General features: G+C 39.3%; 69 protein-coding genes and 1 tRNA gene (1 of these 70 cut by a window edge). 17 read left to right on the forward strand and 53 right to left on the reverse strand.

All coding sequences use genetic code 11. The features are described from left to right. Positions 1-55: 55 nt before the first annotated feature. The 3 genes from H6607_11595 to H6607_11605 form a co-directional block, all read right to left on the reverse strand. A complete protein-coding gene (locus H6607_11595; GenBank protein MCB9263008.1) occupies positions 56-400 on the reverse strand; it encodes a hypothetical protein in 345 nt (114 codons plus the stop codon). A 125-nt stretch (positions 401-525) separates the two neighbouring features. Beyond that, complete coding sequence (locus H6607_11600) at positions 526-1,017, reverse strand: N-acetyltransferase (protein MCB9263009.1); 492 nt, start codon at positions 1,015-1,017, stop codon at positions 526-528. A gap of 11 nt (positions 1,018-1,028) precedes the next feature. Continuing rightward, complete coding sequence (locus H6607_11605; protein ID MCB9263010.1) at positions 1,029-2,435, reverse strand: M20/M25/M40 family metallo-hydrolase; 1,407 nt, start codon at positions 2,433-2,435, stop codon at positions 1,029-1,031. A 136-nt stretch (positions 2,436-2,571) separates the two neighbouring features. Here H6607_11605 and H6607_11610 point away from each other — a divergent pair, with 136 nt between their 5' ends. Then, on the forward strand, positions 2,572-3,012 hold the full coding sequence (locus H6607_11610; protein MCB9263011.1) for a thioredoxin family protein: 441 nt from the start codon (positions 2,572-2,574) through the stop codon (positions 3,010-3,012). A 12-nt stretch (positions 3,013-3,024) separates the two neighbouring features. On the opposite strand, the gene H6607_11615 is transcribed toward H6607_11610, so the two are convergent. Genes H6607_11615 through H6607_11625 form a run of 3 tightly spaced genes read right to left on the reverse strand, consistent with a single transcriptional unit; the run spans position 3,025 to position 4,729 of the window. Further along, positions 3,025-3,456, reverse strand: coding sequence for a thioesterase family protein (locus H6607_11615; protein MCB9263012.1), 432 nt, complete (start codon positions 3,454-3,456; stop codon positions 3,025-3,027). Beyond that, the gene (locus H6607_11620; protein ID MCB9263013.1) at positions 3,456-3,851 is read right to left on the reverse strand and encodes an acyl-CoA thioesterase; all 396 of its coding nucleotides are present in this window, start codon (positions 3,849-3,851) and stop codon (positions 3,456-3,458) included. The genes H6607_11615 and H6607_11620 overlap by 1 nt, the downstream gene beginning before the upstream one ends. Next, on the reverse strand, positions 3,851-4,729 hold the full coding sequence (locus H6607_11625) for a hypothetical protein (GenBank protein MCB9263014.1): 879 nt from the start codon (positions 4,727-4,729) through the stop codon (positions 3,851-3,853). Before H6607_11625 ends, H6607_11620 begins: the two co-directional genes overlap by 1 nt. 118 nt (positions 4,730-4,847) lie before the next feature. Here H6607_11625 and H6607_11630 point away from each other — a divergent pair, with 118 nt between their 5' ends. Further along, positions 4,848-7,064: an amino acid permease gene (locus tag H6607_11630; protein ID MCB9263015.1), complete on the forward strand. Its 2,217-nt coding sequence runs from the start codon at positions 4,848-4,850 to the stop codon at positions 7,062-7,064. A 21-nt stretch (positions 7,065-7,085) separates the two neighbouring features. On the opposite strand, the gene recN is transcribed toward H6607_11630, so the two are convergent. Then, positions 7,086-8,765, reverse strand: coding sequence for a DNA repair protein RecN (gene recN, locus H6607_11635; protein MCB9263016.1), 1,680 nt, complete (start codon positions 8,763-8,765; stop codon positions 7,086-7,088). A 75-nt stretch (positions 8,766-8,840) separates the two neighbouring features. Here recN and surE point away from each other — a divergent pair, with 75 nt between their 5' ends. The 4 genes from surE (at position 8,841) to H6607_11655 (ending at position 11,583) form a co-directional block, all read left to right on the forward strand. Then, positions 8,841-9,623 (forward strand): 5'/3'-nucleotidase SurE, encoded by a 783-nt coding sequence (surE, locus tag H6607_11640; GenBank protein ID MCB9263017.1) that lies wholly within the window; start codon positions 8,841-8,843, stop codon positions 9,621-9,623. Further along, entirely contained in the window at positions 9,610-9,900 is a 291-nt protein-coding gene (locus tag H6607_11645; protein ID MCB9263018.1) for a hypothetical protein, read from the forward strand. The genes surE and H6607_11645 overlap by 14 nt, the downstream gene beginning before the upstream one ends. A 97-nt stretch (positions 9,901-9,997) precedes the next feature. Next, complete coding sequence (gene lpxB, locus H6607_11650) at positions 9,998-11,083, forward strand: lipid-A-disaccharide synthase (GenBank protein MCB9263019.1); 1,086 nt, start codon at positions 9,998-10,000, stop codon at positions 11,081-11,083. Continuing rightward, on the forward strand, positions 11,080-11,583 hold the full coding sequence (locus H6607_11655; GenBank protein ID MCB9263020.1) for a hypothetical protein: 504 nt from the start codon (positions 11,080-11,082) through the stop codon (positions 11,581-11,583). Before lpxB ends, H6607_11655 begins: the two co-directional genes overlap by 4 nt. On the opposite strand, the gene H6607_11660 is transcribed toward H6607_11655, so the two are convergent. Together H6607_11660 and hppD are read right to left on the reverse strand one after the other, a co-directional pair. Further along, the gene (locus H6607_11660; GenBank protein MCB9263021.1) at positions 11,584-12,030 is read right to left on the reverse strand and encodes a hypothetical protein; all 447 of its coding nucleotides are present in this window, start codon (positions 12,028-12,030) and stop codon (positions 11,584-11,586) included. 1 nt (position 12,031) lies between these two features. Then, entirely contained in the window at positions 12,032-13,156 is a 1,125-nt protein-coding gene (gene hppD / locus H6607_11665) for a 4-hydroxyphenylpyruvate dioxygenase (protein ID MCB9263022.1), read from the reverse strand. Positions 13,157-13,281: 125 nt separating this feature from the next. Here hppD and H6607_11670 point away from each other — a divergent pair, with 125 nt between their 5' ends. Then, positions 13,282-14,097: a DUF2797 domain-containing protein gene (locus H6607_11670; protein MCB9263023.1), complete on the forward strand. Its 816-nt coding sequence runs from the start codon at positions 13,282-13,284 to the stop codon at positions 14,095-14,097. A gap of 52 nt (positions 14,098-14,149) precedes the next feature. Here the strand turns inward: H6607_11670 and H6607_11675 are convergent, their stop codons facing one another. Further along, complete coding sequence (locus H6607_11675) at positions 14,150-14,527, reverse strand: hypothetical protein (GenBank protein MCB9263024.1); 378 nt, start codon at positions 14,525-14,527, stop codon at positions 14,150-14,152. Positions 14,528-14,633: 106 nt separating this feature from the next. Beyond that, complete coding sequence (locus H6607_11680) at positions 14,634-15,335, reverse strand: ATP-binding cassette domain-containing protein (GenBank protein ID MCB9263025.1); 702 nt, start codon at positions 15,333-15,335, stop codon at positions 14,634-14,636. 91 nt (positions 15,336-15,426) lie between these two features. On the opposite strand from H6607_11680, the gene trmB reads away from it, so the two are divergent. Further along, positions 15,427-16,071 (forward strand): tRNA (guanosine(46)-N7)-methyltransferase TrmB, encoded by a 645-nt coding sequence (gene trmB / locus H6607_11685; protein MCB9263026.1) that lies wholly within the window; start codon positions 15,427-15,429, stop codon positions 16,069-16,071. 50 nt (positions 16,072-16,121) lie between these two features. On the opposite strand, the gene H6607_11690 is transcribed toward trmB, so the two are convergent. Continuing rightward, complete coding sequence (locus H6607_11690; protein ID MCB9263027.1) at positions 16,122-18,125, reverse strand: T9SS type A sorting domain-containing protein; 2,004 nt, start codon at positions 18,123-18,125, stop codon at positions 16,122-16,124. 112 nt (positions 18,126-18,237) lie between these two features. On the opposite strand from H6607_11690, the gene H6607_11695 reads away from it, so the two are divergent. Beyond that, positions 18,238-18,591 (forward strand): hypothetical protein, encoded by a 354-nt coding sequence (locus tag H6607_11695; protein ID MCB9263028.1) that lies wholly within the window; start codon positions 18,238-18,240, stop codon positions 18,589-18,591. Between the two features lie 2 nt (positions 18,592-18,593). Here the strand turns inward: H6607_11695 and H6607_11700 are convergent, their stop codons facing one another. Then, entirely contained in the window at positions 18,594-19,916 is a 1,323-nt protein-coding gene (locus H6607_11700; protein ID MCB9263029.1) for a T9SS type A sorting domain-containing protein, read from the reverse strand. A 75-nt stretch (positions 19,917-19,991) separates the two neighbouring features. Here H6607_11700 and H6607_11705 point away from each other — a divergent pair, with 75 nt between their 5' ends. The 6 genes from H6607_11705 to H6607_11730 all read left to right on the forward strand — a co-directional run bounded on the left by H6607_11705 (position 19,992) and on the right by H6607_11730 (position 25,777). After that, positions 19,992-22,367 (forward strand): T9SS type A sorting domain-containing protein, encoded by a 2,376-nt coding sequence (locus tag H6607_11705; protein MCB9263030.1) that lies wholly within the window; start codon positions 19,992-19,994, stop codon positions 22,365-22,367. 72 nt (positions 22,368-22,439) lie between these two features. Further along, on the forward strand, positions 22,440-22,877 hold the full coding sequence (locus H6607_11710) for an SRPBCC domain-containing protein (protein ID MCB9263031.1): 438 nt from the start codon (positions 22,440-22,442) through the stop codon (positions 22,875-22,877). A gap of 27 nt (positions 22,878-22,904) precedes the next feature. Next, a complete protein-coding gene (locus tag H6607_11715) occupies positions 22,905-23,975 on the forward strand; it encodes a M42 family metallopeptidase (protein ID MCB9263032.1) in 1,071 nt (356 codons plus the stop codon). 94 nt (positions 23,976-24,069) lie between these two features. After that, positions 24,070-24,816, forward strand: coding sequence for a thioredoxin fold domain-containing protein (locus H6607_11720; GenBank protein MCB9263033.1), 747 nt, complete (start codon positions 24,070-24,072; stop codon positions 24,814-24,816). Beyond that, positions 24,813-25,652, forward strand: a complete 840-nt coding sequence (locus H6607_11725) for an N-acetylglucosamine kinase (protein MCB9263034.1) — start codon at positions 24,813-24,815, stop codon at positions 25,650-25,652. The genes H6607_11720 and H6607_11725 overlap by 4 nt, the downstream gene beginning before the upstream one ends. A 48-nt stretch (positions 25,653-25,700) precedes the next feature. Continuing rightward, positions 25,701-25,777, forward strand: a tRNA-Ala gene (locus tag H6607_11730). A gap of 120 nt (positions 25,778-25,897) precedes the next feature. On the opposite strand, the gene rplQ is transcribed toward H6607_11730, so the two are convergent. The 34 genes from rplQ to H6607_11900 form a co-directional block, all read right to left on the reverse strand. Next, the gene (gene rplQ / locus H6607_11735; GenBank protein ID MCB9263035.1) at positions 25,898-26,365 is read right to left on the reverse strand and encodes a 50S ribosomal protein L17; all 468 of its coding nucleotides are present in this window, start codon (positions 26,363-26,365) and stop codon (positions 25,898-25,900) included. A 22-nt stretch (positions 26,366-26,387) separates the two neighbouring features. Further along, positions 26,388-27,380 carry a DNA-directed RNA polymerase subunit alpha gene (locus H6607_11740; protein ID MCB9263036.1) on the reverse strand — a complete coding sequence of 331 codons (993 nt, stop codon included), beginning with the start codon at positions 27,378-27,380 and terminating at the stop codon, positions 26,388-26,390. 22 nt (positions 27,381-27,402) lie between these two features. Beyond that, positions 27,403-28,005 (reverse strand): 30S ribosomal protein S4, encoded by a 603-nt coding sequence (gene rpsD, locus H6607_11745; GenBank protein MCB9263037.1) that lies wholly within the window; start codon positions 28,003-28,005, stop codon positions 27,403-27,405. A 25-nt stretch (positions 28,006-28,030) separates the two neighbouring features. Beyond that, positions 28,031-28,420 (reverse strand): 30S ribosomal protein S11, encoded by a 390-nt coding sequence (rpsK, locus tag H6607_11750; GenBank protein MCB9263038.1) that lies wholly within the window; start codon positions 28,418-28,420, stop codon positions 28,031-28,033. 11 nt (positions 28,421-28,431) lie between these two features. Then, on the reverse strand, positions 28,432-28,806 hold the full coding sequence (rpsM, locus tag H6607_11755; protein MCB9263039.1) for a 30S ribosomal protein S13: 375 nt from the start codon (positions 28,804-28,806) through the stop codon (positions 28,432-28,434). A 10-nt stretch (positions 28,807-28,816) separates the two neighbouring features. Beyond that, a complete protein-coding gene (rpmJ, locus tag H6607_11760; protein MCB9263040.1) occupies positions 28,817-28,933 on the reverse strand; it encodes a 50S ribosomal protein L36 in 117 nt (38 codons plus the stop codon). Between the two features lies 1 nt (position 28,934). Next, a complete protein-coding gene (gene infA, locus H6607_11765) occupies positions 28,935-29,153 on the reverse strand; it encodes a translation initiation factor IF-1 (GenBank protein ID MCB9263041.1) in 219 nt (72 codons plus the stop codon). A gap of 51 nt (positions 29,154-29,204) precedes the next feature. Beyond that, complete coding sequence (secY, locus tag H6607_11770) at positions 29,205-30,560, reverse strand: preprotein translocase subunit SecY (GenBank protein MCB9263042.1); 1,356 nt, start codon at positions 30,558-30,560, stop codon at positions 29,205-29,207. Positions 30,561-30,567: 7 nt separating this feature from the next. Continuing rightward, positions 30,568-31,014: a 50S ribosomal protein L15 gene (gene rplO, locus H6607_11775; GenBank protein MCB9263043.1), complete on the reverse strand. Its 447-nt coding sequence runs from the start codon at positions 31,012-31,014 to the stop codon at positions 30,568-30,570. A gap of 7 nt (positions 31,015-31,021) precedes the next feature. Next, positions 31,022-31,198 (reverse strand): 50S ribosomal protein L30, encoded by a 177-nt coding sequence (rpmD, locus tag H6607_11780; GenBank protein MCB9263044.1) that lies wholly within the window; start codon positions 31,196-31,198, stop codon positions 31,022-31,024. Positions 31,199-31,208: 10 nt separating this feature from the next. Then, positions 31,209-31,727, reverse strand: coding sequence for a 30S ribosomal protein S5 (gene rpsE / locus H6607_11785; GenBank protein ID MCB9263045.1), 519 nt, complete (start codon positions 31,725-31,727; stop codon positions 31,209-31,211). A gap of 5 nt (positions 31,728-31,732) precedes the next feature. Next, positions 31,733-32,080, reverse strand: coding sequence for a 50S ribosomal protein L18 (locus H6607_11790; protein ID MCB9263046.1), 348 nt, complete (start codon positions 32,078-32,080; stop codon positions 31,733-31,735). A gap of 5 nt (positions 32,081-32,085) precedes the next feature. Beyond that, entirely contained in the window at positions 32,086-32,640 is a 555-nt protein-coding gene (gene rplF / locus H6607_11795) for a 50S ribosomal protein L6 (GenBank protein MCB9263047.1), read from the reverse strand. Between the two features lie 17 nt (positions 32,641-32,657). Then, complete coding sequence (rpsH, locus tag H6607_11800) at positions 32,658-33,059, reverse strand: 30S ribosomal protein S8 (protein ID MCB9263048.1); 402 nt, start codon at positions 33,057-33,059, stop codon at positions 32,658-32,660. Positions 33,060-33,080: 21 nt separating this feature from the next. Further along, on the reverse strand, positions 33,081-33,350 hold the full coding sequence (gene rpsN, locus H6607_11805; GenBank protein MCB9263049.1) for a 30S ribosomal protein S14: 270 nt from the start codon (positions 33,348-33,350) through the stop codon (positions 33,081-33,083). A gap of 6 nt (positions 33,351-33,356) precedes the next feature. Next, positions 33,357-33,911, reverse strand: coding sequence for a 50S ribosomal protein L5 (gene rplE / locus H6607_11810; GenBank protein ID MCB9263050.1), 555 nt, complete (start codon positions 33,909-33,911; stop codon positions 33,357-33,359). 5 nt (positions 33,912-33,916) lie between these two features. Next, on the reverse strand, positions 33,917-34,219 hold the full coding sequence (gene rplX, locus H6607_11815; GenBank protein MCB9263051.1) for a 50S ribosomal protein L24: 303 nt from the start codon (positions 34,217-34,219) through the stop codon (positions 33,917-33,919). Positions 34,220-34,251: 32 nt separating this feature from the next. Next, positions 34,252-34,620, reverse strand: coding sequence for a 50S ribosomal protein L14 (rplN, locus tag H6607_11820; protein ID MCB9263052.1), 369 nt, complete (start codon positions 34,618-34,620; stop codon positions 34,252-34,254). After that, the gene (rpsQ, locus tag H6607_11825; GenBank protein MCB9263053.1) at positions 34,620-34,874 is read right to left on the reverse strand and encodes a 30S ribosomal protein S17; all 255 of its coding nucleotides are present in this window, start codon (positions 34,872-34,874) and stop codon (positions 34,620-34,622) included. The genes rplN and rpsQ overlap by 1 nt, the downstream gene beginning before the upstream one ends. A 13-nt stretch (positions 34,875-34,887) precedes the next feature. Continuing rightward, on the reverse strand, positions 34,888-35,082 hold the full coding sequence (gene rpmC / locus H6607_11830) for a 50S ribosomal protein L29 (GenBank protein MCB9263054.1): 195 nt from the start codon (positions 35,080-35,082) through the stop codon (positions 34,888-34,890). Further along, the gene (gene rplP, locus H6607_11835; GenBank protein ID MCB9263055.1) at positions 35,082-35,504 is read right to left on the reverse strand and encodes a 50S ribosomal protein L16; all 423 of its coding nucleotides are present in this window, start codon (positions 35,502-35,504) and stop codon (positions 35,082-35,084) included. The genes rpmC and rplP overlap by 1 nt, the downstream gene beginning before the upstream one ends. Positions 35,505-35,519: 15 nt before the next feature. Then, positions 35,520-36,245 carry a 30S ribosomal protein S3 gene (rpsC, locus tag H6607_11840; protein ID MCB9263056.1) on the reverse strand — a complete coding sequence of 242 codons (726 nt, stop codon included), beginning with the start codon at positions 36,243-36,245 and terminating at the stop codon, positions 35,520-35,522. Positions 36,246-36,248: 3 nt separating this feature from the next. Next, positions 36,249-36,632 (reverse strand): 50S ribosomal protein L22, encoded by a 384-nt coding sequence (rplV, locus tag H6607_11845; protein MCB9263057.1) that lies wholly within the window; start codon positions 36,630-36,632, stop codon positions 36,249-36,251. Next, positions 36,632-36,892 carry a 30S ribosomal protein S19 gene (gene rpsS / locus H6607_11850; protein ID MCB9263058.1) on the reverse strand — a complete coding sequence of 87 codons (261 nt, stop codon included), beginning with the start codon at positions 36,890-36,892 and terminating at the stop codon, positions 36,632-36,634. The genes rplV and rpsS overlap by 1 nt, the downstream gene beginning before the upstream one ends. 9 nt (positions 36,893-36,901) lie before the next feature. Further along, positions 36,902-37,723: a 50S ribosomal protein L2 gene (gene rplB / locus H6607_11855; GenBank protein MCB9263059.1), complete on the reverse strand. Its 822-nt coding sequence runs from the start codon at positions 37,721-37,723 to the stop codon at positions 36,902-36,904. Between the two features lie 3 nt (positions 37,724-37,726). Beyond that, positions 37,727-38,017 carry a 50S ribosomal protein L23 gene (rplW, locus tag H6607_11860; GenBank protein MCB9263060.1) on the reverse strand — a complete coding sequence of 97 codons (291 nt, stop codon included), beginning with the start codon at positions 38,015-38,017 and terminating at the stop codon, positions 37,727-37,729. Between the two features lies 1 nt (position 38,018). After that, positions 38,019-38,648 (reverse strand): 50S ribosomal protein L4, encoded by a 630-nt coding sequence (gene rplD, locus H6607_11865; GenBank protein ID MCB9263061.1) that lies wholly within the window; start codon positions 38,646-38,648, stop codon positions 38,019-38,021. After that, positions 38,648-39,277, reverse strand: a complete 630-nt coding sequence (gene rplC / locus H6607_11870) for a 50S ribosomal protein L3 (GenBank protein ID MCB9263062.1) — start codon at positions 39,275-39,277, stop codon at positions 38,648-38,650. Before rplC ends, rplD begins: the two co-directional genes overlap by 1 nt. A gap of 2 nt (positions 39,278-39,279) precedes the next feature. Next, the gene (rpsJ, locus tag H6607_11875) at positions 39,280-39,588 is read right to left on the reverse strand and encodes a 30S ribosomal protein S10 (protein MCB9263063.1); all 309 of its coding nucleotides are present in this window, start codon (positions 39,586-39,588) and stop codon (positions 39,280-39,282) included. Positions 39,589-39,591: 3 nt separating this feature from the next. Further along, on the reverse strand, positions 39,592-41,694 hold the full coding sequence (fusA, locus tag H6607_11880) for an elongation factor G (protein MCB9263064.1): 2,103 nt from the start codon (positions 41,692-41,694) through the stop codon (positions 39,592-39,594). Between the two features lie 4 nt (positions 41,695-41,698). Further along, on the reverse strand, positions 41,699-42,172 hold the full coding sequence (rpsG, locus tag H6607_11885; GenBank protein ID MCB9263065.1) for a 30S ribosomal protein S7: 474 nt from the start codon (positions 42,170-42,172) through the stop codon (positions 41,699-41,701). Next, a complete protein-coding gene (locus tag H6607_11890) occupies positions 42,172-42,546 on the reverse strand; it encodes a 30S ribosomal protein S12 (protein MCB9263066.1) in 375 nt (124 codons plus the stop codon). Before H6607_11890 ends, rpsG begins: the two co-directional genes overlap by 1 nt. Before the next feature lie 161 nt (positions 42,547-42,707). Further along, complete coding sequence (locus tag H6607_11895) at positions 42,708-45,533, reverse strand: gliding motility-associated C-terminal domain-containing protein (protein MCB9263067.1); 2,826 nt, start codon at positions 45,531-45,533, stop codon at positions 42,708-42,710. A 103-nt stretch (positions 45,534-45,636) separates the two neighbouring features. Continuing rightward, positions 45,637-47,460: a T9SS type A sorting domain-containing protein gene (locus H6607_11900; GenBank protein ID MCB9263068.1), complete on the reverse strand. Its 1,824-nt coding sequence runs from the start codon at positions 47,458-47,460 to the stop codon at positions 45,637-45,639. A gap of 491 nt (positions 47,461-47,951) precedes the next feature. Between H6607_11900 and H6607_11905 the strand changes: the two genes are divergently transcribed. Together H6607_11905 and bcp are read left to right on the forward strand one after the other, a co-directional pair. After that, on the forward strand, positions 47,952-49,835 hold the full coding sequence (locus H6607_11905; GenBank protein MCB9263069.1) for a M23 family metallopeptidase: 1,884 nt from the start codon (positions 47,952-47,954) through the stop codon (positions 49,833-49,835). Beyond that, positions 49,832-50,284, forward strand: coding sequence for a thioredoxin-dependent thiol peroxidase (gene bcp / locus H6607_11910; protein ID MCB9263070.1), 453 nt, complete (start codon positions 49,832-49,834; stop codon positions 50,282-50,284). The genes H6607_11905 and bcp overlap by 4 nt, the downstream gene beginning before the upstream one ends. Before the next feature lie 340 nt (positions 50,285-50,624). On the opposite strand, the gene ftsZ is transcribed toward bcp, so the two are convergent. The 6 genes in view from ftsZ to H6607_11940 are tightly spaced (at most 9 nt apart) and all read right to left on the reverse strand, a layout consistent with a single transcriptional unit that may run on beyond the window. Beyond that, on the reverse strand, positions 50,625-52,025 hold the full coding sequence (ftsZ, locus tag H6607_11915; GenBank protein ID MCB9263071.1) for a cell division protein FtsZ: 1,401 nt from the start codon (positions 52,023-52,025) through the stop codon (positions 50,625-50,627). A gap of 9 nt (positions 52,026-52,034) precedes the next feature. Next, positions 52,035-53,372, reverse strand: a complete 1,338-nt coding sequence (ftsA, locus tag H6607_11920; protein ID MCB9263072.1) for a cell division protein FtsA — start codon at positions 53,370-53,372, stop codon at positions 52,035-52,037. A gap of 1 nt (position 53,373) precedes the next feature. Next, positions 53,374-54,099, reverse strand: coding sequence for a hypothetical protein (locus tag H6607_11925; protein ID MCB9263073.1), 726 nt, complete (start codon positions 54,097-54,099; stop codon positions 53,374-53,376). Next, the gene (locus tag H6607_11930) at positions 54,096-55,466 is read right to left on the reverse strand and encodes a UDP-N-acetylmuramate--L-alanine ligase (protein ID MCB9263074.1); all 1,371 of its coding nucleotides are present in this window, start codon (positions 55,464-55,466) and stop codon (positions 54,096-54,098) included. The genes H6607_11925 and H6607_11930 overlap by 4 nt, the downstream gene beginning before the upstream one ends. After that, positions 55,463-56,533 carry an undecaprenyldiphospho-muramoylpentapeptide beta-N-acetylglucosaminyltransferase gene (murG, locus tag H6607_11935; protein MCB9263075.1) on the reverse strand — a complete coding sequence of 357 codons (1,071 nt, stop codon included), beginning with the start codon at positions 56,531-56,533 and terminating at the stop codon, positions 55,463-55,465. Before murG ends, H6607_11930 begins: the two co-directional genes overlap by 4 nt. Beyond that, on the reverse strand, positions 56,523-56,868 hold the 3' end of the coding sequence (locus H6607_11940; protein MCB9263076.1) for an FtsW/RodA/SpoVE family cell cycle protein. The gene runs 797 nt beyond the window's last position; only the last 346 of its 1,143 coding nucleotides appear in the window; its start codon lies off the right edge, out of view — the gene reads right to left on this strand; its stop codon occupies positions 56,523-56,525. Before H6607_11940 ends, murG begins: the two co-directional genes overlap by 11 nt.

Genomic DNA, 56,868 nt, shown 5'->3' on the forward strand with positions numbered 1-56,868 from the left:
AATTAATTCATTAGACCTGACAGGTTTTGAAAATCTGGCCGTACTTACCCATTAATTACTTAGGCAAAACCTCCCATTCCAATATATCAACATAGTGCATTGTAATGTTTGGTTGTACTCCGGGAATAGGGTCTGCCCAACCATCCATACAAGTTATGGTTTCGGGATAAACTTTGAATTTTCCTTTATACCAATATTGTGTTCTTACACTCTCCTTTATACCTTCAGGTATTTCTTTTGGCATATACTGTTCCAAAAAAGTAGAAAAAGAATCCGTTGCAACAATCCATGGCCCACAATATCCTTTTGATTCAATTCCCCCTTCATGAAGATAAAATAGCTGAACCTCCACCTCATAAGGTTCAATAACTGAATTATCATCCTTGCATGCTACTAACAATGTTAGTATTAAAAGACAAAGTTTCGCATTCCAGGACATAAGATTTCAAATTTAGAAATAATATTAGTAACCAAATTCAGTATGTATAATTCAATCAATTAGGAATTAAACAGACCTGGCAGGTTTTAAAAACCTGTCAGGTTCAATTGCCAATACCCCACATCAATCCAATTATTAAATTTAAAACCCACGTTTTTAAAATGAGCTACTTGAATAAAACCCAAATTTTCGTGCAACGCTATGCTGGCTGGATTGGGAATGGAAATGCCACCAATGGCCACTTTAAAACCCTTTTCACTCAATTGTTTCAAAAGTTCCATATACAACATTTTTCCAATTCCTTTTCCAGCAAAATCCGGTTTTAAATATATGGTGGTTTCTACCGTAAACCGATATGCCGACTTTATTTTCCAATCGCTGGCATAAGCATAGCCAACCAGTTCGTCATGCACTAAACAAGACAAAAAAACTTTGCTTTTTTGTGTCAGTTCTATTCTCTGTTTAATGATTTCTTCAGTAATCAACTCTTCGTCAAAAGTAGCTATGGAATGCAGAACGAAGTGATTGTAAATATCGGCAATAGCCATTGCATCACCCAATTCGGCATTGCGAATTATTAGATTTTTAATCATCGCAAATATTGGTCTAACAAATAAACCATAGCCGTCATAGAGGCCGCACCAAGCTCCAATTCACGCTTGTTCACCACCTCAAAAACGTCGGCCTCGCTGTGATGAAAATCAAAATACCGCTGCGAGTCAGGCACAAGCCCCATGAGCAACGTTCGGTTATTTACCACGTTGACCGAATCCATTAGTGGAGAAATATCTACACCTGGATAGCCCGGCTCAAAAAAATGCAAGCCATAAAGCTCCAACATCTCCCTAAAACTTCGAACCAGCTCCACCTGCGATGAATCTCCCTTAATTGAAAAACCTCTTGGGCTAAAACCTCCTCTATCGCTTTCAATGGCTGCCAAATGAAATTCGTTGTTCCTTTTGGCTTTTTGGGCGTAGCCTTTTCCGCCCATATTGCCGTTTTCTTCGTTCATAAACAATACCACCCGAATGGTATTATTGGGTTTGTATCCAATGCTTTTTAAAATGCGAAGCACCTCCATGCTATGCACCACTCCTGCCCCATCGTCGTGGGCTCCTTGGCCAACATCCCAACTATCGAGATGACCTCCAACCGTTATAATTTTTCCCGGATTTTTTGTGCCTTTAATTTCACCGATAACATTGTACGAAGAAACATTTTCGTTGACTCGTGCATTGATATTTATGGTCACTTTTGCAGTTCCATTTCCTTTAATATAGGCATGTAGCATATTGGCATCTCGGGTGCTGATAGCCGCAGCCGGAATCTTTTTCACCCCTTCTTTATAGCCCATGCTTCCAGTGTGCGGATGTGGGTCGTTTTCCAGCAATGTCATACTCCGCACCAACACGGCCACCGCCCCATATTTTGCGGCTTCTGCTGCCCCCGAATAACGTTGATCTACACATCCTCCATAGCTTTCAAACGTGTTGATATTGGCCGGATTCATGGGGCGATTATAGAACACTATTTTACCGTTTATAGCATCAAAACCCAATTTTTCCACTTCCTCCAAACTACGCACTTCCACCACTTCGGCCTGCAATGGCCCATCACTCCCCACACTGCCTCCCAATGTTTTAATTTCAAAATCAATATCGTACTCTTCGCTAATGGCTGCCCATTCTTTATCGCCCCGCTCCCAAAAAGGTATTTCAATTTGCTGTAGATAAACCCTGTCTATCGGCATTTTCCTCAACACACTCTCCCCCCACTCTACAGCCTGTTCTGCCTGTTGGGAGCCGCTAAGTCTGTGGCCAACCACCTTACACAAATATTCGAGGTTTTTATAACTCTCCCCCCTCACAAGTGATTCATCAAAAATTTGTCGAATAATCAACGAATCGCTTCTGTTTTCATTTATTTCTGCCGTTTTAGTACCATGACTTTGTAGTAAAATGGCCAAAACAGAAAACAACATCACCCATTTTTTCATAAAAACTGTTTAACTAAAATAAACTATTGAAGAGCAATAATACGTTAGAATAGCCAAAGGAAAATAAACAAGTTTTGAGGCACAACTTTTGCAATGTGTTTCAAGGTTTAGAAAAAATAAATAATAATTTCGCAACATGACACGCACAACACCACTAAAATCAATTGTTTCCGTTCTAATTATTGCCTTGGCATTTGTGATGCTAAAATCAGACACCAAAGAAGTAGGGATCAATTTTTCACATCTCGGATTTGCTCAGGCCAAAGCTGAGGCACAAAAGCAAAACAAATTAATTTTTATAGATGCCTACACCACGTGGTGCGGCCCTTGTAAACAAATGGCTGCCACCGTTTTTAAAGAAAAAAGTGTGGGTGATGTGTACAACAAAAACTTTATCAACCTAAAAATGGATATGGAAACATCAGAAGGATTGTTTGTGGGCAAAAAATATAACGTGACTGCCTACCCCACTTTTTTGTATTTAAAACCTGATGGAACATTGGTAGGTAAACAAATGGGAGCCACGAGTTCAGCCAATTTTATTCAGTACGCAAAAACAGCGGCAGCGAAAAAATAACTTTCGTTTAGGCTATTCCATTGCGGTGACTAATTCTTTAAATTTATTCGGAACAACAGTAACTTTTCTGTTTGAATAATCAAAACAAACCATTCGGGTTTTGGCAAGTGCCAAAGGCTTTTGGGTAGTTGTGTTAGTCATTTCATAAACAAAATCAAAACTGGAATTAGATAAATCATACACTCCAACTTTTATTTCAATTTCGTTACCCAGAAACCCTTCACTTTTGTATTCGATGGCCGCATCCCCTTGTATCAGGCTGGTGCCAAAAAACTCAATTTCGCTGGCATGGTAATGCTTCAAAAATTGCACCCGAGCCTCTTGTGCAAAGCTCAACACCTTTTCATTGGCCAAATGGTTGCCATAATTCAGGTCGGTAACTCTAATTTGAAGTTTGAATGAATACAGCCATTGGCTGGGAATTTCAATTTTTATGCGTGCCATCAGTTAAAAACATTAAATAATTGAGACAAATCGTCGGTCACATTCACTGCCTTATTTTCTGAAGGATTGAATAAAACAAAGGTTATTTCTGCCTTTGTGGCCAAGCCTTGCTCATTTTCAATTTCCTGCAAAAAGGTCATCGTTTTTCGGCCAATATTGTGCAACGAAGTTTTGACAAGCACCGTTGTTTTGGGCAACACGGGCTTTTTAAAATCCACCTGAATGTTTACCACAAAAAATTGCAAACCCAGTTGGGCAATGCGTTTATCAACACCAAAGTCGGAGAGAGCTTGCCAGCGAGCCTCTTCAAAAAGTTCGAGGTATCGGGCATTGTTTACATGCCCATAGGCATCGCAATGGTAGCCCCGAATGTTGATGGTTGTTTGATGAGCCACTAAAAATTATCGTCAATCAAGTGCTTTGTTTCGGAATCTTCATATTCCACTTCGGCATATCGGTAGAAGGTAGCAGAAAGAGCCGAAGTGCTTAAAGCAGCCATTAAGATTGCAACAAAAATGGATACTAAAACACCGAGTACACTACCAGCAGATCCCATCAAATTGGTTATAGAACCCATTAAAAGTAAAAAAAGAATGTAAACAATAAAAAAAGCGATTAAGATTAACACAATTTTTATCGCTCTTACCCAATCAATATTTCTAAAACTGTAATTTATTGAATCCATAACACCCATATCACCATGCACTATGGCAGGTATGCCTCCCAAAAATCGAGTTAAAAAAACAAAAAGTACAATAATGCCAAGGAACATAAGTATCGGGTGTACTGCAGCTAATGCTGTAGACAACAATATCCCAACAAGGTACATCACAAATATCATCAACAAAAAACCCATAGTCAATAAAACTTTTTTGTTAAAACTTTTGGCAAAAACATTTCCAATAGATGCTGAACCGTTTTCGAGTACCTCATGGCTAACCATCAATAAAAAGTTGTAAATCCACGAAGCAAATGCCCAAATAACGAGTAAAAATACAATCACAATGAGAAAGCCACCATTTGCCATATTTTGAGCAATGTTATCATTCATTTCTGCACTTCGATCTAATATGTCCTGCAAATCTCCACCAGACGACATCTGCATATATTCAGAAAATCCAATTCCTATGAGTTTGGACATCATAAAAAACACCAGCCCGACCAGAATAATGGTATAGGCTAATACAAACAAGGACAAAGGCTTAAACAATCGTTTTGCATGTTGCCAAATGCCATTCCACAAGTCATTTTTAAAGAGTTCAATTGTGTTCATATTTCTAATTTTTGATTGGCTCAAATATATGGTTTATGAAATAATGCCAACATTATTCGGTTAAAATCCACAAACATTTGATTCCAAAAACATTTTTTATAGGTTCGAGGCCAGTAAAATGTCGGAATTAGTAAATAAACAAGGTAAGTTTGGGACTGCACCCGTTTTTTTGACTGCCATTTCCACCATTTTGGGAGCCATCATGTTTTTACGATTTGGCTGGGCTGTGGGGCATGTTGGGTTGTGGGCTACGTTGGGAATTATCATCATCGGCCATTTGGTAACCATACCTACAGCCATGGCTCTGGCCGAAATAGCTACCAACCAGAAAGTAGAAGGTGGCGGCGAGTATTACATTATTTCTCGTTCGTTTGGGCTCACCATTGGTGCGGCCATTGGCCTCGCCCTTTATTTATCTCAAGCTATTAGTGTGGCGTTTTACACCATTGCCTTTACCGAAGCATTTTCATCTGTTTTTGAATTGTTACAGACCGATTTTGGCATTTCGGTCGAAATTTCAAAACGCCTATTAGGGGTTGTCAGCATTGGATTGTTGGCCTGGCTTATGTCCACCAAAGGAGCCAATACGGGTATGTGGATGCTGTATGCTGTGGTGGCAATTTTAGGGGTTTCGTTGGTGATGTTTTTTGCCGGAACGGGCACCCCTGGAAACACCATTTTTACGGGCAGTGGTGAGGTGAAATTTTTTACTGTTTTTGCCGTTGTTTTCCCTGCCTTTACGGGAATGACAGCCGGCGTGGGGCTTTCCGGCGATTTAAAAGACCCAAAAAAATCGATACCGCAAGGCACCATGATTGCCACCTTAATAGGTATGGTCATTTACATTCTTATTGCAATCAAATTAGCCGTTTCAGCACCCACCGACGCATTAATCAATACCGACAAAATGGTGATGACTGACATTGCCATTTGGGGCCCAATAATACCCATTGGGCTTGCCGCAGCCACCATTAGCAGTGCATTGGGCAGTGTTATGGTTGCACCCCGAACCCTCAACGCCATTGCATTGGATAAGATAGTTCCCATACCCCGATTCAACAATCGTTTGGGAAAAATAAAACCCAAAACCGGAGAGCCTGTAAACGCTAGTTTGGTTACTTGTGGCATTGCCCTTTTGTTTGTTTTAATGGGTGACGTAAACGCTGTGGCAGAAATCATTTCCATGTTTTTCATGGTTACCTACGGCTCAATTTGTCTGATTTCGTTGCTCGAAAATTTTGCCTCAAACCCGGGCTATCGGCCATCGTTCAAATCAAAATGGTATATTAGTTTGGTGGGGGCCGTGATGTGCATTTTCTTAATGTTTAAGATAAACCCGCTCATGGCGTTGCTCTCAATTGGCATTATGGTTTTGACCTATTGGGTGTTGAGCAAACAAAATGAAGAACAAAGCGACATGGCCAGTATCTTTAGCGGTGTCATTTTTCAGATAAGCAGAAACCTCCATGTGTTTTTGCAAAAACGAAAGAATGAAGAAAGTCAGGAAGAATGGCGGCCTTCGGTAGTGGCGGTTTCTAAAGATTCGTTTGACAGGCACGATGAATTTGATTTACTTCGATGGATTTCGCACCGTAAAGGTTTTGGCATGTTCGTTCATCATATTGATGGATATTTGAGCAAAGAAACCAGCGACAAAGCGAAAGATGCACTAAAACGACTCATCCGACTTACTCAGGTTAGCAAAAGCAGTGTATTTATGGACACCATAATTAACCCAACATACAAAGCCAGCATTTCGCAAATATTGCAACTGCCGGGTGTTTCGGGCAAAAACAACAACATGGTTTTGTTTGAATTTTACAAAACCCGAACAGAAGCTTTGGAAGAAATTATTGAGCATTATGGTATGGTAAAAGCTGTTGGCTATGACACCTGCATTTTGTGTAGCAGTGAAAAAAAATTCGGGTTTAACAACGAAATACATATTTGGATAACGAGCAACGATTATCAGAATGCCAATTTGATGATTTATTTAGCCTACATAATTTTGGGTCATCCCGACTGGAACCGAGGTTTTATAAAATTGTTTGCCATCTACCCTGAGTCTGAAAAAGAAACGCAGCGACAAAAAATGTTGGAAATGATAAAAACGGGCCGGTTACCTATTTCGGCAAATAATATTGACATTGTTTCTATTTCAGAAAACCAAACTCCCCGAGATGCCATCAACAAAAAATCGAAAGATGCCGACTTAACCATTGTTGGTTTTAGGCACGAAGCCATCAAAAAAACGGGCATTTCGAGCTTTTTGGGTTATGATGGTATTGGAAACGTGCTGTTTGTAAACAGCCAAAACGAAAAAGAGATTGTGTAAACTACAATCTTTGAAAAGGCTTTATGAATTGATCAACTCCAGTGCATTAGCTTTGGCCGCATCCGAAGGATTGTCGCCGCTCAACATTTTGGCCAACTCCTCAATACGTTCCTCCTTGTTTAGTTTTTTAACAAACGTTGAAGTTTCGCTGTGTCGAACATCTTTATACACGTAAAAATGGGCCGAACCTTTGGCCGCCACCTGGGGCAAATGTGTGATGGTTATTACTTGAAGTTTTTGAGAAAGATTGCTCATTACCTCCGCCACTCGGTTGGCTATCTCGCCAGAAACCCCTGTATCTATTTCATCAAAAATAATGGTTGGTAGCTTTTTGGTTTGAGCCAAATAACTTTTCAAAATAAGCATCAATCGCGACAACTCGCCCCCCGAGGCCACTTTGTGAGCGGGCTGCAACGCTCCACTCTGATGGGATGAAAAAAGGAGTTCAAAATCGGTTTGTCCAAACTTGTTCATTTCCTGATTTTCGTTCAACGAAAGTTTGACCAACGAATTGATTAAACCCAGATTTTTCAAATCTTTATTTATTCTCTCCTCCAATGGTTTTGCACCAAGTTGTCGGGCGGAGTGCAACTCTTTGGCCAATTTTAGACAATCTGTTTTGTCGGTTTCAATTTCTTTGGCAAGTGTTTCTAATAGCATTTCTGTAGAAACCGTTGCAGAAAGTTTGCCTTCAATTTCCTGCTTTACCTGCAACAAATCTTCAAAAGTGGCCACACGGTGTTTGGTTTGAAGCAAATGAATTTGCTGAAAAATACCATCTAATTCGGCCAACCTCGAAGCATCCGGAGTGGCCTGTTCGGCAATATTTCTGAGGTCGGTTACCACCTCTTCAAAATCAGAAGTTAAGCCCAAAAGTCGGTCGGCAATGGTAGCCAAATCACCTTTTTGTCCGGCTATTTTTGACAACTGTCTCGAAAGTTGTTTTAGTTTATCAATGGCCGAATGTTCACTTTCTTTCAGTTCATATACCGCCGCCCCAACAATCTCGCCAATTTCTTCGGCATTTTGAAGCAACTCATATTCATTTTCTATACTTGGATAATCTATTTTTTCGAGATTCAATGCCTGCAATTCATCAAACAAAAATTGCAAATAATCTTGCTCGGCGTTTTGGCTTTGTTGTTGGTTCATCAGTTCGGATAACCGCTTTTCCTTTTTTATCAGAGAAGAATAGTGCCGTTCAAATTTTCCGGCCAAATCCAAATTGTTTGTAACCGAATCGAGCCAATGAAACAAAAAATCGGTGCTGCCCAATCGCAACGTTTGATGTTGGGAATGAATGTCCACCAATTTTTCTCCCAAATCCTTCAAAGTGTTGAGCGTTATGGGAGTATCATTTACAAAAGCTCGCGATTTCCCTGTAGGCAAAATTTCCCTTCTGATGATGGTTTCGGGTTCATAATCCAAATCATTTTCGGCAAAAAACGATTCCAGTTTTAAGGATTTGATGTTAAAAATGGCTTCAATGACACATTTCTTCTCCTCGTCCAAAATGCTTTTGGTGTCTGCTCTATCGCCAAGCACCAAGCCCAAAGCCCCAATTAAAATAGATTTTCCCGCTCCGGTTTCGCCTGTAATAATATTAAACCCCTGCTCGGGTGCAAATCGGAGCGATTTTATGAGTACGTAATTATCTACTTTTAATTCGAGCAACATTGGGGCAAAAATAGCAATGCTCATGGCCTAAGTTTAAGTTTTGGTAAAAAATAAGTGATTGCTTTTGTCAGCCTTTTTTTAGCGGTTAAATTCGCCGCAATGGAAAAGCGTCCTTTAATATTAATCAGCAACGACGACGGAATAACGGCACCCGGCATTCGTGCGTTGGTAGAGTGTATGAAACAACTTGGCGACGTGGTGGTGGTAGCACCCGACAGCCCGCAAAGTGGCATGGGGCATGCCATAACCATAAACAAACCACTGCGGCTCGACCGAAGCGATTTTTTTGGAGATGATGTGATTGCCTACCAATGCAGCGGCACTCCAGCTGATTGTGTGAAGCTGGCTTTGGACAAAGTGTTGGATAGAAAGCCGGATTTGTTGGTGAGTGGCATCAACCACGGCTCCAACTCTTCCATCAATGTGATATACAGCGGAACCATGTCGGCCGCCGTAGAAGGAGCAATAGATGATTTGAATGCCATTGGGTTTTCGCTGCTCGATTACAGCCTTGAGGCCAACTTTGATATCGCCAAAACCGTGGTACTAAAAGTGGCCCGAAAAGTTTTAGCCAATGGAATGCCAAAAGGATGTTTGCTCAATGTAAACATACCAAAACTACCCTCCGAGGAGTTAAAAGGAATAAAAGTGTGCAGACAAGCAAACGCCAAATGGGTGGAAGAATTTGACCATAGACACGACCCTACAGGCAGACAATATTTTTGGCTTACAGGTAAATTTGTGAATATGGATCATGGAGACGACACCGACGTTTGGGCTTTAGAAAATGGATATGCATCGGTGGTTCCGGTGCAGTTCGACTTAACGGCACATCATATTATTGGCATCGTAAATAATTGGGATTTGAATGAACAGATTTAACAAAATGTATTGGGGTTTGATAATAGGATTTATAGCTCCCCTAATCGTACTTTATATTCTTTTTAGTCAAACCGGAATGTTAGAAAATTGGCACGATTTCAGTGCTTTTACCTACAATTTAAAGGCTACCGGAACATTGATTTTGCCTTCTATTTTGGTTAATTTTCTTTTTGCCATTCCATACAACAACAAACCGAGGATAAAATTTTTGAGAGGCATTATTGTCATCACATTAATCTATGCCATTTTTGCTGTCATTAGTTACGCATCGCTTTGATTTATAATACATTATTTCAAAATATTGCTCCAAAAGAGAAGGTTTTTAAACATGCATTAAGGCATGTTCTGTCAGGTAAATCGAAAAATGTAATGTCATGAAATATTTTTTTATAGCGGGCGAAGTTTCGGGCGATTTGCATGCCTCGCACCTTATAGATGCTATAAAAAAAGTAGATGCTGATGCCACCTTTGTGGGCATGGGTGGAGATAAAATGTTGGCCTGCGGCATGCAATTGACAGCCCATATAAAGCAATACAGCTTTATGGGATTTGTGGAGGTTTTACAGAATTTATCAAAAATCAAACGACTGTATAGACTAATAACCAGCGAAATTGTTTCTCAAAAACCAGATAAAGTAGTGTTGGTTGATTATGGAGGATTCAATCTGAAAATTGCCAAATTTTGCAAACAACATGGGTTTGAAACTCACTTCTATATTCTCCCCAAAGTATGGGCATGGAATGAAAAAAGGGTAAAAAAGATTAAAAAATATGTCGATTTTGGGTATTGCATTTTTCCATTCGAAGAAAATTATTTCAGAACATTTGGCATAAATGCCAACTATGTGGGTCATCCGGTAGTGGAGCAGGTGGATGCTTTTTTGAGTACCACAAAAAGCATCGATATCAACAAAAACCAAGTGGCACTATTGCCCGGAAGCAGGGAGCAAGAAATAAAAAAAATGCTTCCACCTATGCTTGAAGTGGCCTCCATGCGGCCAAACCTGAACTTTGTAATAGCTGCGAATGACTACACTATCGAAAAGCACCTACCCAAACTGCCACAGAATGTAAAAATTGAATTCGGAAAAACCTTTGAAACCCTTATGCAATCGCAGGTGGCATTGGTTACTTCCGGCACGGCCAACCTTGAAACGGCTCTATTGAATGTGCCACAAATTGTTTGCTACAAGGCCAACAAATTGTCGTATGCCATTGGGAAAAGAGTAGTTAAAATAAAATACATATCGCCGGTTAACCTTATTTTGGACAAAGCTGTGATAAAAGAACTCATTCAAAATGATTTGAATGCTATAAATTTGGCCGCTGAGTTAGATTCTATTTTAGAAACTAAAAACGCACTAAAAATAAAAGAAGAATATAACCATTTAAGAAAGGTATTGGGAAACAAAAAGGCAGCCACCGAAACGGCAAATTTTATTTTAAAGCACAAGAAATGAGAGTAATAGGGATTTTATTTTTAGGAATAGCCATATTGGCTACCGGATGTAAAGGTAGAAAAAACAAACTGGCAAAAGCGAATAACCAAGAGGTTACGATTAGTATGCAATATACTGAAATGCCATGCGGTGGCATTGAACCTCCTGAAGACATAAGGCAACAAATGGATATACCCAAACCAATGGCAAGCGAGTCGTTGAAAGTTTATAGATTTAATGGCCCCGACAATTTTGAGTTTATCACCAATCTTATTTTAGACAAAAACGGTATTGCTATCATTTCTATTGATACGGGCAAATATGTGGTATCAAAATATGATTTGAATCCAGCTCCAACCGTTGATAGTACGGGTGCCCCAGCGGATATGAGCAACAAAGCTCAATGCGAATTGCAGTGGGCCAGAATGACAGCATTTCCATTAAGAATTACGGCAGGAAAAACTGCCTACGAACTTTTGATGATGAAAGAATGTAATCCGTGCGAAGAGCCAAAACCTTAATCAAGGTGGCGGAGGGTAGCAGGGGTTGCAATCAAAATGCACATGGATGGTCAGCGAAGTATCTCCTTTTATTTCAAAGGATTGCATTTTTCTTGAGAGCCATTCATTCATACACTTTTGAACTTCATTTTTGGCAATTCCGTTAATCAAACTATTTGATTGCCGCAGGTTGTAATTACCCGAAATCAATTGTATTTGATAGGTTGTGTCAGAATTATCCCCCAGAATACTATCCACCAAAATGTCGTCTTTAAACAAATAAAGTTTCCGACTGCTTAACGGTTTTGGCGTTTGCAGGTCTTGAATCAACTCGTCGGGAGGTGCAGCTCCGCCACAATAGGTCTCGGTTTCGGTAATTTTCAATTGAACTGAAACTAAGTCTTTGTTCTTACATTTTTCAGAAGAAAAAAGTAGAAACAATAAAATGGCAGCAAGTGATATTTTCATCCTACAAGTTGCCTCTTCGCTCCTGCTCTCTTTCTATTGATTCAAAAAGTGCTTTAAAGTTTCCTTTTCCAAAAGATTTCGCTCCCACACGCTGAATGATTTCGTAAAACAACGTTGGGCGGTCTTCTACCGGTTTGGTAAACAACTGCAATAGATACCCTTCATCATCTCTATCTATCAATATGTTGAGTTTTTTAAGTTCGGCAAGATCTTCGTTAATATGACCTACCCTGTCCAAAACGTCTTCGTAGTAATTGTCGGGTACATACAAAAATTCAACCCCTCTTTTTCTCAATTCACCCACGGTGCTAATAATATCATCGGTGGCAACCGCAATGTGTTGAACTCCGGCACCTTTATAAAACTCGATGTATTCTTCAATTTGTGATTTCTTTTTGCCCGAGGCTGGTTCGTTTATCGGAAATTTGATATAGCCATTTCCGTTGCTTACCACTTTTGACATTAAGGCCGAATATTCGGTAGAAATATCTTTATCGTCAAATGTTAATAAGAGTTTAAACCCTAATACATTTTCATAAAAATCAACCCATGTATTCATTTGACCAAGCTCCACATTTCCAACACAATGATCTACATATTTAAGACCAACCGATGTGGTTTCCATTTTAAAATCAGGCTTTTTATAGCCCGGCAAAAATGGCCCACTATAATTGCTTCTCTCCACAAATTTGTGGATGGTTTCGCCATAAGTATGTATTGCTGAGACAATTACATAGCCGTTTTCATCCTCAAATCGGGTTGGTTCCATAAAAGGTTTTGCACCTCTTTTAACTGTTTCATTGAATGATTTTGTGGCATCATCTACCCAAAGATTTAAAAATTTCACACCGTCACCGTGTTTTTTTACGTGACTGGCAATTTCCGATTCAGGCTCCATAGAAGTGGTTAGCACCAACGTAATTTTATCCTGTTTTAACACATACGAAGCTCTGTCTCTTACCCCTGTTTCGGGGCCGGCATAGGCTATCAATTCATACCCCCAAGCCATTTGATAGTAGTATGCCGATTGTTTTGCATTACCTACATAAAACTCAATATGATCAGTACCATTTAGTGGTAAAAAATCTACATTGTTATCCGTTGCTGTTAACGTTTCGCTTTGCATCTCTAAAAATAAAATTCGTTTAAACCGTGCAAATATCTATAAAACAGTACAAACTATTATGATTGAAATCAGGAAAAGCACTGAAATCGGTAAATGAAAAACGGATAATCCATTAATATTGCTGAATGATTTTAGAGGGAAATATCCGAAAAATGAAAGTATGGTTGGATGGCAATCATGTGCAATATGGCTTGCGGCTATATGATAATCTTGAGGCCAGAGAACCCATATCTATTAACGAATTTGTTGGCAAATCCTTTTCTATTGAATATCTGCACGAAATTAACTGTGTGGTATCGGGCAAAAAAATCAATAAAACATTTGGCGATGGTATGAGCTATGAGGCTTTTATGAATTCGCCAGAAGCCTCCCCAAGCATTATTCGCCCCGAATTAAGCAGAATACACGAAGGGATAGCCTTGCGAGATTTTGAGTGGGAAGTTGAGCACCACTTAACGCCTCACATTGTCTATTTGGCTCAAACTGCCGATGTAAAAGTTGGTGTAACCCGCAATACCCAAATTCCAACTCGTTGGCTCGACCAGGGTGCCATATACACACTAAAACTTGCCGAAACACCCTACAGGCAGGCGGCGGGACTCATAGAGGTTGCCCTGAAAAATTATATTTCTGATAAAACTAGTTGGCAAAAAATGCTGAAAGGAGAATTAGAAAGAATAAATTTGTTTGAGCTGGCCGAAAATCTAAAAAAATACGTTCCGACAGAAATGCAACAATATCTTTTGGGTAATCAAAACATTGACCAATTTATTTACCCTATTTTGGCTTATCCCCCAAAAGTGTATAGTTTAAAGTTAGATAAAACCTATCTCATTGATAAAAAACTGATGGGCATTCGCGGTCAATACTTACTGTTTGACGATGGCAGCGTTTTTAACATGAGAAGCCACAGCGGATACAAGGTTAGAATAGAGTTATAAAAAGAGCGTTTGGCATGCCAAACGCTCTTTTATCAAATATGATTTTCAGAATTTATTTTTCCGGAAAACTTGTTTTTTCCCAACACTCAAACATCTGAATAGTTGTTGAATCAAGTTTTGCTGCACCCTGCGGCATGGCTTCATAACCGCTTTCGTGCTTAATAGAGCCTAACAATTTTGGTGTTTCAGCCGCAGCTTTTACTTGGGCATAAGTACCTAAGATAAACCCACCGGCACCAGCCGCATGACAGCCTGATGTATTGCATTTTGCATCCACAATAGCTTTAATGTGGCCATTATAAGTTATGGCTAAACTATCGCACAATTCTTTTGGCTGAGTGTTGGTGTTGTTGTTTGGGGCAGGGTCTTCCTTGCAGCTACTAACCCAAATCATAGCAATAATTGCAAGAGTAAAAGTTGATAATTTCATTTTCTGTTTAACGCTTTAATTAATGTTTCATAAAAATGCAAACCAATAAAATACTTTCACAAATCCAATAAAATAAACTTTAATGGAAGCGAATATGACAAAAACTTTAGAAAACCTCGGTAGCCTTCGTTATGCTGTTCAACTCGCAACGATAAATGGTTCCGGCAAATTTGTTGAGTATTCTATAATCGTGGGTTGCCATTAAAACGGCAGTTCCTTGTTCGCAAATGTCGTGCAACAACTTCATAATGTCATCGCTCACATCGGGGTCTAAATTCCCGGTTGGCTCGTCGGCCAAAATAACCTCCGGATTATTCAATAATGCTCTGGCAATAACCACTCTTTGCTGCTCTCCACCCGATAGTTCATGCGGCATTTTATAATCTTTTGTTGCCAGGCCAACCATATCCAGCACTTCTATACACCTACTTTCCATCAGCTTTTTATCTTTCCAGCCTGTGGCCTTCAACACAAAAAGCAGGTTTTCCATTACGTTTCGATCAACAAGTAATTGAAAATCTTGAAAAACAATTCCAATTTTTCTTCTTAAAAATGGTATGTCTTTAGAGGTAATTTTGGTCAAATCAAATTCGGCCACATGGCCTTCTCCTTCCAATAAAGGCAAATCACCGTAAAGTGTTTTTAACAAACTGGACTTTCCACTCCCGGTTTTGCCAATGAGATAGGCAAATTCGGATTTTGCAATTTGCATATTCACATCATTCAAAACCAAACTATTATTGGATTGAAAAATGAACGCCCTACTCAAAGAAACTACTGATTCTGCCACGGGGCGAAAATAGCACATTCAGAAATTAGTTGAGGTAAGAAAAGAGATAATGGGTAATCAAAAAAGATTTAATAAAATTGCACAGGCAAACATTTTGTTTGCCTTTTTTATGGGTAAAAAGAAGAAGCTGATAAAATTTGCCGAGGTAAGCTCGTTTGCAAATGTATTTGAGCACGATGAGGCTCCAAAAGGAGCGTGGGACAAAGCATTTGAAAAAAAACAACCGCTTGTATTGGAGTTGGCCTGTGGCAAAGGTGAATACACCATAGGGTTGGCCAAAATGTTTCCAAACAAAAATTTTTTGGGATTGGACATTAAGGGCAATAGAATTTGGCGAGGTGCAAAAACAGCCTTGGAAGAAAATCTTAAAAATGCAGCTTTTTTGAGATGTCAGATAAATAGAATAACCGACCATTTCGAGGCCAACGAAGTATCGGAAATATGGATAACCTTTGCCGACCCCCATCCGCGGGATGGAAAGGCAAAAAAAAGATTGACTCATCCAAACTTTTTGGAACTTTACCAGCAAATATCCTGCTCTCCGTTAATCATAAACTTAAAAACAGATAGCGACCTACTGTATGCGTTTACCAAAGAAGTAATTGCTGAAAAACAAATCGAGCCTGAAATAGATTGCAATGATGTATATACATGGGATGAACGACCACAAGAACTTAACATACAAACCTATTATGAGCATAAGTGGTTGGATAAAGGCATTAAAATCAAATATTTAAGATTTAAGTTGCAATAAATGGTGCATCTCTGTTAAACAATTGACCCTAAATTTTAGTTGAAATTATTCTACTTTACCATCAATCGGGTGCTTAGGCCATTTACTTTTATAAAATAAAGCCCTTGACTGAAGTTGCTCAAATCGATAGAATAAATTTGCGAACCGTTGCCATAAACTATTTCATTAACAACTTCATTACCTTTTGCATCAAAAACCGACAGTTGACTGGCATTTCCTTGCGTAGTTTCAAACTTTACAAAAGCCTTATTTTCAGCCGGATTTGGATAAACACTCAAACTCAAAACCTGAGTTTGCAGTGGGTTAATTCCAAGATTAACTAAATTGTCTATCTCGGCCATAACTCCTTGGCTTTGGTTATAAAAACTTCCTGAAAAGGTGTTTTCAAGTCGATTGGCTCTGACCATATAATAAACCTTTCCGTTAAACGGGGAACTGTGTGTAAAAGACGTGGTAGTAATTAAAGTTGCATTGGCTTTTGTATATGGCCCATATTTGTTGCGGCTGTAATAAATGTCATAACCATCGGCTAAATCATTGTCGGCCTTTTCCCAAGTTATTTGCACCGTTTGACCGGCATTAGAAACCGAAATATTCACATTTTTTGGTGGTTCGAATGCGTGTAGGCGTAAACTCGGATCGCCCATTAATGCCACATGCACCTGATTGGCAAAATATCCTGTTTGATATAGCCCATTGTATTTTTCGTTTTGCGTAATTCTGGCACAAACTCCAGCAGACTGGTTAAGAGCCATTGGGTAAAACTCCCAATTTGGTCGGCCCGCCCAAGCATTTATTAACCCTCCTTTTTCGCAAGCCAGAGGTGCCCGAAGAAAATTATTAGATACATTCCAATCACCAAAAAAACTACCAAACAACATATTAAAATAGGCAGCACCTTGATTTGCAGCAAAATCATTTGTTGTTCCGATTCCTCCTGCCGAGGTAAAAGATCCGGGGCCTGAGCCATATCCAAATATGTACTGATTATCTTTCATGGTGGTTATAATATCGTTTTGTTCAATAGCATTTATACCAGCAACCGCTCCAAAAAAACGGTATCCATTGCTGCCAAAAGCCTCGCTGGCATTAGCTCCAAAATTTTCGTCAATAATGGTTTTCATAATAGGTCTATCCACAGCCATTTTATAGCGATGCAACTTTCCAAAATATTGTCTCATTAGTTCCACTTCGGTTTTTCCAAAAGCTGGCATATTGGACAAATCTATTCTACCCAAGCCATAAGTCACGTTTCCGGGTATTTCTATTTGATCAAATTTCCCATCACCAACTTCGTTTATAGTCCAACTTCTTGTTCCGGCCAAACAGGTGTCCGTATCTGTCCACAAACCAGAGGGCACAGCGTAATATACATCAGCCGGCCAAGCACCGCAATGGTCGCCCACACCTGCTTTGTGTCCGTCGGGTGGCACCACCCAATATGCGTCGCGGCAATAAACCCCGGAATAAGGCACAGCCACATGGCCAATTATTGAAATCAAGGACAAATCAGGAAAAAGAATGTAAGTATCCGCAATTTTCTGCTTTACCGTTTTGTGCGAAGTAGAGGCATCAACAACGAGGTCTGTAACCGTATATCCATCTCCAACTAAATCCTGTTTATACTGTTCAATTTCATCGGCAAGTGAATCACTCATGGTTTTTTCTATGATAACCAAAATGGTGCCTCTTGTGCTAAAATTGAGGCCAACTTTGGCACCGCAAGTAACAAAGCCGTATGCTGTCTCAGTCCCTAATCGCTTAATGGAGTAATCATAAAGCAAACCCTCCGTAATATTCTCATCAACATAAACCGAGTCTTTAGCAGCAGGTGTAGCAATGGCCGAACCCCAGCTTTGTGCACCAAATTCCTTTCTAAAAAGTTGATAGCCCGTTGCTCCGGCTACTGGTTTAAAATTTAGGGTAATTTTTTTTCCGTCAGAAGAAGCATTAGCCTGAATTATTACGGAATAGTTTTCTGAACCTTGAGCGAAGCCAGAAACGGCAGAAAACAAGGCTAAAGCCAACGACAACAACTTAGTAGTAAATTTCATCCTTTTTGTATAAAAACACGAAAGTAGTAAATAATATGAATGGAAATTAGGTGTTTATGTCAAAGTTTTAAGAAAAGTAGCATATTTACCGGAGTTTTTAGTACACAACTTTATGAAGTCAACAAGTCTCATCATCATCGGAATATTTGTGCTTGCCGGATGTAAAAGCAAAAAAATGGCACAAAACTCAACCCAAACCACTCCTTCAGAAACAACATCGATAACTTATGCCACATCCATAAAACCGATTTTGGATGCAAAATGCACTAAATGTCACAGCGGTGCAAACCCTAAACATGGCATTGATTTGACTACCTATGAAAACGTGAAAGCAGCGGTTGGACATCATTTATACTGTACCGTTTCCGGCGGAAATTGCCCAGAAATGCCTCCGCTCGGGCCGAAACTTACCACGGAAGAAGTACAGATGATTGACACCTGGATTAAAAACGGCACCCCCAATTAATCTTATTTCTTTTCGAATCTTGAAAAGAAGAACCCGTTGGGTTGTTCTATTTTAATTACGTACAGCCCTGCTTGCAGCATACTCACATCAATTTGATTCGACATTGGTTTCTGTTGCAAAACCGATTTTCCGGTTAAATCAAAAATCTCTGTGTGTATAATAGCTTTAGCTGATTGTATGCTGATTTGATTGCCTGCCGGATTTGGATAGAGCTGGATACCGTCCTCTCCCAACTCGCTTATTCCTTCTTTTACATCAATGGTAATATAGTCAGTTTTCAACATACTATCTTTTGCATTGCCATTGGATGCCACCAGTTTTACGGAATATTTTCCGAGGTTTTGAAAAAGTACCACCGGATTTTCGGATGTATTACTTGTTCCATTCACAAACTTAGCCGTAGGTGTTATTGTCCAATTGTATGTCAAACCTAAACCAAATGAAGTATTGGTGAAAGTAATTATCTCGCCCTCCGAACCCAATGTTTTATCGGCCTCAAAATCCACTGCAATGGGCGAATTTGACGACCATTCATCCCTGTAAGTAATGTTTGATGCCCGAAATTGTCCGGCCACTTCTGTTCCGGAAAGGGCCAAAGCAGGTATAACTTCCGAACCGACAAGCCATTTGTATTCCACTCTAACGACGGTTTGACCAAAATTTAAACTGAACGAAGAAATGCTTACCGAGTCATATTCAGTGATGACACTTTTTAATCGTATGCAATCCACATTGTTTAAATAAGGAGTGGTTATTTTGCCCCAACCATCAACGGTTGTGACCCTATTGCCCGACCGAAAAAATTTGCCGATGGTGGTAAATCCGGCAGAAATTGGCACCACCAAATCAAAATTAGTCGAGTCAAAATCTCCATATTGGAGTGGTAAGACATAGATTTCATCGGGGTCGGTGTGTTTGCCACTTTGCGGAATAGGCAATGAACTTAGTTGAAAACCAATGCCCACATCGCTATAAGCAGAATTCGTGCTTTGAAAAAAGTTGTAAATATTTTGAAACTGAAACTGCCCGAAACCTGCCGAATCTCGCAATTTTTGACCAATGGCCGTAAAACCAAAGTTGAGAATATACGGAGTTTGTGAGCTTTTCAAAAACTCATCGGTTCCGTTGCCACTGGCTTGTATATCAGAGAAATCCCACGTATAGTTTGCCCCTGTTTTTGATACGTCAATGGTGGTAGAAACTGCCGAAGCGGTTGAATATTCCACCGTTGTACCAGTGGTGGGCATATTGCTTTTGGTTATGGTAATTTGTCCCAAAACCATGGTAGGAATAAATACCAATGCAACAAATACAAATCGAAACATGTCTAAGAAATTATATTCACTTATTTTGTACGAAATTATTCATTTTACTCAACACTTTTGGATATGAAAAAATATATGACAATTGGATTAATTCTCCTTTCTGCTTTAGCCTGGGCACAAAAACCCGTTGGAGATTTCAGATGTGGACACACATGGATGGAAAGCTCCAATCATAAAAAAGCAAATACGAATTTTGATATAAATCACTACTCTATAAACCTTGATATGACTGACTTTGACAATCAAACAATCTCCGGTTTCACCAAAATTATTTTCACCCCTCAAGAAGACTTGGCAACCATTACCTTAAACTTGGAAGGCTTGACTGTTGACAGCATTTTATATAAAAATGAAAAGGTAAACCACAGTAGAAACGGCATTGATTTAGAAATAGATTTTGGTAAGAGCTTATCTCGGTTGATACAAGATTCGGTGTATGTCTATTATCATGGCAAACCCATAAAAGACCAAAGTTGGGGAGGCTTTTATTATTCTGGTGAATACGCTTTTAACCTTGGCGTTGGATTTACCAGCAATCCGCACAACTATGGCCGTGTTTGGTTTCCGTGTGTTGACAATTTTCAGGATAGAGCTACTTATGACTTTGCCATAACGACCACTTCCGACAAAAAAGCGTTATGCAATGGTTTGTTGAAAAACGAAACAGCCAATGGCAACGGAACAACTACTTTTTATTGGCAAATGCGTGATGAAATTCCCACCTATTTGGCCAGCGTGGCGGTGGCTCCATACTCCATCGACCAATGGACACACGCCAACATTCCGATTGTTTTGGCTTGTACTGCCGCCGACTCGACAAAAATGGCAGCCTCGTTTGTAAATCTGAATAATTGCATTGACGCTTATCAAAACCGATATGGCTCGCACACGTTTGAACGCATTGGTTTTAACGCAGTTCCGTTTAACGGTGGAGCCATGGAACATGCCACCAACATTGCCTACCCCATATTCGCTGTAAATGGTAATTTGGATTACGAAACACTCTACGCCCACGAGTTTGGCCACCATTGGTGGGGCAATACCGTTACGTGTAGCACAGCTGAAGACATGTGGATAAACGAAGGTTGGGCCAGCTATAGCGAAAGGTTGTTTTTAGAATGGGTATATGGCAAAGAGCGATACGACGAAGATATATCTGCAAACCATAAGGCTGTGTTGCATTATGCTCATTTAAGAGATGGAGATACATTGCCTATTTCGGGTATAGACCACGCACATACCTACGGAATGCACGTTTACGATAAAGGAGCCGACATGGTGCATACACTGCGAGGGTACATGGGAGATTCCGCATTTTTTCAGGCCATTCGTTCGTTTATGGTTGAATATAAATTTCAGGCGGTGAATACAGATGATTTGAAAAATCATTTTCAGAAATACACCTCCGAAAATTTGGATTATTTTTTTGAGTATTGGATTAATAAACCCGGATTTCCACACCTTGGCCTTGTGCAATTTGAAACTGAAAAGGTGAACAATGCCTATTCTGTAAAGGTTTACATTGAGCAAAACGGACGGTTCACCAACGAATTTTGCCCAGCCATTCCCATTGAGGTTACCATTTATTCGGCCAATTTTGAAAAAATAACGACCATTGTTCGCCCAAATTCAAAAACAGCAAATTACCTTATACATTGCCCATTTCTGCCAGTATATGTTGCTCTTGATTTCAACAAAAAGCTGAGCGATGCTATAACCGACGATTGGAAAATGATAAAAGACACCGGAAGCTATGGCTTTGGCGACGCTATGATGTCCATGCAGGTTAAAACGAACACGGATTCATCGTTGGTGCGGGTGGAGCATAACTGGATTGGAGCCAATACCCTTTTTCAAACCAGTCAAAATCCAGTAATATCAAAAGAGCGTTACTGGACGATTGATGGCATTTTCAATGCGGGATTTAGTGCTGATGCCACGATTGAATACAATGGCTTAAAACCCGGAGCGAATTATGCATTGGGCTACCTCGACTCAGATTTGATTCGAGGTACAGAAGATAGCCTGACAATTCTGTATAGACCCACGGCCACTTCTGGCTGGGAGGTATATCCTGATTTGGTGCACAACATGGGTTCAAAGTTTGACAAGCGAGGTTCGTTTACCATCAAAAATGTAAAAAAAGGGCAATATGCCTTAGCTTATTACGATTGTCAGAGGGCATCGGTGCAAGACGAAACCGTTACGGAAAACTTTGTAACCATCTACCCAAACCCTGCCACCGAAACGTTAAATATTGACATAAAAGATGCAAAAAATGGCAGTTTGGAAATTACTGATATCAATGGAAAAATAGTTTACAGCGACACCATTTTAGCCAAAAAATGTTGCAAACCCATTGATGTTTCCGGTTGGACACCAGGAGTTTATTTTGTCGGAATTGTCATTGACAACCGAAGCTATAAACCAAAGTTGATGGTGGTGCGTTAGGAATTGATTTTTTTGTATTAACCCCAAAATAGGCAAATCTCACAAATCACAAAAACAACTACCTTCGCCCTCATGATTGATTTAAATTTAAAAACGTCGGCTTCTGTTGAAATTAATGCAACGGCAGAACAGGTTTGGGATGCAATGACCAATCCAGAAAAAATAAAAATCTATTTATTTGGCACCGAGGCTGTTACTGATTGGCAAGTAGGAAGTCCAATTATTTTTCAGGGGGTGTATGAAGGATATGAATACAAAGACAAGGGAAATGTATTACAAAACATTCCAAACGAACTTTTGGAGTATAACTATCTTGCCCAATATTCCGGTTTGGAAGATAAAATCAAAAACTATTCAATTGTTACCTACGAAATAAAAATAGCCAGCGAATCATCGGTTCTGCTCACTTGGCATCAGGCGGGTTTTGCCGATAGAGATAAATGCGAACATACCACCAAAGGACTGCAAGCCATTTTAGAACAAATAAAAAGCATAGCCGAATCGAAATAATTAACTTTGCCCATCAAAAAAATTCTTATGCGAAAAGAGAGTAAAAAATTTCTGAAAGAATATTTAAACAACAACTCACCCACTGGTTTTGAAACTCCTGGTCAGCAACTTTGGCTTGAATATTTAAAACCTTATATTGATGAATATGAGGTAGATGTCTATGGAACAACGGTGGGAATTATCAACCCTGGCAAAGAATATAAAGTAGTTATAGAAGCTCATGCCGATGAAATTGCGTGGTTTGTAAACTATATCGATGACAATGGTTATATCTATGTTATTAGAAATGGCGGTAGCGACCACCAAATTGCACCAAGCATGCGTGTAAAACTGCACACCAAAAAAGGCAAAGTTGACGGCATTTTTGGCTGGCCTGCCATTCATGTGCGAGACCGAGCCAAAGAGCCAATTCCGTCATTGAGCAACTTGTGTATAGACGTTGGAGCAAGCAAAAAGGAAGAGGTTGAAAAAATGGGCATCCATGTAGGCACTGTTGCCACATTTGATGCCGATGCCATGGAACTTAACAAAAAATACATTGTTGGCCGTGCGTTAGACAACCGTGCCGGAGGTTTTATGATTGCCGAAGTGGCTCGACTTTTAAAAGAAAACAAAAAGAAATTACCCTACACCTTGTACGTGGTTAATGCCGTGCAAGAAGAAATTGGATTGCGTGGTGCAGAAATGGTTAGCCGACGTATAAAGCCCAATGTGGCCATAATAACCGATGTGTGCCACGACACGCACAGCCCCATGTACAACAAAAAGGAACAGGGCGACACCAAGTGTGGCAAAGGGCCATGTATAACCACCGGCCCCGCAGTTCAAAATAATTTATTGAATATGGTTATTGATGTGGCGGAGAAAAAGAAAATTGCGTTTCAACGCATGGCTGCCAGCCGAAGCACCGGAACAGACACCGATGCCTTTGCATACAGCGATGTGGGTGTTGCCTCGGCTCTCATTTCTTTACCTTTGAAATACATGCACACAACGGTGGAAATGGTGGACTATGACGACATTGAAAACTGCGTTCAATTGATGTACGAATTTTTGATTCAACTAAAAGCCGGACACGATTTTAGGTATTTTAAATAAGGTAGAAAACAATAACTTTTTTATAAAACAATATGCCAAAAGGCTTGTTAACAAAAACAGTCTATAGAATATATCTTTGCAAAAATTAGAGAAAATGAATAATAATTTTAGAATTACAGGATTGGTGGCTTTGGTTTTGACCTTTTTTATTAGCTGCGGCCAGTCTCAACCAGAAATAAACAAGCTAAATGTAAATGATTTTAAAACCCGATTGGAAGCCGCCGGAAATCCACAAATTTTAGACGTTAGAACTCCCGGCGAATTCAATGGTGGACACATTAAAAATGCTCAAAACATTGACTATAACAGTCCAGATTTCAATCAAAAGTTAAAACTTTTCAAAACCGAGGATACGCTATTTGTATATTGCTTAAGCGGTGGTCGAAGTTCGGCGGCAGTTGGCATTTTAAAGCAAATGGGCTTTAAGCATGTAAACGAACTTCAAGGTGGTCTTATGCAATGGAAACAATTGGATTACCCGTTAGAAATGGGCAATGCACCAATTCCCGTTGCTGGGCTTAAAAATCTTTCTGCAATGTCATACGACAGCATTGCCAATAGTGCAGATTTAGTGGTAGTTGATTTTTTTACTACCTGGTGTGGTCCGTGCAAGCTAATGGCACCATGGTTGAAACGCTGGCACGAAACCTATCCTGATAGTGTGGTAAAAATCGTTAAAATTGATTGTGAGCAAAACCTTCAACTTCAATCACAACAAGGTATTACTGCCTATCCTACAGTAAAAATTTACTCAAAAGGAAAATTGGTTTACGACGAAGCAGGAATGCTTACAGAAGAACAACTAAAAGCATTGCTAAAACCATACACCACCAAGTTGTGATACTTGTTGCCGATGGCGGAAGTACAAAATGCGATTGGGCATTGATTGACCGCCAAAGACATGTTCAAAGTCGTTTCGAAACTACTGGGTTAAATCCATATTATTTATCGGAATCGGAACTGTATGCCGCGTTGAAGGTGAATTCTTCCATCAATTCTGTAAAAAATGAGGTTACCGAAATTCACTTTTATGGAGCAGGATGTTCAGATGAATTGCAGATAAAAAAACTTCGTAAAACATTTACGGGCTTTTTCCCTCAACTATCAAAAGTTTTTATATCCAATGATTTGAATGGTGCAATTTTAGCAACCTGCAACAACCAAATTGGGATTTGTGGCATATTAGGTACCGGTTCAAATGCCTGCTATTTCAATGGTCAAAATATCGAGAAGAAAACGCACTCATTAGGGCTATATTTCGGCGACGAAGGCAGTGGTGGCTATTTTGGCAAGATGCTTTGCAAGCACTTCTTTTACAATCAATTACCCGAAGATTTAGCCTACTTGTTTGTTCAAAAATATGCATTAAAAAAGGATGAATTCTTGGATAGAATCTACAATCAACCAAAGCCTAACACCTATTTAGCCACCTTTTTCCCATTTGTAGTTGAAAACAAAAACCACCCTTTTGTGGCTGAACTAATAGCTAACGGTTTAAAATCCTTTGTTGGCAATCATATTTCCGTTTACCCAAAGGTTCCCGTACACTTTGTTGGTTCGGTAGCTTATGAATTGCACCCCTTTTTATCCGAGGTGTTGCATACATTTGGATATAGCTTGGGTACTGTCGTGCGACACCCATTAGAAGGGATGATAAAACATATAAAATTAGATTAAAAGAAATTGTCGGTTAATTAAAAAAAGTGCAAATTTGCCGTCCGCAACGGGGGGTTAGCTCAGCTGGCTAGAGCGTTTGACTGGCAGTCAAAAGGTCGTCGGTTCGACTCCGATACTCTCCACCAAAAACTCGTCAAATTGGCGAGTTTTTTTTTGCACAAAAATTCAGTTTTCCACTAAACCATTATGCAAAAAAAAATCCCCCCACTTTCGCGAGAGGATTTAAACAATATTTTACAAACAGATTATTCTGCCGTTTCCTCGCTGCCGTCAGCTTTCTTTTTGCTTCCTCTACGAGTTCTTTTAGCTTTTGATTCAGTAGCTTTTGGAGCATCCGCTTGATCAAGCATCAACTCGTTAAAATCCACCAATTCCATCATACACATTTCGGCGTTATCACCCAAACGATTGTGTGTTTTCAAAATACGTGTATATCCACCGGGTCTTCCGCCAACTTTTTCTGCAACGCTTGAAAATAATTCTTTTACCGCTTCTTTATTTTGCAAGTAGCTAAAAACAGTTCTTCTTGAGTGTACTGTATCGTCTTTAGACTTGGTAATAAGTGGTTCGATAAAGATTTTTAGTTCCTTTGCTTTGGCCGTTGTTGTAAAAATGCGTTTGTGCATTATCAACGAGTTTGCCATATTGGTAAGCATGGCCGCTCTATGACCATATTTTCTACCCAGGTGATTTATTTTATTTCCGTGTCTCATTTCCTTCCTTCGTAATTATTTCTTATTCGTCGTCCAAGTTATATTTGGCCACGTCCATTCCAAAATTCAAACCTTTTTCTCTTACAAACTCTTCAAGCTCAGTCAATGATTTTTTACCAAAATTTCTAAATTTCAACAAATCATCAATGTGGTAGCTTACCAATTCGCCAAGAGTTCTAATTTCGGCAGCTTTCAAACAGTTGTATGCTCTTACCGAAAGGTCAAGATCAGCCAATGAAGTTTTTAATACCTTACGCATGTGTAATGTATTTTCATCCACTTCAGCCGATTTAGTTTTCACTTGACTGTCAAGCAAAATGCTTTCGTCAGAGAACAAAACTAAATGTTGAATCATTATTTTGGCCGCTTCTTTTAAAGCATCCTCAGGATGGATTGAACCATCTGTAGTAACCTCAAAAATCAATTTTTCAAAGTCAGTTTTTTGTTCCACCCTAAAATCTTCAACTCTATATTTTACGTTTTTTATCGGAGTAAAAATAGAATCTATAGGAATCAAACCAATAGGCGAGTCAGAAGGGAGGTTCTCCTCAGAAGGAACATAACCTCTACCTTTATCTACGGTAATCTCAATTTCAAAATTCACGAAAGGCTCCATATCACAAATCACCAAATCAGGATTTAAAATCTCGAAAGCATTTGTGTATCTTGAAATATCACCTGCCGTGAAAATTTCCTTTCCTTTTATCGAAACAAATATTTTTTCTACCTCGTGTCCTTGAGCAATTCGTTTAAAACGAACTTGTTTCAAGTTCAAAATCATTTCAGTAATATCCTGAGAAACTCCTTTGATGGTTGAAAATTCGTGATCAACCCCAGGAATTTTGATTGAAGTGATTGCATATCCCTCTAACGAAGAAAGCAAAACTCTTCTCATTGCATTACCAACAGTTACTCCATAACCTTTTTCTAGGGGAGAAAATTCGAACAACCCATAGTTGTCCGTGTCTTTATGCATGATAACTTTATCGGGCTTCTGAAAATCTAATATTGCCATTTTTGCTTTTTTGTTAAGGTGATTATTTAGAATACAACTCTACAATTAACTGTTCCTTAATGTTTTCAGGAATTTCATCTCTTTCTGGGTAATTCAAAAAAGTACCTGTGAAGCTGGTATTTTCCCAAGCCAACCAGCTAAAAGATTTTCTACGAGCCAAAGAATCAGTTATCAATTCAAGCGATTTTGATTTCTCACGTACAGAAACCACATCGCCAGGGCTTAGTTGGTAAGATGGGATGTTGGTAACGTGTCCGTTAACCAAAATATGTTTGTGCGAAACCAACTGACGAGCACCGCTTCTTGTTTTGCAAATACCAAGTCTAAACACAGTATTGTCTAAACGGCTTTCCAAAAATTTAAGAAGGTTTTCGCCAGTAATACCCTTTTTACGGGCAGCTTTATCAAATGTGTTAGCGAATTGACGCTCTAACACACCATAAGTGTATTTTGCCTTTTGCTTTTCGGCCAATTGCATGGCGTACTCAGATTTTTTTCCTCTTTTTCGGGAATTTCCATGCATTCCCGGAGGGTAGTTCTTTTTTTCAAGGGCTCTGTCAGGGCCAAAAATTGGCTCTCTAAATTTACGAGCAATTTTGGATTTAGGACCAGTGTATCTTGCCATTATCTTTTATAATAAATAATTAGGACTAAACTCTTCTTCTTTTTGGTGGGCGACAACCGTTGTGTGGCATAGGCGTAACGTCTGTTATAGACATAACCTCGATGCCCGCTGCGGCAATAGTTCTGATGGCAGACTCTCTACCTGCTCCAGGACCTTTTACATAAACGTCAACTTTTCTAATTCCGGCATCAGCGGCCACTTTAGCACAATCTCCAGCAGCTGTTTGTCCTGCATACGGGGTGTTCTTTTTTGACCCTCTAAAACCCATTTTTCCAGCACTCGACCAAGAAACAACTTGACCCTGACTGTTTGTAATGGAAACTATCAAATTATTAAAACTTGCCTTAACGAAAACTTTTCCGTTTGCGTCAACTACAACTTTGCGTTTTTTTACTACCTTTTTATTGGTTGCCATTCTATCAATTATTATTTAGTTACCTTTTTCTTTCCAGCAACAGTTTTTCTCTTTCCTTTTCTGGTTCTGCTATTGTTTTTGGTTCTTTGGCCACGAAGTGGAAGACCTTTTCTATGTCTAAGACCTCTGTAGCAGCCAATATCCATCAATCGCTTAATATTCATCTGGGTTTGAGAACGAAGCTCGCCTTCAACAGTCATTTCAGAAATAGCTCCACGAATTGCAGCAATTTCATCATCGTTCCAATCCTGAACTTTTTTATTCCAATCAATGCTATTATTGGTCAAAATACGTTGAGACGTACTTAATCCAATTCCAAAAATATAGGTAAGGCCTATAACACCTCTTTTGTTTCTTGGTAAATCAACACCTGAAATCCTTGCCATTGTATATTAATTAACCTTGTCTTTGTTTAAATTTAGGGTTTTTCTTGTTGATTACGTAAACTTTTCCTTTACGTTTTACGATTTTGCAATCAACGCTTCGCTTTTTTACGGCTGCTGTAACTTTCATTTTATTTATATCTATACGTAATTCTTCCTCTTGTTAAATCATACGGTGTCATTTCTACCTGAACCTTATCACCTGGTAAAATTCGGATGTAGTGCATTCTCATTTTCCCGGAGATGGTTCCCAAAATTTGATGACCATTTTCCAATTCTATTCTAAACATTGCATTGGAAAGTGCCTCAGTTATTACACCATCTTGTTTTATAGGTTCCTGTTTTGCCATATCTTGCGTTAAAGGGCTGCGAAATTAAACATTTTTTTGATTAATTTCAACCTATCCCGCAATAGCTCCTCCAGTAGATGTTCTTCCTTTTATTCTTCCGGTTTTCATCAAACCATCGTAGTGTCTCATCAATAAATGCGATTCTACCTGTTGCAATGTATCTAAAACTACTCCCACTAAAATAAGAAGTGAAGTTCCTCCATAAAACTGGGCGAATTGATTGTTCACCCCTCCCACTGTCATTGCAATTGCCGGAAATATGGATACGATACCCAAGAATATAGCCCCTGGAAGTGTAATTCTCGACATAACCGCATCAATGAAGTTAGCCGTTGCTCTTCCTGGTTTCACTCCTGGAATAAATCCTCCGTTCCGTTTCAAATCATCTGCAATTTTGGTAGGATTAATTGTGATGGCTGTATAAAAATACGTGAACAATACAATCATTAAAAAGAAAGTAATGTTGTATGTCCATGATGTAAAATCACTAAATCCTTGAAAGAACCCGCCAGCTGTTCGGTTGTTTTGAAACAATCCGCCGAACATGCCAGGAATAAACATTAAGGCTTGAGCAAAAATGATTGGCATAACTCCGGCAGCATTCACTTTTAACGGTAAATATTGTCGAACACCACCATATTGCTTGTTGCCCACAATTCGTTTTGCATATTGCACTGGAATTCGTCGAGTACCTTGAACAAGCAGAATAACTGCCAGTATAACCAACATCCAAAATACAATTTCTAAAATGAACACAATTGGTCCACCCCCATTATTTCCAACAAACTTATCATACACTTCAGCCAATAAAGAATGTGGTAATCTAGAGATAATACCCACCATGATAATCAAAGAAATACCGTTTCCTAAACCACGATCGGTAATTCGCTCACCAATCCACATGGTAAACATGGTGCCGGCCACTAAAACACAGACAGCCACAAGCATAAACATAGTGCCGCCTCCTACGATAGCATCTCCTTTGGTTGCTTTGAAATTTAAAACAAAACTTACTGCCTGAACCGCCGTAATGGCAATGGTTAGCCATCTTGTTATCTGATTCATGCGTTGTTGACCGTCCTCACCCTCTTTTTGCATTCTTTGGAAATAGGGAACTGCAATGGTAAGCAACTGCACAACGATGGATGCAGAGATATATGGCATGATGCCCAATGCAAAAATGGAAGCTCTTTCAAAAGCTCCACCTGCAAAAACATCAATTAAACCCAACAGGCCAGAAGCCGGATTGCTTTTGTTAAGCAAATCCAAGACTTCTTTATCAACACCTGGAATAACAATGAAGGTTCCGATTCTAAAAACTGCCAACAATAAAAGGGTTTGCAGAATTCGGGTTCGGAGTTCTTCAATGCTCCAGATATTCTTTATATTTTGTATAAACTTCTTCATCCGTTAATTAAAGCGTTTCAATTGTTCCACCGATTTTTTCGATTGCCGCTTTGGCATTCTCCGAAAAAGCATGAGCTTTAATGTTGATTCCTTTTTTCAATTCACCAACAGCCAAAACTTTTAATTTGTCGGTTCTTGAAATAAGATTTGCCTGATGCAAAACTTCGGGAGAAATTTCCGAAAAATTATACTTTTCAACAAGGGCTTGAATTTTACCCAAGTTTAAAGCAATGTATTCTACTCTATTACGATTTTTAAAACCACCTTTTGGAACACGTCTTTGCAAAGGCATTTGACCACCTTCAAAACCAATTTTACGGCTATAACCTGTTCTTGATTGAGCACCTTTGTGTCCTTTTGTAGAAGTTCCACCTCTACCAGACCCTTGTCCTCTACCAATTCTTTTATTATTTTTAACCGAACCTTCGGCGGGTTTTAAATTACTTAAATCCATGACTCAATTATTTTTCAACTTTTACCAAATGACTCACTTTTCTAATCATGCCTTGAATAGCAGGTGAATCTTCAAACTCATTACTTTGGTTCATTTTTCTAAGACCCAAAGCTTCCATTGTTCTTTTTTGATCTTCAGGACGCTTAATGATGCTTTTAATTTTTGTTACCTTAATTTTTCCCATCTTTCCAATATTATCCGTTGAACACTTTATTCAAAGAAACTCCTCTTTGCTCGGCAACTGTGTAAGGATCTCTTAATCTTGAAAGAGCGTCAATCGTTGCTTTTACCACGTTGTGAGGGTTTGATGATCCTTTTGATTTTGCCAATACGTCATGCACTCCGGCACTTTCCAACACGGCACGCATTGCACCACCGGCAATTACACCTGTTCCGTGAGAGGCTGGTTTTATAAACACTAAACCTCCAGAGTATTTTCCATATTGCTCATGAGGCACGGTTCCGTTAATAACAGGCACCTTGATAAGGTTTTTCTTTGCATCTTCAACACCTTTTGCAATTGCATCAGGCACCTCACCCGCTTTTCCTAAACCATGACCAACTATACCGTTTCCATCACCCACTACCACAATAGCTGTGAAGCTAAAAGTACGACCACCTTTGGTAACTTTGGCTACCCTTTGAATTGCAACTAAACGATCTTTTAGTTCAATGTCGGTTGTTTTTATTCTTTTTAAAGTTTGCGTTGCCATTCCAATTAAAATTTAAGTCCTCCTTCTCTTGCTCCGTCTGCAAAGTTTTTAACTCTTCCATGATATAGGTATCCATTTCGGTCAAAAATTACCACTTCGATACCATTGCTGACAGCTTGTTCGCCTAATTTTTTTCCAATGGCATACGCTTGTTCAACTTTATTACCTGATACATCGGTAGTTCGCGATGAAACTGCCAAAAGAGTTTTTTGCTCAACGTCGTCAATTATCTGACCGTAAATTTCCTTGTTACTTCTAAATACAGACAATCTGGGTTTAGAGGCAGTGCCAAAGATGTTTTTGCGAACTCTTCGCTTAATTTTTAGTCGTTTTTCTACTTTAAGTGCTGTCATTTCACCTATTTTTTAGCTGCCGATTTTCCGGCTTTTCTTCTTAATACTTCACCAACAAACTTCACACCTTTACCTTTAAATGGTTCAGGTTTTCTAATAGACCTGATTTTAGCGGCCACTTGTCCGATAAGTTGTTTATCGTGGCTTTCCATGGTAATTGTTGGGTTTTTACCTTTTACAGTTTCTGCTGAAATTTTGATTTCGGCAGGAATTTGCAAATAAATATTGTGCGAATAACCCAAGTTCAACTCCAAAATTTGTCCGTTAACCTCGGCTTTGTAACCAACGCCCACCAACTCTTGTTGAACTTTAAAACCTTCTGTAACCCCAACAATCATGTTGTTTATCAAAGCACGATATAATCCGTGCATTGCTTTTTCCTGTTTCTCCTCACTGCTTCGGTTAACGGTTAAAATACCATCTTCCATAGACACACCTATGCGTGAATCCATAGCTTGAGACAATTCTCCTTTCGGGCCTTTTACGGTCACGGTATTATCCGCAACTTTAATATCTACTCCTGCTGGAATCTGAATGGGGTTATTTCCTACTCGTGACATTTTCTTTTCTTCTTAAATTATGATACGTAACAAAGAACTTCTCCACCAACATTTTCCTGACGGGCTTCCTTATCAGTCATAACACCTTTTGATGTTGACATAATGGCAATGCCCAATCCATTGATAACTCTTGGTAGGTTTTTAGCACCTCGGTACTGTCTTAAACCCGGACGGCTCACTCTTTTCAATTCACGGATAGCCGGAATTTTTGTAATAGGGTGATATTTCAAGGCAATTTTTATAACACCTTGTGGTCCGTTTTCATTCTCAAACTTGTAGTTTAGAATATACCCTTTTTGAAACAATACTTCGGTAATTCCCTTTTTTAAACTTGATGAAGGAATTTCCACAATACGGTGATTTGCCTTGATGGCATTTCTAACCCGTGTTAAGTAATCTGCTATTGTATCTGTATTCATAAAATTCTTTCCAATTTAAAATTACCAGCTTGCTTTTGTGACGCCAGGAATTTTACCCTCACTTGCCATTTGGCGGAACATATTTCTGCAAAGACCAAAATCTCTAATATAACCTCTTGGTTTGCCTGTTACATTGCATCTATTTCTTAAACGCACTGGAGAGGCATTTCTAGGAAGTTTTTGAAGAGCATCATAATCGCCCTCTGCTTTAAGCTTTGCTCTTTTCTCGGCATAACGTGCAACCATACTTTCACGCTTGCGTTGTCTTGCCTTCATTGATTCTTTCGCCATAATATCTTATTTATCTTGGTTTTTAAATGGTAGTCCCAATTCTTTTAACAATTCAAGGCATTCAACATCATTGGCGGCTGAGGTAACAAAAGTTATATTCATTCCATTGATGGTACTTACCTTGTCAATATCTATTTCAGGAAAAATGATTTGCTCAATTACACCCATAGTATAATTTCCTCTTCCGTCAAACCCTTTGTCGCTAATGCCTTGAAAGTCGCGAACACGTGGCAGAGCAATTGAAATAAATCTTTCTAAAAACTCATACATTCTATCGCCACGCAAGGTAACTTTTGCTCCAATAGGCATGTCCTCTCTTAACTTAAAGTTAGAAATAGCCTTTTTAGAAATAGTTGGAACTGCTTTTTGACCAGCGATTAGGGTCATTTCATTAACCGCATTATCAACAAGTTTTTTATCAGAAACACCTTTACCAATACCTTGGTTAAGGCAAATTTTTTCCAACTTAGGAACCTGCATTACATTTTTCCAACCAAACTTGTCTCGCAAGTTTTTCACCACTTCATCGTGGTATTTTTGTTTTAAACTAGGAACGTACATCTGACTTAAATAAATTCTCCTGTTTTCTTTGAATATCGTTGCAGTTTACCTGCATCATTTCTCTTTCTTCCAATTCGGGTAGCTGTTCCACCAACAACCACCATCAACTTTTCTACTCTAATAGGAGCTTCAAGTTTAACAATTGATCCATCCGGGTTTTCTGCATCAGGTTTTCTATGTTTCGTAACCATATTCACTCCTTTTACAATCGCTGTTTTATCTTTTGGATAAACAACTACAACCTCTCCGGTTTTTGCTTTGTCACGACCAGACAACACCTTTACAGTATCACCTTTTTTTACGTGCAATTTTTGTGTGGTATTTCCTTCTACTTTCATTATTATAATACCTCTGGTGCCAATGACACAATTTTCATAAATTGTTTATCTCTAAGTTCACGAGCCACCGGTCCGAAGATACGGGTAGCACGGGGCTCATTTTGAGCGTTCAACAATACACAAGAATTATCGTCAAATCGAATGTATGAACCATCCGGTCTTCTATATTCTTTTGCCGTTCTAACCACCACAGCCTTAGAAACGCTACCTTTTTTGATAGCTCCTGAAGGAAGTGCTGATTTTACGGTAACAACGATTTTGTCACCAACGCGTGCATATCGTTTTCCGGTGCCGCCTAACACTCTGATGCAAAGAACTTCTTTTGCACCGCTGTTGTCGGCCACTTTTAATCTAGATTCTTGTTGTATCATTACTTAGCTTTTTCAACAATTTCAACCAATCTCCATCTTTTATTTTTGCTCAGCGGACGTGTTTCCATAATTCGCACTATGTCATTCACACCGCACTCATTTTTCTCGTCGTGAGCAGCAAATTTAGATGTAGCTTTAACGAACTTTCCGTATTTGGGGTGTTTCTTTTTTCTCTCAACAGAAACTGTAATCGTTTTGTCCATTGAGTTACTTACAACCACTCCAACAATCTCTTTTCTTGCGTTTCTTTCCATACTAAGCACCTAATTATTCAGCTGTTTTTCTAGCATTAATTTCTGTCATAAGCCGTGCAACATTTTTTCTACCAATCGCAATTTTTGTTGGATTTTCGATTGGAGAAACGGCATGATTAAACTTCATCTTTTGAAGTTGCTTTCGTTCTTCTCGCAAGGTTGCGTGAAGCTCCTTGTTGCTCATGTGTTTTATATCGTCGTATGTCATTATTGTCCGCTATAATCAGGTTTAACAACAAATTTTGTATTCACAGGTAATTTTTGAGCAGCTAACCGCATACCTTCTTGAGCTACTTCCTTTGGCACACCGTTTACTTCAAACATAATGGTGCCTGGTTTAATAACGGCTACCCAATATTCTGGTGATCCTTTACCTTTACCCATCCGAACCTCGGCTGGCTTTTTTGTTACAGGTTTATCAGGAAATATCCGAATCCATACTTTTCCCTCTCTTTTCATGTAACGGTTCAAAGCAATACGGGCAGCTTCAATTTGACGTGAAGTTATCCAATGTGATTCAAGAGTTTTCAAACCAAAATCTCCAAATTCCAGTCTATGACCTCTTGTGGCCAACCCTTTTACGCGGCCTTTCTGCTTTTTTCTAAATTTCGTACGCTTAGGTAATAACATCTCTTTGTCCTCCTTTTATCGCTTTGAATTTCTTCGGCGGGGCATTGGGCTTCCACCTTTTTTTCTTTCTCCTTTTTTATTTTCTCCAAGTCCCATGTTTATAGAAAGATCACGTTTTCCGTAAACTTCTTCTTTAAACACCCAAACTTTGATGCCAATCTTTCCGTAAACGGTAAGTGCTTCAGAAAGAGCATAATCTACATCTGCTCTAAAGGTATGGAGTGGAATTCTACCTTCTTTAAAGGTAGCGGAACGTGCCATCTCAGCTCCAGCCAAACGACCGCTAATGATAACTTTAATTCCTTGTGCTCCCATTCTCATGGTGCTTGCCATTGCCATTTTTATGGCTCTTTTGTATGAAACACGACCTTCTACTTGTTGTGCAATCGACATTCCTACCAATTTAGCATCAAGCTCCGGACGTTTTATTTCAAAGATGTTAATTTGAACATCTTTTTTAGTTAATTTTTTAATCTCTTCTTTTATCAAATCAACCTCTTGGCCACCTTTTCCGATTACAATACCCGGACGAGCGGTGTGAATAGTGATTATGATACGTTTTAATGTTCTTTCAATAAGAACTTTAGAGATACTGCCTTTTGGAATACGAACGGCAATGTATCGTCTGATTTTGTCATCTTCCGCAAGTTTTTCGGCAAATGTTTCGCCACCATACCAGTTCGATTCCCAGCCTCTTACTATGCCAAGACGAAGACCTATCGGATTTACTTTTTGTCCCATTCGTTATTCTTCTGTTTCGTTTTCTACTTCTTCAAAATCAACAACGCTGTTATCGCTAACAACTAAGGTTATGTGGTTTGATCTTTTTCTAACTCTGTGAGCTCTACCTTGAGGAGCCGGTTTTATTCTTTTAAGCGTACGACCTTGATTTACATACACTTCTTTAACCACACATTCTTCCTCGTTTCCGCTACCGTCGGTTGCGTTTTTCCAGTTTGACATGGCTGAAAGTAGCAGTTTTTCCATTTTAGCGGCATATACCGGTTTTTGGTTAAACTTTAAAATATTCAACGCATCTTCCACTTTTTTTCCTCTGATTTGGTCGGCAACCAATCTCATTTTTCGAGGCGAAACGGGGCAGTTATTTAATTTTGCTGTTGCTTCCATTATCTGCTTGTGTGTCCTTTAAACGTTCTTGTTGGGGCAAATTCGCCCAATTTATGACCTACCATGTTCTCGGTAACATACACAGGAATAAATTTATTTCCGTTATATACCGCCAACGTATGACCAACAAAATCTGGAGTGATCAATGATCTTCTCGACCATGTTTTGATTACGGTTTTTTTACCAGCTTCGTTTTGACCCAACACTTTTCTTTCAAGTTTGAAGTCAACATAAGGTCCTTTCTTTAATGATCTTGCCATTTATAACTCTTATTTCTTTCTACGTTCGATAATAAACTTGTTCGAACTTTTGTTCACATTTCTTGTTTTCAAACCTTTAGATGGAATACCCTTTCTTGAGCGAGCTTGTCCACCTTTCGATTTACCTTCACCACCACCTTGTGGGTGATCTACCGGGTTCATCGCAGCAGGTCTAACACGTGGTCTTCTTCCAAGCCATCTGTTTCTTCCGGCTTTACCCAGTCTAATAAGGCTGTGGTCAGGGTTTGAAACAGTACCAATGGTGGCCACACAAGTTCCCAAAATCATTCTTGACTCGCCCGATGGCATTTTAACAATGGCGTATTTACCATCTCTTGCCAGCAATTGGGCGTTTGTGCCTGCACTTCTACATATCTCACCACCTTTGCCAGGTTGCAACTCAATGTTGTGTACGATAGAACCTAAAGGCATTTTAGAAAGTGGCAAACAGTTTCCAATTTCTGGTGCAACACTTTCTCCAGACTCAACGATTTGGCCAATTTTTAAACCCACAGGAGTCAAAATGTAGCTTTTTGTTCCATCTTGGTACTCAATAAGGCTAATAAATGCCGAACGGTTTGGATCGTATTCAATTGTTTTTACCTCAGCTTGACCTTCTTTATTTCGTTTAAAGTCAATAACACGGTATCTACGTTTATGTCCTCCGCCGATGTTTCTAACGGTCATCTTTCCTTGGTTGTTTCTTCCTCCCGATTTTTTAATCGGTGCGAGCAAGCTTCTTTCAGGAGTAGATGCAGTGAGTTCTTCAAATGCATTTGCCACTCTAAACCGTTGACCCGGCGTAATTGGATTTAATCTCTTAACTGCCATATCTTATACACTTTCAAAGAAGTCAATTTCTTGACCTTCTTTTAAACTTACAATTGCCTTTTTAAAATTCGACTTTTTACCGTTTTGAAAACCACCTTTGGTATATCTGCTTTTTCGTTTTCCTCGAATAATAGCAGTGCTGATGTTTTCAACTGTAACGCCATACATTTCTTGAACAGCTTGAATAATTTCAGGTTTTGAGGCCTCAAGATCAACAACAAAGCTGTATTGCGTCAATTTGTCTGACAAAATGTTTGACTTCTCTGTAATCAAAGGTTTTACTAAAACTGCCATCTTAATTTTCGTTGAAATTTTGAGATAATTTATTTACAGCATCTTCAGTAAAGATAACATTCTTTGCCTTTAGAATGCTATAGGTATTGATGTCTGAGCATGGCAATACTTCTGCATTTGGAATATTTCTGGCAGATAGATATACGTTTTTATCCACGTCAGAAGTTACCAAAAGGAATCTTCCCATTACTTTCAATTTATTCAATACCGCAACACACTCTTTGGTGCTGGGGCTACCAAACGATAATTGGTCTAACACAATTATCTGATTGTCTTTTGCCTTATAGCTAAGTGCCGATCTACGAGCAACGTCTTTAAGTTTTTTGTTTAGTTTAAACCCATACGTTCTCGGTCTTGGCCCGTGCATACGACCTCCACCTATCATAACACCTGATTTTGCAGAACCCGCACGAGCTGTACCAGTTCCTTTTTGGCGTTTCAATTTTTTTGTAGAAGCATTAATCTCAGATTTATCTTTTGATTTATGCGTTCCTTGTCTTTGATGTGCCATATATTGTTTCACATCAAGATAAATGGCGTGGTCGTTTGGCTCTACTCCAAAAATGGAATTGTCCAATTCAACCTCTTTTCCGGTAGATTCGCCGTTATTATTTACAATCTGTAACTTCATTATCTCTCAACAATTACGTAACAACCTTTATGACCTGGAACTGCTCCTTTCAAAACAATAGCATTATCCTCGGGCATTACTTTCAAAATTTGTAGATTCACCATTTTGGTGCGTTTGTTTCCAGTTCTTCCTGCCATTCTCATCCCTTTAAAAACTCGAGATGGAAACGAAGAAGCACCTAACGACCCTGGAGCCCTCAATCTATTGTGCTGACCGTGAGTCTGACCGCCTACTCCGGCAAATCCGTGTCTCTTAACAACACCTTGAAATCCTTTTCCTTTGCTGTTAGAAATAACATCCACAAACTGACCTTCCTCAAAAATATCAACAGTGATAATGTCTCCCAATTTAATATCGTGATCTATATCACTTCTGAAATCTTTAAACTCTGTCGAAAAAGCTTTAGGAGTTGTTTTTGCTTTGGCAAAGTGACCCACTAAGGCTTTTGGAGTTTTGCTTTCTTTTCGCTCTCCAGCAGAAATTTGAACCGCTCTATAACCGTCATTCTCCAAACTACGAAGTTGTGTTACCACATTTTCGTCTGCTTGAATTACAGTACACGGAATATTTTTTCCTTCTTCGGAAAAAATACTGGTCATTCCAACCTTTTTACCAATGATCCCTAACATTTCTATACTTTAATTTCTACGTCAACACCACTTGGCAACTCCAATTTCATCAAAGCATCAACTGTTTTTGATGTAGAGCTGTATATATCTAACAATCTTTTGTATGAGCACAACTGAAACTGCTCACGAGCTTTTTTGTTTACGTGCGGAGAACGCAACACCGTGTAAACTTTCTTCTCAGTTGGCAAAGGAATCGGACCATTAACAACGGCACCGGTAACTTTAACTGACCGCACAATTTTCTCGGCAGATTTGTCAATCAAATTGTGATCGTAAGACTTAAGCTTTATTCTAATTTTCTGACTTACCATTGTTTATGATTTTGCAGTTCCTTTTAAATTTGTCAATATCTGATCGGCTAAGTTTTTTGGTACCTCAGCGTAGTGCGAAAACTCCATTGATGAAGTTGCTCTACCTGATGACATTGTTCTCAATTGAGTAACGTAACCGAACATCTCTGAAAGAGGCACAGTACACTTGATAACCTGAGAACCTGCTTTCTCGTCAACACCAGCCATTTGACCTCTACGTCTGTTCAAGTCACCCATAATGTCTCCCATATATTCCTCTGGAGTTACAACCTCCATTTTCATAATAGGCTCCAACAATACAGGACTTGCTTTTCTTGATGCCTCTCTGAAAGCCGATTTTGCAGCTACCTCAAAAGACAATTGGTCAGAGTCAACGGCGTGGAACGAACCGTCGAATAATCTTACTTTTAGATTTTCAACTGCATATCCGGCCAAAACTCCGTTTTTCATCGCTTCTTTAAATCCTTTCTCTACAGAAGGAATATACTCACGGGGGATAGAACCACCCACAATTTCATTTACAAATTGCAAGCCGGTTTGACCTTCGTCAACGGGCCCCATTACAATTTGAATATCGGCAAACTTACCACGACCACCTGTTTGTTTTTTGTATGTTTCTCTATGAGTAACCGTTCCGGTAATCGCTTCTTTGTATGCCACTTGAGGAGCACCTTGATTAGCTTCTACTTTAAACTCACGACGCAAACGGTCGATGATAATTTCTAAGTGAAGCTCACCCATACCGCTAATAACGGTTTGTCCGGTTTCTTCATCCGTTTTAACTTGGAAGGTTGGATCTTCTTCAGCCAATTTTGCCAAAGCCATACCCAATTTATCCACATCGGCTTGTGTTTTTGGCTCTACTGCCACACCTATAACCGGATCAGGGAAAACCATAGATTCAAGTACGATAGGTGCATTTTCGGCACACAAGGTATCTCCGGTACGTATATCTTTAAACCCAACAAGGGCAGCAATATCACCACAATGCAATTCTTCGATTTGATTTTGCTTGTTAGCGTGCATTTGGAAGATACGACTGATACGCTCTTTTTTCATGGTTCTTGTGTTTAACACATAAGAACCAGATTCTAATCTGCCTGAATATGCTCTAGTAAAGCATAATCTTCCAACGTAAGGATCTGTAGCAATTTTAAACGCTAAAGACGCAAATGGCTCTGTTACCGAAGGTTTTCTGGCGATTTCGGCATCTGTTTTTGGGTCGATACCTCTAATAGCTTCTTGATCAAGTGGAGATGGTAAAATTTCCATAACCATATCCAACATGGCTTGAACACCTTTGTTTTTAAAGGATGAGCCACACATCATTGGAACAATCTTCATATTGATGGTAGCTTCTCTCAAAGCATCTAAAATTTCTCGTTCGGAAATTGAATCCGGATTTTCGAAAAATTTCTCCATCAAGGTATCGTCATACTCAGCAATAGCCTCAAGAAGTTCTTCTCTGTATTGAGCAACTTCCTCCATCATGTCTTCAGGAATAGGAACTTCGCTAAAGGTCATTCCTTTATCGTCATCATTCCAAACAATACCTCTATAGTTGATTAAATCAACAACACCTCTAAATTTCTCTTCGTTACCAATGGGCAATTGCAAAGGCACTGCTTTGCTTCCCAACATTTCTCGCACTTGTTTGCAAACGTTAAGAAAATCAGCACCTTGTCTGTCCATTTTATTTACAAAACCAATACGGGCAACATTGTAATTGTTTGCCAAACGCCAGTTGGTTTCGGATTGAGGCTCAACACCGTCAACTGCACTAAACAAGAATACCAAACCGTCTAACACACGCAGAGAACGGTTTACTTCAACAGTAAAGTCAACGTGACCCGGAGTGTCAATAATGTTCACGTGATATTTATCGCCACGGTAGTTCCAATAAACTGTTGTAGCAGCAGAAGTGATAGTGATACCTCTTTCTTGCTCTTGCTCCATCCAGTCCATTGTTGCACCACCTTCATGAACTTCTCCAATTTTGTGGTTAACTCCCGAGTAGTAAAGAATACGCTCGGTAGTAGTGGTTTTGCCCGCATCGATGTGTGCAGCAATACCAATGTTACGTGTATATTTAAGGTCTCTTGACATTTACTTATCTCCCTCTAAAGTGAGCAAAAGCTTTGTTAGCCTCTGCCATTTTGTGCATATCCTCTTTTTTCTTCACAGACGAACCCTCATTTTTAGAAGCCGACAAAACCTCTCCGGCCAATTTTTCGGCCATCGATTTTTCATTTCGTCCACGAGCATATTTAATCATCCATTTAATGCCCAAAGCAATTTTTCTTTCAGGATGAACCTCCATTGGAATTTGGAAAGTAGCACCACCTACTCTTCGTGCTTTTACTTCCAAAGAAGGCATAACATTGTTCAACGCTCTTTTAAAAACATCAATACCAGCTTCTTCTTCTGTTTTTTTATCAACTATATCAATAGCGTTGTAAAAAATCTTTCTGGCCACTTCTTTCTTACCATCCCACATCATGTTATTGATAAAACGGGTAACCATTTTATCGTTAAATCTTGGGTCTGGCAACAACGGCCGTTTTTTAGGACTTGACTTTCTCATTACTTCTTAGGTCTTTTCGCTCCGTACTTACTTCTTCTTTGTTTTCTTCCGTCAACACCGGCAGTATCCAAAGCTCCACGAACAATGTGATAACGCACACCCGGAAGGTCTTTTACTCTACCTCCTCTCACTAACACAATGCTGTGTTCTTGCAGGTTGTGACCTTCACCAGGAATGTAGGCGTTTACCTCTTTTCCGTTTGTAAGTCTAACCCTTGCAACTTTACGCATTGCTGAGTTTGGTTTTTTTGGTGTTGTGGTGTAAACACGAGTGCAAACACCACGGCGTTGCGGACACGAATTCAACGCCGGAGACTTGCTCTTCGACGTAGTGGATACGCGGCCTTTTCTTACCAATTGCTGTATTGTAGGCATATTACTTTTTTGTCCGTGTTTTTAAAAAGGAGTGCAAAGGTAGAATTTTGGTTTTGAATTACAAAAGCAGTTTGATAAATTTTTTAGAAAATGTTTTAAACCTAAAAGATTTTTTGCAAAACCATTACGAAGTTAAGGTTCATTACTTTTATTTATTGACCTTATTGAAATCGTTTGCCCGTCAATTTCACAATGGTAACAGTTCCGTTGTACCGCTGCCAGTTGCCTTGGGCAGTTTTTAGGTTGAGATGGTAAATAAACACACCTCTGTCATTGGGGTTTGGCTGCCAACTGCCGTTTGTGCCGCTATAAACCTTCTCGCCCCAGCGGTTGTAGATTTGCATTTCGTATTGCTCTATGCCGTAGGTTTGGGGTGCAAAGGTTTCGTTGAGGTTGTCGTTATTGGGTGATATGGCGTTGGGAATAAAAACCAACGGTTTGTAAGGCAAGCACAAAATGTTACTCCAGCTTCGGTTGCCACTTTGGGTGAAAGCCTCTACCACATAGCATTTTTCTATTTCTTTATCTCGCAACAAATTATCGTCTCTATAGGTTTGTGTCGGAGTTTGGGTGGTTATGGGAACGGTTGCCCCGATGGTAACTTCATACAGTTGGTAGGTTATAGGTTCTGTCCATTGGCTGTAGGGTGTAAACTCAATTACAGCATATTCATTATTGCCTATTACCTCGCCTTTTAGGAGCATGAGTTGACCGATTCTGCCCACGCTTGCCTTTGTGCCGCAGCTATCGGTGGCAATGACTTGATAAGTGTATGCTTCGGGGGTAGGGATGGTGTCTGTTAGTTGATTGGTTAATTTGTTGATTGGTTGATTGGTAATTGACCTACCATTGCGGGTAATTTGATATTCGGTGGTGGCATCTAATTGATTCCAAGCGAGTTGTATGGTTATCGGTTGTTTTTTGGGGTCGGCAAAATCATGCACATAAGTGGCGGTGAGTATATGGCTACTGTCGGCGTTTGTTAAACCTTTGGTAACATAAAAATAAGCCGTATCTAGTTGTGTAACACAACCCGTAAAACCGTAAAGCCGCTGCACAGCATAGTGTGTACCCGCTGTGGCAATAGTATGGCTAAATTGTTGAGTGGCAATTTCTTGCCATTGGTCTATATCTGAAAAATAATATTCCTTTTTGGTTACATTTCGGGTGACGGTGTCGGTAAAATGTACGGTAAATGGTGTGCAGCCTCGGCTGTTGTCAACAGTAAAACCAGGGTTTGGTGCGTCCACCACTTCGATATATTGGTTTTTTACCAGGGTGCTGTCGCAAAAGCCGTTGCTATAAAACAGACTTACAGTGTAAAAACCGGGAGTTTTATAGGTGTGAGACACAAGATTTTGAGATGAAAGGCTGGTTTGAGTTTGCCCATCACCAAAGGTCCAAACCCATTTTTGGCCATTGGTGGGGTGGATTGTATCCGCGGTGCTAAGATTTTTAAAGGTAAGCGTTACGGGATTGTAGGAGCAAAAAACCCTATCCGTAGCTAAGAAATTGGCTACTGGTTTTTGGGGGATGCGAATGTGGAGTGTGTCGAAATACCATTCTCCATAACCTCTACCCTTAGAACTGCTTCCATAACATTTAAAGGGGTAGTCGCCGTTTTTACTATACTCCAGTCTTGGTTCAAAATCTATTAAGGTATCAATTTCATCATTATCCAAGACAAAATACCAAATAAAACTATCCAAATCTGAATTAAAATCTGATATATTATTAAATTTCACATTGGCAGTACAGGAATATTCAATCTCTGGTTTAAATCGCAGATAATCATAGAAGTCAAAACTAATATTTTCACCGATATTACCGGGGTACTTGTAATAGCGAGGTTTAAACAAAAGGGAGTCGTTTTTCCAGAACAAATCTTCCCTCAGAAGCGAGCCATTGTTAGAGTTTAGAAAGATTGAATACCAAATTTTATTTTCGCTCCGATCAGTTCCCCCAGATTGCCTACTTGGATGTTCGCTATCCAAGAGGAAAAGACTCCCGCTAATACCCAATTTGAGTGATTCGTATGTGTGTGCTAAATATAATTTTTCCTGCAAATCACTATAACAATTAACGGTACGCAATATTCCCCTATAATAAAAAACAGAACCCTCAATTTTGTATATCTCATATGTTAGAAAATAACAAAAGCTATCGTTTGGGGAAATTTCAATTCGATTACCCCATTTATTAAAATCCAATTCTTCATAAATTTGATTTTCCGCACCAACCTCATCGATTTTGTTAAACAGAACATGGGCATTTTCACTCTTTTTGAAATGCAGGGTTCCTGAATCGATATCAAGCCTAAACAGTACATTTTGGGATGCAAGCAATAAGTCCAAACCCTTGTCATTTTTAAGGTAATACTTAATGTTAGACAAAAAGGTAATATAATTTTGGACATGTGCGGGCTTGACAATTTGCCGATTTATTTCTGTGTAAACATTGGGTATTGCATCGTATTTGGTGCTAAAAGCTGGATGCTCATAAATTGCAATTGAGTCAAGCATACGAAATGATTCATCAACTAATAATCCTGTGTAAAGTGATTTGTTGCTCATAAATACCAATAGTGTTTTATTGGTATCAATACGCGAAAATGTCAAATCCGTAATATCCATTCCAACCAATAAAGCCTTATTCCATAAAACCTTGAAAGTTCCATCCGAGCCTCTTTCTATTCGTTGCAAATGAACTCCTCTGTCAGGATTGGTACTGTAAGGCGGCTCATAGAAATTAGCCCCGATGGTGGACACAATATGGTGATATTCCGAATATTCAATTACAGCCTGATCATATTCCCCCTTAACAAAATTCTCATTACCTGAGAGTAAATTTCCATTTGAATCTTTTAAGCCAATGTCTTGCTCAAAGTAATAGCCTAATTGTCCATCTCTTGTTGTATAACAAAGCGAACTTCTAACAGTCACATCCATCCCCACATCAATGACTTTTATTTGGTCATTGCAGTTCAAAGCAAAAAGTCTAGAATTTTTTTGCCAATACTTTACCTCTTGAGAAAATACGACCGTTGGGCAAAATAGCCCCAACAGTCGTACTGTAATTATCAAAAACGTATTAATCAATGACCAATTTACCGACATACACATTATTATTTATTTCCGAAACCAACTTCAAAAAGTACACACCACTTTTTAGAAAAGAGGCATCTATTTCTTCCTCATTCATTGCCTCAAAATTTGCAACTGCCTGACCAAGAATTGTATGAATACTGCCTTGATACTTTCCTATTCCGGACAAATTTGTTAATCGAAATACTCCATTTGTAGGATTTGGGTAAATGTCTATTGAACGAACTCCATCATTAAAACCTTCAATACCAAGCGTGGGGCAGTAAAAATCTTCCCAATTCATTTCAAAGTCATCACAAGTAATGGTGCAGTTAAGAGCAGAACTTACTATATTGGAGTTAACATTAGACAACGTTGGATTAACCGTAGAAAGTCCAAAAAAATTAACGTTTCCTGTACCTATATTTTCAATATTAAATGTTGAGTTACCAGTTGTGGTAAAGGAATTAGCAGCATCTTTGGAGGAACTTCCGATGTCCAAATCACCACTTGAAACACGAATATCAACTTGTAAGCCTTCAAAATTATTGCATTCAACCAAAATTGAACTAGACCCTGCTGCATTGAAAATATCAATCCCTGTCAACAAAAATGTCAACTGACCAGCATAGTCGAAGTCATTAGCTTTTATTTTTGCCGTCCCATTGGTGTTATCTATCGTTATGGCGGTATTTTGGCTATATGGGCTTGGTTGCACAACATGATATTTGAACGCGTTATCAATAATCCTAGATTCTGAGCAGTCATTGATTATAACATCCTGAAAGTGAATGGAACCACAACCAGAACTTTTAAAAATATTCGCTAAACCCGACAAAATTTTCTCTACCTGACATTCAAAAATAATTCCTTTTGACAATCCATTTAGATTTATCGAGTTGAAACAGTTAGAAAATTCTGACCCTCTAATAAAGAACTTATTTGAGTTTGATGAAACTGCCTCAATACCAGTAGTCAGATTTGAAAACGTATTTACCTTGGAAGCACCACCTCCACCATTTTTCTGCATAATACCACCGCAACTTTCGTAATTAACATCCTTGGTGAATTGGTCTGCCTCAAATTCAAGGATAGCTGATGACCCGTTTGCTACAATTCCTTTTCCTCTGTCTCGTTGACAAGCTTGAGCCGTCATTCCATTTGTAAAAGTATTGCCACCAATATTAACCCCAGCAACTCCAGACATACTAATATGTTTCAGTCTATTTGGCAAATAAATAGAATTACTAATGAAATTTTGGTTGTCCCATTTGAAAACACAACCCATTACGAACGAGGCATTTGATTCTGGGCAATCCATTGAACTATAAGGCTCTATGTTGATTCCTAGTTCGCAATTTGTGAAATTTGTTTTCCTCGTCCTTACCACGGCTCCATCTTTCGATTGAATTCCAATTTTAGCGTTTAAAATTGATGAATTTTCAGCTTTCACCAAGGTTTGATTATTATTTAGTACTCCCTCCCAAGAGGCTGAATTGTTGTGTTTATTTGGATCCGGGAAAGTGATAAATTGTTCAATTGCTGGATCACCATTAGCTACAATACCATTCCAAACGTTAGTTCCCAAACCGGATGACTGCAATTTTGCATTATTCATAACTATTAGTTTTGCACCAGTGTTTAAGGTAATTTTCGCCAAGTTATTCATATTCAGAGTCGCACCATCAATGGTCAAAGTAACTCCGGAATTAATAGTTACCCCATTATTATACCCAATAGGTAAACTACCTGAAGGAGTCCATGTTGTATTAAGGCTTATGATTACTTGTGCATTGTCTGCACCGCAGACCCAAGTAACCAATACCAGCATTAGCGGCCCCTTTAGCCTATCAAATAATTAATACTTGACAGCCCGCCAACGCTGTGTGTGTGTGTGTGTAGTTTGGTGCTGTTTAGTTCGCCGTGGCGAATGGTTTAAAGCATCATCAGCTTGGCCGAATGCTTCGTTTGTTGTACATTTTTTCATAAATTTTTCATTTTTAAAGTTAAAAAACATTGGTCTAAAAGATTTTTTCGGTATGCACTTTTTGGTCGTAACGTATGGCACTTTAACATTGCTTTTCTTTGGTTTTTGCCACGTTGTCAGGATTTTAATTCATTTCACATTTTCTTTTAGGTTATCAATAGTTCAAAGTTTAGACTTTTTTTTGGTTGGTGCAAGTTTTTTTTTAAAGCCTTTTATGAGATTCTTCGACTAAAACTTCTGAATGACGACTGTATAATATCAAGCATTCATCTATAAAGGTAAACCTCCAGATAACTATCGGGGCAACTTAACATCTAATCTACTATAATTGCGGGGTGAAAAAAAAGAGACAGTTGGTGGCGGTGATTGGAGCGGCTTTGGCATTGCTTCTGGTTATTTGGTTTGTAAGAAATAAGCAACCAACCAAGACTATTTCGGAGAATAACCAAAACGAGAAGGGTAAAAGCGATTCTGGATTATCGAAAAAAATAGAGCCCGAAAGCAAAAGCCCAACGTATGCCGATTCTTCAAAAAAACTTAACGCTAATACAAACCCAACCGAACATCCATCTGCCACACCGCTAAAAGAAATTGAAAAAACTAAACCAAACAAAAAAGGTGTTCAGCTTGGCTATTATGTATCTCCGATAGATGGCGAGATTTTATTGTCCGGAACTTTTGCCGAGCTGAGGAACAACCATTTTCATGGAGGGCTTGATATACGCACGGGAGGAGTGGAAGGTAAGCAGGTAAAGGCCGCTGCGAGTGGCTTTGTCAGCCGTATAAAAGTGGACGAAAAAGGGTACGGAAAGGCTCTCTATATCCAGCATCCCAATGGCACTACCACTGTTTACGGGCATCTACAAAAGTTTTATGGCACAATTCAAGAGGAGGTAATTGCACACCAATATGCCCTTAAAAACTATGAGTTTGACTGGTATGTACCTGCCGGGAAACTCCCCGTTAGTAAAGGGCAGGTGGTGGCCATAAGCGGCAACACCGGCGGTAGCGGAGGCCCACATTTGCATTTCGAAATAAGAGATAGTCGAGGGCGAACGGTAAATCCATTGCTGTACGGTCTTCGGGTGGATGACAATATTTCTCCGACCATAGGTACTTGTTTTTTATATGCCATTGACCACACTCGATATGCCCAATATGGCATTTATGCCGGACAAAAAATTCAAAAAAGTGGAAGCAGTCTTGATGTAGCTCCCGGGCAATACGCCGTGGGTGCCAACTGGATTGACTTTTTTACGGATAGGATGAATAAACTAGGTATAAACTACGCCGAACTATCTGTAAACGGTAAAACTATTTTTACGCAAACCATTGAAGATTTTGATTTTGACCAAGGGAGATACATCAATCAACATATCGATTATTGGTATTTTGCCGAACATGGAGTGCGATATGTAAAGATGTTTAAAGACAATGGAAACAAACTTCACTTTTATAAAGGTAACGGCATTTTTGAGGTAAAAGATTCTGAAACACTCAAAATAAGCGTTGCCATAAAAGATTTTTCGGGACACGCTGATACATTTTGGTTCAATCTTATTGGAAAAGAAACTGCAAAACCTCTGACAGCCGGTGGCACCAATATGGCCGGAAATAGCCAATGCACCGCCGGAAAGACAAACATATTAAAATCTACCAATGCCATAATAACACTTCCCTCAGATGCTTTGTATAACGATACCTACATGAGCATTTCTGAAACCCCGGCCACAGGCAATGCCGTTTCGCCCATGATAAAGGTAAATAATGCCAATGTGCCTTTGCATAAATCGGCTACCGTGCAAATTAAAATACCCGATGGCGTGGCTGATGAATCTAAACTTGTGATGATGAGTTACGATAAAAACACCAAAACCAGTGATTATGAAGGTGGGAAAGTGTCGGGAAATTATATAACCGAAACTTCAAAAGAGTTGAGTGTTTACTATCTGGCGTATGATGATACAGAGCCCACAATTACTCCGTTGAATTTAGGTAATTCATTATCTTTTAAGGTGGTGGACAATCTCAGCGATATAGACATCTACAATTGTTATATCGACAACAAATGGGTTTTGCTGGAATATGAACCAAAGTTGAACAGACTATTTGGTTCAGTACCGAACTGGATAGAAGCCGGAAGCCATACACTTAAACTTGAGGTGACCGATGGAGCCGGAAATAAAGCTGTGCTTGAACGAACAATTAATACAAAATGAGCAAATTAGAAATTGGAACAAAAATTCCAAACTTTACAACCATCGATCAGAATGAGGAAACCATTTCGGACAATGATTTTATTGGCCGTAAAACAATTCTTTATTTTTACCCGCAAGACGACACACCAACTTGCACCAATCAGGCATGCAACCTAAGAGACCATTTTGAGGAATTGAAAAAGGCAGGATATACCCTCTTTGGCATTAGTCCGGATAAAGCCAAAAAGCATCAAAAATTTATTTCTAAATATCAACTTCCGTTTGATTTGTTGGTGGATGAAGACCATAAAATTGCCGAAAAATTTGGTGTTTGGGCTCTCAAAAAAACCTTCGGTAAAGAGTATATGGGCATCGTTCGAACTACATTTATCATCAATGAAGAAGGGAAAATATCAAACATCATTGATGATGTAGTGGCAAAAAAACACAGCGAGCAGATACTTGGGTAGGTAGTATGCGTTTTATTTCGTATCTTTCTTTATTCGATTTTTTCTTTTTTACCACTGCGTTTGACAGAGGTGGCACACAACTTTTTTGGAATAATTTGAACCATTTAGGCATTAAGAAAATTAAGACTTAATGAACCTAAATTTTTTAATGGTTTTAAAAAGAAGGAAATATTTAAACCATTTAGGTATTAAGAAAATTAAGACTTAATGAACCCAAATTTCTTAATGGTTGAAAAAAATTTACTTTCTAAAAGAAAAAAAGAAAGGGGTAGCCAAATAAGCACTTTCCCAAATGCTTACCGCCCCCCTGTTCAAGTCGCATGTGTAGTCAAACTCTTTATTAATCCACGTTGTCGTGAAGAAACGAATTATTTTGCTTCAATTCAGGTTTTGCCTCTGGTTCGTCAATTAGAGATGTTCTTGATATCTCAATATCAGACGAATGAAGCGTATTATTCAATTTTATCCCTCTTCTTTTATAGGCCGGAACACCTTCCAACTCCTCCATACCTTCAGGAGAATTGGCGGTTTTGTTCAGCTCTCTCAAATGCATCATTCGCTCCTTCATTTCGCGAACCTTGTCATCTGCTTTTCTCAATTCATCCTCGGAATTTATAATGTCAAAAATGGAGGTTTGCGATTGAGGCTCTTCTTCAGCGATTGCCTCTTCTTGCACATCGCTTGTTTCGTTTACTGTTATTTTACCAATAGATACAGCTTCAAAAATATGCTCTTCCAATTTTTGAGGTTCTATTGCAGGCTTTATCAATCTATTTTCTTGTTTGTGAAAACCAGTAGCTATAATGGTCACCGAAATACTGTTTTCCAATGTTTCATCGTAGCACAAACCACATTTCAAATTGGCATCTCTTCCCGCCTGTTCTTGGAAAAACTCGTTGATTTCGGCATATTCATCCATGCTTGCCTCCTCGGCACCATACGAAATGTTAATCAACAAATCGCTGGCTCCGTTAATCTTATTGTCGTTCAACAACGGCGAGTTTAAAGCCAACTCGGCAGCACGCATGGCTCGGTCTTTTCCTTCGGCTACTCCATTACCCAATATGGCCACCCCGCTGTCTTTCATGGCGGTTTTCACGTCTTCAAAATCCACGTTTATACTTCCGGCAATGGTTATTATTTCGGCAATTCCTTTGGCAGCCGTAGTTAAAATATTATCGGCATGAGAAAATGCATCTGTAATTTTCAAATTACCATACATATCTTTTATCCTGTCATTTGAAATAACTAACAACGAATCTACGGCTCTTCGCATTTCGGCAATTCCATCTTCGGCGGCATTGCATCGTTTTCCACCCTCAAAAGTAAAAGGTGTTGTAACGATACCAACCGTAAGAATGCCCATATCCTTTGCTGCTTTGGCAATAACCGGAGCAGCCCCAGTGCCTGTGCCACCGCCCATGCCGGCAGTAACAAAAACCATTTGAGTATTTACTCCAAGCGATTCGATAATATCTTCTATGCTTTCTTCTGCCGCACGTTTGCCAACTTCAGGATTTGAACCCGCACCCCGACCTTCGGTCAATTCATTTCCAATTTGAATTTTATTTGGAACCGGACTGATTTCTAACGCCTGATTATCTGTGTTGAAGATAAAAAAATCTACTCCACTTATGCCTTGTTTGTACATATAGTTAACGGCATTGCCGCCACCGCCGCCTACTCCTATCACTTTTATGATGGATGATCTTTCTTTGGGTAAGTCAATCTTAAAATTCATGCGTCTTAATTAAAAATCTTGTATATCACTTTCATCCTTCAACCAAGCCTTAAACTTTGAGAAGAAATGCTCTCTTCGTTCGGCTTTAATATTCATATCGTGTTGGTCTTGCTCATCCTCTACTTTTGACTGAATAGGTTCTTCCACCACTTCCTCCACCACCTGTGGTTTAAAAACGTTGTGTGTTCCTGTCTCTCCACGCAATCCTTTTAGCACCAAACCAACGCCTGTGGCATAGATGGGGCTTTTTACCTCTTCTACCAAACCTTTGGCCAAATGCTCGTTCGGATAGCCGATGCGTGCATCCAATCCTGTAACAAATTCGGCAAGTTGAGTAATGTTTTTGAGCATGGCTCCACCACCGGTTATTACCAAACCTCCAACCAATTTTTTCTCTAAACCACTTGCTTTTATTTCGTAATACACCAATTCCAAAATTTCAGAAACCCTTGCATTGATAATCATTGAAAGGTTTTTCACTGAAATTTCTTTCGGCTCACGCCCTCTTAAACCTGGTATTGAAACAATTTCGTTTTCGGTTGATTCGTCGGCCAATGCAGAACCAAATTTTGTTTTTAGCAATTCGGCCTGATGTTTCATCACATTACAGCCTTCCTTAATATCTTCGGTTATGATGTTGCCTCCATAAGGTATAATGGCCGTGTGCCGGATAATGTTATCATGAAAAATGGCTACATCTGTTGTGCCACCTCCAATATCAACCAATACCACACCTGCTTCCATTTCTTCATCGCTCAAAACCGAGTGCGATGAGGCTAATGGTTCCAGCGTGAGGTCGGATACTTTTAGACCCGATTTTTCGACACATTTGTAAATATTTTTCGCAGCGGTAATTTGCCCAGTGATAATATGGTAATTGCCTTCGAGCTTTATTCCGGCCATGCCGATTGGGTCAACAACTCCCGGCTCATTATCAACGGTAAAATCTTGAGGTAAAACATGAATAATTTTATCGCCCGGATTTACGGCAATTTTGTGCATGTCGGCTTCCAACTTATCCAAATCCGATTGCGAAATTTCCGATTCACCATCATTGCGGATTATCATTCCTTTGTGTTGCAAACTATTGATGTGTGCACCGGCAATGCCCACATGTACTCGATTGATTTCTACATTTGAACTTTCTCCGGCCAATTTGGTAGAATCGATGATGGCATTAACAGTTTTATCAATATTTGAAACCACACCTCTGGTAACGCCACCATTTGAAGGTACTTGACCTATGCCCAAAATGTCAACCTTACCGTATTCATTCATGCGACCAACAATGGTGCATATTTTGGTGGTTCCGATGTCTAATCCTACTACTATTTTGTCGTGTGCCATGCTACTTTCTACAAACTATTTGATTTTTGAATCGTATATCAATCTCACTATATTGCTCCCAACCAACGTTTTTTGAAGCTTTTTCATAAAATTCTTCCAACTTATTGAGCTTCTGTTCCATTCTTAGGGTATCTCCAAAAACAACTTCGTGTCCACCAATTTGAGTGGTAAAAACCAAGTCATTATTCGGTCTTACAAATATGTGGTCAATAAACTTGTCCCAGAACTCCGACTGATTAACATGGTTTACAAATGTGTACAGTTTTTTATCCAAAACCGACGAAATGTTGCCGGAGGCCGTCTTCACACGGGGTGTATGCAGCTTTGACAATGGAATACGTTTGCCCGAATCATCCAGATAATAAGGATTTCCAACATCAGGATGCACTCGAACAATTGGTTTGCGTTGATATATTTTTAAGTGAAGATTCCCTTCAAAATCAAAATAACCCTCCGCATTTTTAACAAATACATTGCCTCTGAGTGATTTTTCCACCCTTTTTAGTGGTACTTCAGTGGTTTTGAGCCCCACGGTGGGAACGGTATCTCGCTTTAATTGTTCCAATATAGATTGGGCAGAAATCAATGCGGCATCATTGTCGGCATATTCTACAATTACCTCTTTGCACACCCTATTTTGCTTTTTATGTCGAAAGACAAAAAATAAGGAAACAATGGCCACCAAACCCACAAATACCATCAACCAATTGAGCATGTATTTTTTCATGGTTTCAAAATGGTTTTTATAGGTTCAATAAGTCTATCAATATCTCCTGCACCGAGGGTTAGCAAGACTTCTCGAGGGTTGTTTTGCACGGAGTCCAAAATTTGAGTTGGAGTCCATATTTTTTTATCCTGTGCTGTTATTTTGTCAAAAATTATTTGGCTGGTAATTCCCTCTATTGGCAACTCCCGAGCCGGATAGATGTCCATCAATATTACTTCATCCAACATTGACAGGCTTTCGGCAAACCCTTCCTGAAAATCACGGGTTCGGCTATACAAATGCGGCTGAAAAACTCCGGTTATTTTTTTGTTGGGAAATAATTTTTTGGCAGAGCCAATTGCGGCCTTTAATTCGGTGGGGTGATGTGCATAATCATCAATATATATGTGCTTCTCATTTCGCACAATAAATTCAAACCGCCGTTTCACTCCCTTAAAATTGGCCAAAGCCTTCCGCAAATCATTTTCCGAAATTCCCATTTTTAGTGCCAAAACAGAGGCAGCCACAGCATTTTCCACATTATGGATTCCAGCCATACCAAGGGTCAAAAGCCTAAAAATTTCGTTTTCGTAAACCAAATCAAAAACAAATTTCCCGTCGTTAATATGCACGTTTTGAGCCGAATAATGACCATAATTAATGCCGTAGGTTGTGGCTCGTTCAAAATGATGTTTTATGCTGTGATGCACCAACAACAAACCATCGGGATTTACCCTTTCTCCAAATGCTTGAAACGATTTCAGCATTTCATCGGCACTACCATAAATATCCAAATGGTCAGCATCTACGCTGGTAATAACCGCATACTTGGGTGACAAATGCAAAAACGACCGATCAAACTCATCGGCTTCGGTAATGCTGATAACCGGTTTGGCGGGTATGATGGTGTTGTGATAATTGCTGTTAAAATTGCTCGAAATGCCCCCTAAAAAAGCTACTGAAGGCACCCCTGCCTCATTGAGAATGTGGGCTAACAAAGTACTGGTGGTCGTTTTTCCGTGGGTTCCGGCCACAGACAAGTTCAGACTATTTTGAGTAATTAATCCCAAAGCCTTTGCTCTCTTCATAAATGGCAATCCCGATTGTTCCAAGGCTGTCTTCAACTTTAAATCTGGCGGAACGGCTGGGGTATAAATCGCCAAAAAATTAGACTGATTTGCTGATGAAAGAATAGTTGACAACCATTCCAAATTATCTTCAAAAACAACCTCAATTCCCTCTTTTTGAAGTTGTTGGGTTAATGTTGTTTCGGTTTTGTCGTAACCAAAAACCTGTATATCCAAACTTTTGAAATAGCGTGCAAGTGCCGACATACCTATGCCACCCACACCCAAAAATAGCACCCTATGTAGTTTGTCAAAATTCACTTTATAAGTTTTTCAATTTCTGCTACTATTTCATCTGTGGCATTGGGTTTGGCCATGCTTAAAATGTTTTTTTCCAAAAGATTTACTTTTGCCTTATCTGCAATTAACTGCATGGCCACAGGCACCAACTTATCGCCAGCCTCGCTGTCTTTAACCAAAATGGCAGCACCCTTTTGCACCAAAGCTATTGCGTTTTTGGTTTGATGATCTTCTGTAACGTTGGGCGATGGAACCAAAATAGATGCCTTGCCCAGAGCCGCCAATTCCGACAAGCTGGATGCACCGGCACGCGAAATAACAATATCTGCCGCCCGATAAGCCATGTCCATTTCGGTAATAAAAGTGGTTTGCATTCCAAAAACTTTGTTTTGGGCGGTGTATGATTTTCCGGTTTGCCAAATTATTTGAATATCATTTTTTTCAAATAATTCAAGATTCGATTCAATGGCTTTGTTTATAGTTCTTGCACCTAAACTACCGCCAATAATGAGCATGGTCGGTTTATCTTGAAGTCCAAAAAACTGTTTTGCCTCTATCGGGGTTTTGGTGCAATCCAACAATTGCTGACGAATGGGATTTCCGGTAATTGCGATTTTTTGCTTCGCAAAAAATCGCTCCATACCATCAAATGCAACGCATATTCTATCTGCCTTTTTTGCCAATAATTTATTGGTTATGCCGGGATAGCTGTTTTGTTCTTGAATAATCGTAGGTATTCCTAATTTGTTGGCCACATATAATAAAGGCCCACTTGCAAATCCGCCAACACCCACCACTACTTGAGGTTTATTTCGTTTTATTATAGTATATGATTTAATTATGCTTGAAATCAACTTAAACGGAAATGCAAAATTTTTCAAACTGATTTTTCGGTCGATACCACTAATCCAGAGCCCATAGATTTTGAATCCCGCCTCCGGCACTTTTTGCATTTCCATTTTATCCTTTGCCCCTACAAACTCAATTTTGGCATCCGGATATTTTTGTTGCAATGCTTTTCCGATGGCCAAAGCGGGAAAAATATGACCACCTGTTCCACCACCTGATATTAGAAAACTACTGCTCATGTTGCTCTGTTTTAACTTGATTTTGGGTTTGTCGGCTCACGCTCAAAATAATACCCATGGCAATACTGGTAAAAAGCAAACTGGTTCCGCCCATGCTTACAAATGGCAACGGCAAACCTGTATTGGGCAATAAGCTAACGGCCACACCCATATTCATAAATGCCTGAATAACGAGGGCAAATGATAGCCCAATGGCCAGCAATGCCCCAAATGCTTTGGGTGCATTTATTACAATTTTTACGGTTCGCCATAGCAGCACCAAATACAAAAGCATTAAAACGATTCCACCCAGCAATCCGTATTCTTCAATAATGATGGCATAAATAAAATCGGAG

This window comes from Flavobacteriales bacterium, assembly GCA_020635395.1.
Lineage (GTDB): Bacteria > Bacteroidota > Bacteroidia > NS11-12g > UBA9320 > UBA987.

Coding starts and splice junctions, on each gene's coding strand:
- rpsN (MCB9263049.1), bottom strand. CDS start 33,350: ATGGCGAAAGAATCAATGAAGGCAAGACAACGCAAGCGTGAAAGTATG.
- rpsE (MCB9263045.1), bottom strand. CDS start 31,727: ATGGCAACGCAAACTTTAAAAAGAATAAAAACAACCGACATTGAACTA.
- H6607_11675 (MCB9263024.1), bottom strand. CDS start 14,527: ATGAAATTATCAACTTTTACTCTTGCAATTATTGCTATGATTTGGGTT.
- H6607_11690 (MCB9263027.1), bottom strand. CDS start 18,125: ATGAAATTTACTACTAAGTTGTTGTCGTTGGCTTTAGCCTTGTTTTCT.
- H6607_11925 (MCB9263073.1), bottom strand. CDS start 54,099: ATGAAAAAATACATGCTCAATTGGTTGATGGTATTTGTGGGTTTGGTG.
- H6607_11610 (MCB9263011.1), top strand. CDS start 2,572: ATGACACGCACAACACCACTAAAATCAATTGTTTCCGTTCTAATTATT.
- rplF (MCB9263047.1), bottom strand. CDS start 32,640: ATGTCACGAGTAGGAAATAACCCCATTCAGATTCCAGCAGGAGTAGAT.
- lpxB (MCB9263019.1), top strand. CDS start 9,998: ATGAAATATTTTTTTATAGCGGGCGAAGTTTCGGGCGATTTGCATGCC.
- rpsG (MCB9263065.1), bottom strand. CDS start 42,172: ATGAGAAAGTCAAGTCCTAAAAAACGGCCGTTGTTGCCAGACCCAAGA.
- rplW (MCB9263060.1), bottom strand. CDS start 38,017: ATGGCAGTTTTAGTAAAACCTTTGATTACAGAGAAGTCAAACATTTTG.
- H6607_11715 (MCB9263032.1), top strand. CDS start 22,905: ATGCGAAAAGAGAGTAAAAAATTTCTGAAAGAATATTTAAACAACAAC.
- recN (MCB9263016.1), bottom strand. CDS start 8,765: ATGAGCATTGCTATTTTTGCCCCAATGTTGCTCGAATTAAAAGTAGAT.
- rplD (MCB9263061.1), bottom strand. CDS start 38,648: ATGAAGTTACAGATTGTAAATAATAACGGCGAATCTACCGGAAAAGAG.
- H6607_11630 (MCB9263015.1), top strand. CDS start 4,848: ATGTCGGAATTAGTAAATAAACAAGGTAAGTTTGGGACTGCACCCGTT.
- bcp (MCB9263070.1), top strand. CDS start 49,832: ATGAGCAAATTAGAAATTGGAACAAAAATTCCAAACTTTACAACCATC.
- H6607_11660 (MCB9263021.1), bottom strand. CDS start 12,030: ATGAAAATATCACTTGCTGCCATTTTATTGTTTCTACTTTTTTCTTCT.
- rplP (MCB9263055.1), bottom strand. CDS start 35,504: ATGTTATTACCTAAGCGTACGAAATTTAGAAAAAAGCAGAAAGGCCGC.
- rpsC (MCB9263056.1), bottom strand. CDS start 36,245: ATGGGACAAAAAGTAAATCCGATAGGTCTTCGTCTTGGCATAGTAAGA.
- rpsH (MCB9263048.1), bottom strand. CDS start 33,059: ATGAATACAGATACAATAGCAGATTACTTAACACGGGTTAGAAATGCC.
- H6607_11670 (MCB9263023.1), top strand. CDS start 13,282: ATGATTTTAGAGGGAAATATCCGAAAAATGAAAGTATGGTTGGATGGC.
- H6607_11900 (MCB9263068.1), bottom strand. CDS start 47,460: ATGCTGGTATTGGTTACTTGGGTCTGCGGTGCAGACAATGCACAAGTA.
- H6607_11740 (MCB9263036.1), bottom strand. CDS start 27,380: ATGGCAATATTAGATTTTCAGAAGCCCGATAAAGTTATCATGCATAAA.
- H6607_11720 (MCB9263033.1), top strand. CDS start 24,070: ATGAATAATAATTTTAGAATTACAGGATTGGTGGCTTTGGTTTTGACC.
- rplV (MCB9263057.1), bottom strand. CDS start 36,632: ATGGAAGCAACAGCAAAATTAAATAACTGCCCCGTTTCGCCTCGAAAA.
- H6607_11605 (MCB9263010.1), bottom strand. CDS start 2,435: ATGAAAAAATGGGTGATGTTGTTTTCTGTTTTGGCCATTTTACTACAA.
- ftsA (MCB9263072.1), bottom strand. CDS start 53,372: ATGGCACACGACAAAATAGTAGTAGGATTAGACATCGGAACCACCAAA.
- H6607_11710 (MCB9263031.1), top strand. CDS start 22,440: ATGATTGATTTAAATTTAAAAACGTCGGCTTCTGTTGAAATTAATGCA.
- rplC (MCB9263062.1), bottom strand. CDS start 39,277: ATGTTAGGGATCATTGGTAAAAAGGTTGGAATGACCAGTATTTTTTCC.
- H6607_11700 (MCB9263029.1), bottom strand. CDS start 19,916: ATGTTTCGATTTGTATTTGTTGCATTGGTATTTATTCCTACCATGGTT.
- H6607_11695 (MCB9263028.1), top strand. CDS start 18,238: ATGAAGTCAACAAGTCTCATCATCATCGGAATATTTGTGCTTGCCGGA.
- H6607_11615 (MCB9263012.1), bottom strand. CDS start 3,456: ATGGCACGCATAAAAATTGAAATTCCCAGCCAATGGCTGTATTCATTC.
- rpsJ (MCB9263063.1), bottom strand. CDS start 39,588: ATGGTAAGTCAGAAAATTAGAATAAAGCTTAAGTCTTACGATCACAAT.
- rpsQ (MCB9263053.1), bottom strand. CDS start 34,874: ATGGAAAGAAACGCAAGAAAAGAGATTGTTGGAGTGGTTGTAAGTAAC.
- H6607_11645 (MCB9263018.1), top strand. CDS start 9,610: ATGAACAGATTTAACAAAATGTATTGGGGTTTGATAATAGGATTTATA.
- rpsK (MCB9263038.1), bottom strand. CDS start 28,420: ATGGCAACCAATAAAAAGGTAGTAAAAAAACGCAAAGTTGTAGTTGAC.
- trmB (MCB9263026.1), top strand. CDS start 15,427: ATGGGTAAAAAGAAGAAGCTGATAAAATTTGCCGAGGTAAGCTCGTTT.
- rplB (MCB9263059.1), bottom strand. CDS start 37,723: ATGGCAGTTAAGAGATTAAATCCAATTACGCCGGGTCAACGGTTTAGA.
- murG (MCB9263075.1), bottom strand. CDS start 56,533: ATGAGCAGTAGTTTTCTAATATCAGGTGGTGGAACAGGTGGTCATATT.
- hppD (MCB9263022.1), bottom strand. CDS start 13,156: ATGCAAAGCGAAACGTTAACAGCAACGGATAACAATGTAGATTTTTTA.
- secY (MCB9263042.1), bottom strand. CDS start 30,560: ATGAAGAAGTTTATACAAAATATAAAGAATATCTGGAGCATTGAAGAA.
- rpmD (MCB9263044.1), bottom strand. CDS start 31,198: ATGGGAAAAATTAAGGTAACAAAAATTAAAAGCATCATTAAGCGTCCT.
- rpsS (MCB9263058.1), bottom strand. CDS start 36,892: ATGGCAAGATCATTAAAGAAAGGACCTTATGTTGACTTCAAACTTGAA.
- H6607_11890 (MCB9263066.1), bottom strand. CDS start 42,546: ATGCCTACAATACAGCAATTGGTAAGAAAAGGCCGCGTATCCACTACG.
- rpmJ (MCB9263040.1), bottom strand. CDS start 28,933: ATGAAAGTTACAGCAGCCGTAAAAAAGCGAAGCGTTGATTGCAAAATC.
- H6607_11625 (MCB9263014.1), bottom strand. CDS start 4,729: ATGAACACAATTGAACTCTTTAAAAATGACTTGTGGAATGGCATTTGG.
- rpmC (MCB9263054.1), bottom strand. CDS start 35,082: ATGACATACGACGATATAAAACACATGAGCAACAAGGAGCTTCACGCA.
- rpsD (MCB9263037.1), bottom strand. CDS start 28,005: ATGGCAAGATACACTGGTCCTAAATCCAAAATTGCTCGTAAATTTAGA.
- rplQ (MCB9263035.1), bottom strand. CDS start 26,365: ATGAGACACGGAAATAAAATAAATCACCTGGGTAGAAAATATGGTCAT.
- H6607_11790 (MCB9263046.1), bottom strand. CDS start 32,080: ATGACAGCACTTAAAGTAGAAAAACGACTAAAAATTAAGCGAAGAGTT.
- fusA (MCB9263064.1), bottom strand. CDS start 41,694: ATGTCAAGAGACCTTAAATATACACGTAACATTGGTATTGCTGCACAC.
- rpsM (MCB9263039.1), bottom strand. CDS start 28,806: ATGGCAAGGATTTCAGGTGTTGATTTACCAAGAAACAAAAGAGGTGTT.
- surE (MCB9263017.1), top strand. CDS start 8,841: ATGGAAAAGCGTCCTTTAATATTAATCAGCAACGACGACGGAATAACG.
- ftsZ (MCB9263071.1), bottom strand. CDS start 52,025: ATGAATTTTAAGATTGACTTACCCAAAGAAAGATCATCCATCATAAAA.
- rplN (MCB9263052.1), bottom strand. CDS start 34,620: ATGATACAACAAGAATCTAGATTAAAAGTGGCCGACAACAGCGGTGCA.
- H6607_11705 (MCB9263030.1), top strand. CDS start 19,992: ATGACAATTGGATTAATTCTCCTTTCTGCTTTAGCCTGGGCACAAAAA.
- H6607_11680 (MCB9263025.1), bottom strand. CDS start 15,335: ATGTGCTATTTTCGCCCCGTGGCAGAATCAGTAGTTTCTTTGAGTAGG.
- rplO (MCB9263043.1), bottom strand. CDS start 31,014: ATGGATTTAAGTAATTTAAAACCCGCCGAAGGTTCGGTTAAAAATAAT.
- rplE (MCB9263050.1), bottom strand. CDS start 33,911: ATGTACGTTCCTAGTTTAAAACAAAAATACCACGATGAAGTGGTGAAA.
- infA (MCB9263041.1), bottom strand. CDS start 29,153: ATGGCAAAACAGGAACCTATAAAACAAGATGGTGTAATAACTGAGGCA.
- H6607_11655 (MCB9263020.1), top strand. CDS start 11,080: ATGAGAGTAATAGGGATTTTATTTTTAGGAATAGCCATATTGGCTACC.